The following is a 51,795-nucleotide window of genomic DNA, read 5'->3' as shown; positions in this document are numbered from 1 at the left end:
GGGCGTCTATCGCAGCACCGGGGTGCCCCGTGTTGTTCACCAGCAGGTGCGAAGTCACGAGGGCGTGATGGGTGCCGCCAGCGCTCACTGTGTGCAGCGGGCCGTCAGTGGACTGGCCGTCCTTGCTGGTGCCGCGCAGCTTGGCGATGTGGCTGGTGACCAACGCGGCCTTGCCACCACCGCCGGCCGTGACCGTGCCGAGCGGGTCGTTTGCCGAATGGCCGATGCTGGCGCCCATGTCTCGCTGCACGTGCGCTGTCACGAGAGAGTGATGGTCGGTGGCTGTAACGGTGCCGATCGGGTCGTGAAGATCCGAACCAATGACGCCGGTGTAATGCTTCGCCAGGAATGCTCCGACCACGCCCATGGCGCCGCCGGTACCAGGGCGCTCGATGGCGCCGCCGCCTGCGGTGATGGTGTGCACGGGCTCGGCGGCAGAGCTGCCGATGCTGTTCTGGCGGAATTTCGTCAGATGCACTGCGGCGATCGCCTGATTGCCGCCGCTGGCGAGGATGGTGCCCAAAGGGGCGTCGACCGGTTTGGTGCCGGTGCCCCAGCGCTTCACACCAGATGGCGACACATCAGCGTGCGCCGCGTCCACCAGCAGTGCAGACACCATTGCTTGATGGCGCCCGCCGGCCGTGATGGTGGTCAGTGGCTTTTCGATGTCGAGTGCCCGGGGCGCTTGGCCTTGGCGTTCACCGTGGCCCATGGCGACCAGCGTGGCGGCTGCCAGCGCATGGCTGCCGCCGCGGGGGTGAGCGGTGACCGTAGACAGGGGCTTGCCAGCATCCTGGGCGACGTCACCATTGCTCCAGTTCGCAATCGGGACGATGGTGGGTGCCACCGCAGCGAAGCCAGGCGCCGATGTGACCGTGCGCAGCGGCTCGTCGACCGACCATGTGTTGGGCCCTCTGCCGGTGGTCCCGCTGTTGGCGGTGTTGACGATGTACGGCACGACGCTGTTGACCACGTAGCGCATGATGCCCTTGGCAATGCGACGCTTGGTGGCATCGGCCAGCTCACGGCTACGGTTGAAAATGGACGGGCAGGCGATCGACCAATCGATGCATTCGGCGGCAGTGCGCCACGGCAAGCGGCGACCGGCCATCACCTCGGGCGAGGTCGGCGCGCCGTGGGTGGGCACCGGCCAGACGATCGGCAATCCATCGCGGCGCGCCACCAGGAAGAAGCGCTTCCGGATGGTGGGCGCGCCAAAGTCGCATGCACGCATGTCGCGCCAGTCGACCGTGTAGCCCTGGGCGCGCAGCTGGCGCACGAACGAGTCGAACGTCTTGCCCTTCTTGGCTGGGTCCGGCTTGGCGTTGCCATCCGCGTCCACGATCAGAGGGCCCCAGGTCTTGAACTCTTCGACGTTCTCCAGCATCAGCATGCGCGGCTTGGTGAGCGCGACCCAGCGCAGGCCGACCCAGGCGAGGCCGCGGATCCGCTTCTCGACCGGCTTGCCGCCCTTGGCCTTGCTGAAGTGCTTGCAGTCGGGTGACAACCAGACCAGGGCGACCGGTTGATTGCCCGTGACCGCGATCGGGTCGACGTCCCACACTGACTCGCACAGGTGGCGCGTGTGTGGGTGGTTGGCGGCGTGCATCGCCAGCGCCTGGGCATCGTGGTTGATGGCGATATCGACCGGGCGGCCGAACGCGGCTTCCAGGCCTGTGCTGGTGCCACCGCCGCCGGCGAAGTTGTCGATGATCAGCTCGTCACGAAGGCCGAGCGACAGGGTGAAGTCGTCGCGCCTCATTCCGATGCTGCCGTCATGTGCGTGAGCAAAGGGGCGGCGCGGCCGATCAACACCTCGGCTTTTCCAGTGAATGCGATCGTGCTGGAGGGCAGGCGCACGCACTTGCCATAGTCGGCCTCGAATTGGGCCCGGTCGGCGACCATCTCGTGCAGCAGCTGCATGGCGTCGTGCAGGAGAGCCGTCGGCACGCCGGCCTGGTGTGCGGCCAGTTCGCTTTCGAGCACCTGCATGTGCTGGCGCAGACCTTCCAGCTGGCCGCGGGCTTGCGCCAGGGCGGCGGTGTTCTGGTCGTACAGGCGACGGTAGGTGTTCCGGTTCTTGACCACCTCGGCGTATTGATGGGCCGTCACCTCACGGGCAACCGTGGCGCGGGGGTATGCGCGGGCGATCGAAACAACGTTCTGCGAGTCCATGGTGCGTTCCTTGATGAGGTGGCGTCAGGCGCCGGGGTGGGTGATGGGGGTGGCGTTGCCGCCGGAGAGGGCGAAGCGCACGGCATCGCGAATGCGGCCGGCATCGGCGCGTAGCTGGTGGGCGCCGTACTTGTAGGGGTCGATGACGACGGCTACCACGGGGCAGTCGTCTTGTTCGGCGGTGCCGATCAAGTAGCCCTTGGGCAGTTGCATGACGTCGTCTGCACGCAGATCCATGTCCTGCTGCATGACGACCTGGTGGCGCTCGACGGCCGATCCCAGGCGATCCATCAGATCGAGCCAGCCGGCATCGAATGCCGCGGCGCTGGTGCCCATTGGCAAGTCGGCGCTGACCATGTACGGGGAGGTGCTGGTGCGGATGGTGCCGATAGGCTCCCAGCCGGCCACGGGAGCCTCAGCGGCCTGGACGACGACCGGGGCAGGGGCGGCAGCCTTGGCAGCGATGAAGCGTGCCGACTTGCCGGCTTCGACCTCAGCGTTGAACTTGGTGGCGCGGTACCGGGCAAACCCGGTGGGCATGGCGGCAGTCAGCTTGCGGCCGACGGCGTCCACGACATAAGCGCGGCCGGTACCTGCACCGAGTTGCTGATGGCTGATGGGGAGGTGGATCGGGAGCTTGGCCTTGCCGGCCTGTGCGGTGCTGCTTGCGTTCATGGTTCATCCCAAGTGCTGCCGTCACAATCGAGCGGCTTGGAATAATTAAAGCATTCTTGATTTAACTAATCAAGCATTCTTTAACGCAAGTTTGGTGCGCATCAACGTCATGCATGCGACCACGCAGGAATTAATCCGGACTAGTCTTTGCTCGACAGTCATGGAATACTGGATATATGAACAGTATCTTAAGAGACAGTTGGCAGCCTTTCATCGCAACGCTCGACGGTGCGGACGACCAAGGCATGATCGCGGCCAGGAATGGCGGCGTGCTGCGGCTGGAGAGCGGAGTGGTGCATGCCCTTGCTGGGGCTCCCCGGCGTCGGATCGGCCACGTATGGTCGTCAGAGATCGTCCATCACCTCGCCGCAGGAGGGCAAGCCTACTTCAGATCGGACGACGACTATGCGGCACGCCAGATCGTCTGCGGGCTGGTGCAATAGACGAAAAAAAACCACCTGAAGGTGGTCGCCAGATCAATCTCATCACGACTGCATCAAAGTTGCTCGGCTTGGAGTAGCACGACCTTGCCGATCATCTGGGTCCGCTCGGTGCACATGACCGGTGGGAAGTTGGCCTGGTCCGGGTTGTCAGAGTACAGCCACCAGTGGTTCACGCGCCGCAGCAAACGCTTTATCGTGAACTCACCTTCATGATTGACCGCAAAGACTTCACCGTTGCGCTGGCGCGAGTCCGCAGTGTTGACCACGACAGTGTCGCCCTCGTGCACCCGGGGGAACATGCTCATGCCGCGAGTCGACGTTGCGAATAAGGCATGAGCCAGCAACTGACGACGCTCGACCCAGATGCGCGGCAGAAACACAATCCCACCGCCGCCCTGGTCCTCTTCTGGGTCGATTGAATACCCAGCAACACCTGCTGAAATCTTGATCTGCATTTTCCGGATCGCGACGTAGTCGGGGTCGTTTGCTGCTTCGATTGAGGCGGGGCGAATGTGGCCGCTTGGCTCGTCGTTTCGCTCCGCCGCGACTGGCGGGGCAACAGTCAGGTTCATGCCCGCCTGCGCTATTGCCAAAGCGATCGCCCCCTCTACGAAGGTGCGGTCGCCTTCTGAGAGTGCCAGCACGTCGGCCTCCCGGATCCTGGCGAATGGCCAGATGGTCGCGGCAACCTTAGCCGCGCCCGGCTTGGCGCCACCGGCATCCCCCTCCCCAGTCGCCAGCCAATACCCGTCCACACCGAGCACCCGAGCTGCTTGCGCCGAGTTTTCGGCTGTCAGAGCCTTTGTCTTGCCGGCGATCACCTGGCCGATGGCCTGGACCGAAATGCCAAGCTGGTCCGCAAGCGTCTGCCTGTCCGTTTTTGCCAGCCGCAGGGCTGTATCGAGGCGTGCGCCATAGGTTGTGCTCATGGACGAAAGATTACTTTCAACTGTACAAAGCATGGTTGCTTCTTATTTTAAAGAATGCTTTAATTGGGCTATGGAAAAGACCCTCGCGACCAAGCTCCTTGGAGGCACGCCCTCCGCCGCTGCAGAAGCTATCGGCATCACGCCGCAAGCCTATGGGCAGTGGCCTGACCCTCTGCCACGTCGGCTGGAGGACCGCGTTGTTGCGGCAATCGCACGCCGCCACCTCAGGCCTGAGTTGATCGGCGGTTCCCCAAGGATCAAGGCCAAGCGCTGCTCCAAGTTGAAGGAGGTCAGTCATGGGTGACGTTTCAGTCATCTCAGTGCCGAGCCTGCATCCCTTCCTCGGGAAAGTCTGGCCCTGCCATGTCGGTCTCGGCGCACAGGCGCTGGAACACAGCGATGACAGCGACCTCGCTGGGAGCGCCAAGCACATCGTTTGCGATGGCGCGGGCCTGCTCCAGCAGGCGGCGGGTTTCGGATGCGGGGGTGATGCTCATGATGGTTTCCAGCATTTCGGAAAGCGGAGTGTCGCGGGTGTCGAAGGTCATGTGAATTCGCAGATGCCGAGTTGTGGTGAGCCCCCAGTTTCTACGTGTGTGCGTGCAACCGCACTCAATCCTTTTTGTGTGTCCCTTCTTGAGGTTGAACAGGCATGAATGCCCAGGTGAACGTTGTCCGCAAGCCCAGCATGGAGCGTGCGTTTCGTGAAGCGTTGGTCGATCCATCCGTGAAGGCGAAGGTGCGTGACGCCCTGGGCTGGGATGAGTCGCAGGTGAGTCGCTTCTTATCCGGCCAGATGGGGCTGACGATCGACAAGATCGACGCCGCCATCAAGGTGCTGTCGCTGGTCGTGTCGAGCGAGCGCTACATGGACTATCTCGCATACGGCAGCCAGATCGGTGCCGCCTGCCATTGCGCGCGCGCCGGTATGGGCGAGTGCGGCCCGGGGCGGTAAGCATGGACATATTCGCATCACGCTGCGCCATCGCTGAGGAAGCGGAAAAGGCTGCGATCGCTCGTCACTGGGAAGGTGAGCCCTACACGCCGGCGACGCCCAACCCGTTCCCTGAAGGGTCCGACGCCCACCATGTGTGGGCGGTCAACTTCAACAGCAAGCTGTCCGCGCTGCAACGCACGTTGGACGCGACATGCTGAAGCAACGCACGCCCATGACCCGCAAGACGCCGATGAAGCGCACGGCGATCGCCCGCCCGACTGGCGCTCCGAAGATCACAGCACGCCGCAAGCCAAAGGCACGCCCAGGCCGCGATCAGGTCGCGCTGGATGTCTGCCGCGGCGAAGCCTGCTACCTGCGCATCAACAGCGTGTGCCTGGGCAGCGCTGGTGCTGCCACGGTCGTGCCCGCGCATAGCAACCAGGCCGTGCACGGGAAAGGGAAGGGCATCAAGGCGCATGACCGCTACAGCCTGCCTGCCTGTCACGCCTGCCATGCCGAGATCGACAGCGGCAACCGCATGACCCGCACCGAGAAAGCCCTGGCGTGGGACGCCGCCTACTTCGCCTGGGAGCCTGTGCGCGCCCAGAGACTCACTGCGCTGGGCAAGACCTTGTCCGCGCTTCCCATCAGCAAGATCGTTCCTCGAGGGGATCACCTATGAGCGCACAAGCGCAAGCCTGGGCCCTGTCCCAGCAAGCCGTCACCGACCCGACCGCCCGTCACATCCTGCTGGTGCTGGCCGGGTACGCAGGCCAGGACGGCCGTGGCGCCCATCCGACTGTTGCCCGCCTTGCTCAGGACACTGGCCTGCACGAGCGCACTGTCCGCGCCAAGCTGACGGCGCTGGAAGCCGAAGACCTGATCCGCCGCGATCGCTACTTCGCAGCCTACCTGGAGACTCGCGGCGCTGTGAAACCGATCTGCTACGACTTGGTGCTGGACTCCAAGGCACCACCGGCCGTGCCTGTCTCCATTGCGGGCGTGACGCAGAGCATGGACCTGGCTGCCTGACATGAGCATCAAGGTCATGACGATGGTCTTCGACCGGTACCCGGGCGCCGCCGGCGAGATGCTGCTGGCGCTTGCACTGGCCGACCACGCGAGCGACGACGGCACGCGGGTGTACCCGTCGGTCGATGCGCTCGCGCTGAAGACGCGGCAGTCGGTTCGGTCGGTGCAGTACCAGCTGAGCCGCATGCTGAAGTCGGGCTGGCTGGTGCTGGTGAACAGCGGCAACGGTGGCCGTGGTCAGCACCGCGAGTATCGGATTTCCCCTGCATGGTTAAAGGGTGCAGATATTGCACCCATCGAAAACGGTGCAATTGACGCCACAAAGGGTGCAAACGACGACGCGAAAGGGTGCAATCCACGACCGGAAAGGGTGCAGCCCGTTGCACCCGCATATAACCGTCATAGAACCATCAATGAATCGTCAGTACCCCAAGGCGCGAAGTCGCGCACTGGATTCGACGCAGCCGGTATCGAATTGCCGGACTGGCTACCTCGCGAAGCCTGGACGACCTGGGCGAAGGATCGCAAGGACCGCCGCAAGCCCATCACGGAAACTGCTGCCGGCCTGCAGATCAAGCAACTGGCCGACTTCATGCGGGCCGGCCATTCACCGGCCGACGTGATCGAGCACACCATCTCCCGAGGCTGGACCGGCCTGGTAGCGCCAGAGCGTGGCAATGCTGCCCGCCAGACCTCGAAGCGCTTCGACCCGGTGGCGCACATCAACGAACGTGACCGGAGGTATGCCGATGACGCAGATCGCACAATCGACGTCTAGCCTCAGCGACTGGGCGCGGCCACGGCCAACCCTCGACGGCAAGAGCGCCCTGACGCATCTTTTCAACCGCCTTGACGGATCCTACCCGGGCAAGTTCCGGTCAGCCTTCACCACGAGCGACAGCATCGACAACTGGAAGGCCACGTGGGAAGCGGCATTCATCCGCGAAGGCATCCAGCCGCAAGAGGTTGCGCTGGCGCTGGATCGGATGAAGGGCGAGTGGCCGCCATCGCTGCCCGAGTTCCTGGCGCTGTGCCGCCCGCCTGTTGACCCAGAGCAGGCCTTCTATGTCGCGGTCGATGGCATGCAGGCCCGCCAGCGCGGCGAGATCGGCAACTGGCCACATCCGGCCATTTACTGGGCCGCGGTTCGCATCGGGCAGCACGACATGCTTGCATCCGGCTACAGCGGGTTGAAGGGCCGGTGGTCGAATGCCTTGCGGGACGTCATGAGCAAGGGCAAGTGGGCAGACGTGCCTGAGCCCGTACTGGCGCTGGCCGCACCAGGTCAGTCGCCGACTTCCGATGCCGAGGCACGGGATCAACTGGCGAAGCTGAATGCCGCGGTGGCTGGCGCTATCAAGTCGGTGCCGGCGCAGGTGGGCGGGCGTGACCTTCGGTGGGCGCACAAAATCATCGAGGCGGACAGGGCTGGCAAGCAGCGCCCGCCCATGGTCAGCGTTCAGATGGCTGAGCGCGCCCTGCGCGCGGCCGGGGAGATTGACTGTGCGTAAACCAGTGGCTGTGACGTTGTCAGGATGTCTGGTCCTAATACTCGTAATCGGGGTCGCTCATGGGTGCGAACCGCGCAGTTCCTGGGTTGAACCTGCGGCAGAAACCTCTGGTGTGGGTGACGCCGTTTTTGTCCTTGAAGGTGATCTCCCCCACCACCACAGCGGTGGCGATGGTCTCGCCGGTCGGGTTGTTGATGAACGTGGCGTCCTTCACGGTCGACGAGAGATCGACTTCAAATCCCGGGATGATCTCGATCCCCGGAGCGTTTTTCATGCTCGTGAAATCGATACCGTCGTGCACGCGCTTGTCGATCAAGTAATCGTAAACACGCTCCATTCCATCAATGGTGGCGAAGGCAGCCCAATGTCTGACGACAGTGGCTGGCGAAAGGCCATCATTCCTGACTTTAAAGCAAATCATCGGGGGAATATCGACCGTGCCAGTGGGAAAGCAGGTGCTGCTGACTTTCCGGATGATCAAACGAGGGCCGTTGGAGGAAATGAACAGCTGCCGCGTGGTTTCGGCCTGCTCCTTATTTGCCCGCTCGGTCTCCATCAAGGTCTTGTCCATGATCTTGGACTGATCCGCCATCAAGTCGGCCTGTTTGGCAGCGATGGAGATCTGCATGTCGGCGAGCCGCACCTGGCGGTGAGTGAAGTAAAGAAGCATTGCCGTGAAGGCGGCTACCAACAGTGCAGCAATGGCTTGGATCGTCGCACTGTAGACGTCAGCCGCCGCAAACAAGAACGGCAGGAAGCCATAGGAGGTGCACTGATTCTGCTGGGCTGCTTCGCGATATCTGCATACGTAGCCTTCCTGCTGCAGCCACCAAAGATAGGCGATCAAGACGGTGAGGCCAAAAGGAAGACCAAATGCGATTAGCCAGCGGCGTGCTGTGGACAGGTTCATGTCGATGTGACTTCGTGATGGGTGCAGCAGGTTTATACGGCGTTGCTGACTTGGCGTCGAGGATCGCGTCTTTGCCTGCGGTGTTCTATCGCCGGCTTGAATTGCTTGCAACGTTTCTGTCCGACCGGACAGCGACATGACGAACGGGCTGAGATGGACGGAGGAACAGCTGGCGGCACGTCAAGCAAACCAGGCCGTCGCAAGGGTTTTGCGCGCCGATGCAGCCATGAAAAAGTTCCAGGCCTTGGGGCGCTTACCCAAAAACAAGATGAACAAGACGGAGGAAGCGTACTCGCGTCACCTGGACCAGCAAAAGCAACGCGGCGAGGTGATCGACTGGAAGTTTCACCCAATGCGAATCCGCCTCGCAGACAACACGTTCTACGAGGTCGACTTCCTGGTGCTTCATGCCGATCTGCGCGTAGCTATCCATGAAACGAAGGGTGGGTTCACCACCGACAAGGGCCAGATGAAGATCAAGGTATGCGCCGAGACACTTCCTTGGTTCTCGATGATTAAAGCAACCAAGTTGCCGGCCAAGCTTGGCGGCGGCTGGAAACTGGAGGAGTTCTGATGGAAGCGCCTACGTGCGTTGCACAACGTCGTGGCGGACACGCCGTCGCGATGAAACCCCATATCAAACTGGAGCGGAAGGGTGTCTGGTCCTGCAGCGGCAACAGCATCACCCGCAATGGCGTCAGCCCGCGCCAGGCCTATGACCGCTGGTACACGACCATCGGCTTGACGGTCCAGGCGGCCGCCGCGCCGGTGTTCAGGCTGCCACCGCCACGCGTTGCCACGCCTTTGAACGTTCGCCCTGATCGCAGCGAGACACCCGCGGCTGGCGCTGCGACGCTGGGCTATAGCGAATCGATGGTCCGCCAGGTGGCCGGTACCGCGCCGATGCGGCCATGGGTACCGCCGAAAGCGCTCCGCATCAATCAAGCCCGGGCAGCTGCGCACCAGCCCCCGCTGATGTCCATATCGAGCCGCGCAGGAGACATGCTCTGATGTTCCATTCACCCGAGGAAGCCCTTGCAGTCGCGTTCACGATCACCGAGCTGCCCATTGAGCCCAAGAACGCTACCCAACTGATCGTCGAAGCATTGCGGGAGCGGTATGGGTTGCAGATACGCCGCCTGCCATCCGGCCTGACACCGCACGACTGGCATGCCCAAGCCGTGATGGTCCTGAAGTTCGCCGAGCGGACGCTGGCGTCACGGCCTGACCTGTGGCGCGCCATCCTGGCCGAGTACTCCCCGCGTATCGACGGTGCGCTGGCGATTCAGGCTGTTGCCAACGACTTGGTGCCCGGCCTGAGCGCCGAGGAGCGTGTGCTGGCAGACATGCTGGTGATGCGACAGTTCCGACGTAAGCCTGCGCTGGAAGATATTGCTGACCGGTTCGGCGTCTCCCGGCAAACCGTGGGCCGGAGGGAGCGGTTCTGGCGCGAACAGATAGCTCCTTTACGCCGCGCCGCCATGCAGCAACTTGAAGAGCCAATGAGGGAGGCTGGCCTGTTGGAAAAAAGCTCTTCTGTTTATGCTTGAATTTTGGACGTTGTTTCGCCATAATTCGCCAAGCTTGAAATAAGTACGACCAAAGCCCGCATGTCTCACGACGGCGGGCTTTTTCGTTTCTGGCAGGGGCGCTCGTGTTCAGCGACCGCCGCTCTTGTTTTTAGTCGGGTCGTTCAAGACGTAGGTCTGGCCGGGCTTTGGTGTCGGTGGAAGTGGCTCGCCTTTGGTGACGGTTCTTTCCTTGCCAGTATCTCCACCTCTCGGGCCCTGAATTCCATACTGTCCTGACTTGTCCGCGATTTCACCTGGTTTCTTGCCGGTCATTTCCTGCTCCTTCTTTTGGATGAGAAAGGATTAGGTCCGATCGTGAGAATTCTGGATATAGGTACTTTCACCCTCGCACTGCCGGTGTCTTCCTCAGTGACCGCCCCGATATGTGGATTCCCATATCGGGGCTTTTTTGTTGGAGGCGCGATGCGCAGCCCATCACCAGTGTCGATCAAGGTCGAGACCGACATGGTTTACGAGACGGTGCACACGGCCAAGCTCTACGGATTGGACCTGGAGAACGTACTGGTGACCGCCGTCGCGGCGCAGCTGGGGCTGGACCTCACACAACCAGGGACTAAGGTGAAGTGCTGCTTCGATGAGCCATTCGAAACGATCAACGGGATGCAGCATGGCGTGACCGTGACAGTTGCGGTCGACCATAGGCCGCAGGGGAGCCGCAATGCGGATGTCGACTGATCCAAACGATCAGGGCTACGAAGCCTGGATGAAGGCGCGAGTCACGGGCAAGCCCGTCGTGTACGTTGATGGATGCCGCATCGATAAGGCGTTCACCGCTGACACGGATGCGGGTTTCGTCATAGCCGCAGACCTTGGCCCTGACGGACAGGTGCAATTGGACCGGACTCGGTCCGAGGTGTTGCGGCGTGAGGTGCAAGGCGTGGTCACGATCGTGGTTGAGCCCACCGACGATCACTGATGTCCAGGCTGAACACACTGAAGCCGAGGGTGCCCACTCAAGCTGGGCGCCTGGCCGTGCAGCAGCCCGGATCGTGGCGGCCATCCGGTGCAACAGCCAATGAGCGCGGCTACACCTACAAGTGGCAGAAGGCCAGCAAGGCTTTCCTTGAGGAGCACCCCTTGTGCCGATACTGCGAGCGCGCGGGCTTCGTCACGGCATCGCAACTGGTGGACCACATCGTTCCTCACCGAGGTGACCAGTCGCTGTTCTGGCGGCGCTCGAACTGGCAGGCGCTGTGCCGGTCGTGTCACAGCGGCGAGAAGCAGCGCGAGGAAGCAGAGGCTGGCTAAGCCGCCCGCTGTTCGGACGACAAACGGCCTCGCAGACCGCCTGATCGGCCCGCCACGGGCCTGCTATCGAGCCCTGGACCCACCCTGACCCCATCGGTCAAGGGAGGGGGGGGTCGAAACCCTGGGGGTGCCGGATTCCTAGACCACCTGTCCTCGCACGCGCAGAAAATTTCCCGTCCCAGGATTTGTTAACTCGGAGTTGTTAATGGGCTTGACCGACAAAAAGCGCCGATTTGTTGACGCGCTTCGGTCGGGCGTCACCGGCGCAAAAGCCGCGATCCTCGCGGGCTACAGCGATAAAGGAGCCGCTCAAGCAGCGTCTCGGTTGATGAAAGACAAGGCCGTCGCCGCTGCACTGGGGAAGGGGCCGGCAGTTAACAAATCTGAGCCGGGCAAAAAAGAGAAAGCCAACCGCTTCGCGCCACCGCCCGCCGCCGGTTTCACGGCCGCAGATGGAACAAGGTCGCCGGCCGCACCTGCGGGCTGGCCGTTCGGCGTAGAACCGCCGGCGGCCCCGCCACCTCCACCAGAGCCGCCCGCCGATAGGTTTGCCGATCCGCGCGACTACCTCATGTTCGTCATGAACGACTTTGGGGCCGAGCCGAAGGAACGACTGGAAGCTGCGAAGGCGCTGCTGCCATTCGAGCACTCGCGGCTGGCCCCAAAGGGTAAGAAAGACACGCAGAAAGACGCCGCTGGCAAAGCGTCCGGACGCTTCGCACCAGCGGAACCCCCCAAGCTGGTGGTCAACAACAGGACATAACGGATGGAATGGACGACTGCTTGCCCCGACTGGGCCGACCGGCTCAAGGCGGGGCGAAGCATCATCCCGCCACCGATCTTTCCCGAGGTAGCCGAGCAGGCCGTCGCGATCTTCAAGGAACTGAAGATCGTGGACGCGCCAGGCAGTCCGACGTTTGGCGAGTCTTGCGCGCAATGGGTGTTCGACTTGGTAGCGTCGATCTTCGGTGCCTACGACCCGTCCTCAGGGCGGCGGCTCATCACTGAATGGTTCGTCTGCCTGCCGAAGAAGAACAGCAAGTCCACGATCGCGGCCGGCATCATGATGACGGCGCAGATCCTGAACTGGAGGCAGTCAGCCGAATTCACCATCCTGGCGCCGACCATCGAGGTCGCCAACAACTCGTTCGGCCCGTGCCGTGACATGGTGAAGCGAGACGACGACCTCGAAGAGCTGTTCCATGTGCAAACGCATATCAAGACGATCACGCATCGGGTAAGCGACGCGACGCTCAAGGTGGTTGCGGCAGATTCGAACACGGTCGGCGGAAAGAAATCGGTCGGCACCCTGGTTGACGAGCTTTGGCTGTTCGGCAAGCAAGCCGGCGCGGAGGCAATGCTGCGCGAGGCCATTGGCGGTTTGGCGTCCCGGCCTGAAGGGTTCGTTATCTATCTGACGACCCAGTCCGACGACGCCCCAGCAGGCGTGTTCCGGCAAAAGCTGCACTACGCCCGCCAAGTGCGGGACGGCAAAGTCCACGATCCGCGCTTCGTGCCGATCATCTTCGAGCATCCGCCGGAGATGGTTGCTTCAGGTGAGCACCTTCTGGCGGCCAACCTGGCCATGGTCAATCCGAACCTTGGCTACTCCGTGGACGAAGAGTTCCTCCACCGGGAGTTCGGTAAAGCCAAGGAAGAGGGCGAGCAATCGTTTCGTGGATTCCTTGCCAAGCACGCCAACGTCGAAATAGGTCTGGCGCTGCGATCGGACCGCTGGGCGGGCGCGGATTTCTGGGAAGGCCGCAAGGACGCTCGAGCTGTCAGCCTCGACGAGCTGCTGCGGCGGTCAGAGGTGATCGACGTCGGCATTGACGGCGGCGGCCTGGACGACTTGCTTGGCGTTGCGGCGGTTGGGCGTGACCGTGAGACTCGCGAGTGGCTCGCGTGGACACGAGCATGGGCACATCCGTCCGTCCTGGAACGGCGCAAAGCCGAGGCGCCGAGATTTCACGATTTTGCGCGAGACGGCGACTTGGTCCTTGTGAAGCAAATCGGCCAAGACGTTGAAGAAGTGGCTGTTTTAGTCGCCCAGATCGAAGAATCTGGCCTGCTGGACAAAGTCGGGGTCGATCCGGCCGGGATCGGCGCCATTCTCGACGCACTGGTTGCGGCTGGCGTGCCGCAAGACAAGATCATTGGGATTTCGCAGGGGTGGAAGCTCGGCGGAGCGATCAAAACGACGGAGCGGAAGCTGGCTGAAGGCGGGCTTGTTCACGGTGGCCAGGCATTGATGGCCTGGTGCGTCAGCAACGCGCGCGTCGAGCCCCGCGGCAACTCCATCCTCATCACAAAGCAGGCATCCGGGTCGGCCAAGATCGACCCGCTGATGGCGCTATTCAACGCGGTGTCCTTGATGTCGCTCAACCCCGAGGCAAACGCTGGCTTCGACGACTACCTCGCAAGCGGATTCTTCGGGCTCATCGGCTCATAGGGCTCAAAAAATGTCATTTCGTTGGTACAACCCTGCCACCTGGCGCATGTTCGGGTACACCGACCCGACAACTGGCGATTACGTGGAGGTCGAGACGACTGTCGGCGGGCGCCGCACCAAGGCAGGCGTCGTAGTGACGCCCAAGTCGTCGCTTTCGGTTCCCATCATTTGGTCGTGTATGCGCGTGCTCGTTGGCACCACCGCCGGTCTGCCGCTCAAGCTATTTGACGACCTACCTTCAGGCCGCGTGATCGTGCCGGCTGACAGGCGTCCGGCGCGCCTGTTGCGCAAGCCGAATCCACGCATGACGCGGCTGAATTTCTTGAAGCCGACGATCCTCAACCTCGCATTGCGGGGGAATGCGTATGCAGTGATCGATCGGGCGAAAAATGGCGATTGGATTGGCCTTGTCCCCACGTGTGCTGACGACGTTGAACCAGACAAGGACGCGGAGGGCGACCTTTTCTATTGGGTCATGTACGAGGGAAAACGCACCCCGGTGTCTCCAGAGAACATGCTGCACTTCAAGCTGTTCTCAAGCGATGGCATCGTTGGACTGTCCCCGGTTGAACACCTCGCCGACACGATCGGGCAGGCCAAAGCTGCGCAGGACTGGGCGAGCCGGTTCATGCGCAAGGGCGGCGTGACCGGCGGCTACGTGATCTATGAGAAGTTCCTGACCAAGGAACAGCAAGCTCAGATCCTTGAGAAGTTCCCCGACATTCGCAAGGACGACGTCAACAGCTTGGGGTCTTGGGGCCTGCTCCAAGGCAATCCCAAGATCGTTCCGGCCGGCCTCACCCAGAAAGACGCCCAATTTATCGAAACGCAGCAGTTCACCGAGGAAGCTCTCGCGGGCATCTGGGGCGTGCCGCTGCATCTGGCGAACCGTGCAAGCAAGACGTCGATCCAAGGCTCGAACGTTGAACAGACTACCAGCGGGTTCGTGACCTTCGGGCTGAAGCCCTACCTGGACGCAATCGAAGACGAGCTGAACGACAAGCTGTTCGGCGGCACCACGATGTTCGTCGAGTTCGTGGTCGAGGGGCTGCTTCGGGCCGACAGTGCCGCGCGCGCCGCCTATTACCAGATTGCCCTGGGCGGGAATAACAACCCCGGGTGGATGTCACAAGACGAAGTCCGCGAGAAAGAAAACATGCCTCGTCTCGGGGGCGACTACAGCAAATTGACCCGATGGGAGGCCAGAAGCAATGCTGACAAAACTGGAAGTGCCGTTTGACGTAAAGGCGGCCGACGATGCAGGCAACTTCGAGGGCTATGCATCGGTTTTCAACAACGTGGACTTGGGCGATGACGTCATCATGCCCGGGGCCTTCACCAAGGTGAAGACAACGCGAGGGGGCCGGCTGAAGCTGGCCCTTTTTCATGACCTGACGCGTCTCGTCGGTTCCGCTGAATTCCGGCAGGACGACCACGGGCTGTACATCAAAGGCCGAATCAATCTGGCCGTCAGCTACGCGCGCGACGCATACGAGCTGATGAAAGAAGGCACGCTCGACAGCATGTCGATCGGCTTCAACACCATCCTGGCCGCGTATGAGGAACGGTCTGGCCGCAGCATCCGCGTGATCAAGGAAGCTGAACTCTGGGAAGCGTCACTTGTGCCATTCGGCATGAACCCGGAGGCCCAAATCACCAGCGTGAAGTCGGACATCCGGCTTTTCGAGAGCGCCCTACGCGAACGCATGGGGCTCTCACAAAAGGAGGCGTCTGCTGTCGCCTCCCTCGGCTACCCCGCGCTGCACCGTGACGGTGACAACGTGGCCACGGCGATCGTGGATGAGCTGAAGCAACTATCCACCACATTCAATACCCACTTTGGAGTGTCGCAATGACCACCGATGTCAAAGAAATGCGTGAAGGCCTGGAGCGTCAGCTCAAGGAAGGCTTTTCCGGTCTGCAACAAAAGTACGACGCAGTAGCCGAATCGATCCAGAAGGGCGATGCGGTCACCAACGATATCAAGGGGCAGATCGAGAACCAGAAGGGCGAACTGCAGAAGGTCATCGACCAGGTGCAGGCGCTTGAAGAAAAGGGCGTCAAGCTGCGCGGCAACGGCGCGGAAAAGAAGGGCTTCATCGACTTCGTCAAGTCGAACGACGCCTACAAAGCGTTGACCCAAAAGCAGCAACCCGCTGCCGAATTCGAGGTCAAGAAGGCCGACATGGCGTCCATGTCCGAAACCAAGGTCACCAGTGCGGGCATCGTCGTGCCGAACTACGACCCGATCCTGCAGGACAAGCCGCGCCAGGAACTGCTGATCCGCGACCTGATCCCTACGACCCCTGTCACCGGAGCCAGCTACACCTACTACCGTGAACTGCTGCACACGCGCGGCGCCGGCATGGTGGGAGAAGGCGCCGCCAAGCCGCAGAGCAACGTGACGTTCGAATCGGTCACCGACAACGTGAAGAAGATCGCGGTGTGGATGCCGGTGACGGACGAAGCGCTTGACGATGTCCCGCAGCTGTACAGCTACATTCAGGAACTGCTGCGCTACGACCTGAAGCTGACCGAGGAAGGTCAGATCCTCAAGGGAGTGGGCACGGGCAACAACCTGAACGGCATCATGACCCAGGCGTCGACGTTCGACGCGGCGCTTTCGAAGGCTGGCGATACGGCGATTGACACCATCCGCCGAGCGATCTACCAGGCGCGTAAGCAGTCGAAGCGTTCTTCCGATGCCGTGGTGATGTCCGAGTTGGACTGGATGAACATCGAGCTGCAGAAGGACGGTGAAAACCGCTACCTGTTCGCCAACCTGCAAGGCTTGGTGACCCCGGTTCTGTGGGGGCGCCCGGTCGTAGCGTCTGACAGCATGGACGAAGGTGACGGCGAAGACACCGGCGGCGAGTTCCTGGTCGGCTCGTTCGCTCAAGGCGCTCGCATTTATGACCGCATGGCATTCACGGTCAAGGTCGGCATGATCAATGACGACTTCGTGAAGAACCAGCGTGTGATTTTGGTCGAAGAGCGGATCGGCTTGGCCGTGCGCCGCGCCTACGCCTTCGTCAAGGGCACCTTCGCGGTCTAACCCAATGGCGGGGGGCGCAGTGCGCCTTCCGCCCTACAGGAGAACAAGATGCAGATCAAAACCCTCTGGGGCTTCGAAGATGACTCGCGCAAGCTCGGCACCGATGAAAGCCGGGTCCGCGCAGGGGTGACGTTCACAGACGTCGACCCCAAGTACGGGCACGAGCTCATTTCGAAGGGCTTGGCCGAAGAGGTCAAGGAAGCGCCAAAGGCTGCTCCCAAGACCACGAAGCCGGCCGCACCGACCGAGACGAAGTGATGCTGGACGTCGCAAGCGTCAAGCGTCAGTTGCGGGACGTCGGTGACGATGAAGAAATCCTGCTCGAGTCCTACGTCGCGGCAGCCATTGCTCACATCGAGCAGCACTGCGATCGAAGGATCGTGGAAGGTGTGCCGGCGGACTCGAGCGAAATGTCGTGGACGAAGGACGTCGAGCAGGCGGCGCTGCTGTTGGTCGCGCACTGGTACGCGAACCGTGAAGCCGTCGTCGTGGGCGTGACCGCGGCGACTGTGCCGCTTGGGTTCGAGAGCCTGCTCTGGTACCGGAAAAGATTCTGAGGGGGTCGCATGCTGCGAGCTGGGACATTGAACCGGCGTGTCCGAGTCGAGACTATGGGCACAGCCAGGAACGCGTTGAACGAACCCATAAAGGCTTGGGCACTGCATGCTGCCATGTGGGTCAGCATCAAGACGATGAGCGGCAAACAGTACGTCACCGCCGATCGTGAAACCCACGAGGCCGCGGTGAGCATCCGCGCCCGGTACCGGAACGACATTACGCCGACCATGCGCATCGTCCTGGGAGCGATCGACACCGGTGGAGCGGTCGATTACTCGAAGGCCACGGTGTACGAAATCCTGGCGGTCCTGCCGGACGAAGCACGGCGCGAACACGTGGATTTTGCCTGCTCAACGGGGGCGCGCGCGTAATGCTGGACTTCAAACTGGATGGCGACTTGGCCGGCGATTTGGAGCGGCTCGACCAGGCCCTGCAGCAACAGGTTGCGCGGTCAGTCGCTCATGCTGGTGCCCTGGTCTATTACGGTGAGGCACGCACGCTGGCGCCCATCTATACCGGCCCTGCGCGCAAAGGCATTCGGCCTGGCCAGTTGCGGGAATCGATCTACCGTGCTCACTCGCCCGAGCTTTCGACGGACACGCTGCAGGTCTACAACATCAGTTGGAACCCGAAGAAAGCACCGCACGGCCACTTGGTGGAAAACGGTCACTGGCGCGTCAACGTGATCGTGCGTGTCGGCAATCGGATCGCTGCAACGACAGAGCGGCTGGATACGCCGGTGTGGGTCAAACCGGTGGCGTTCATGCGCCGGTCTGGCGATGCGTCGCCGCGTGCTCTTGCGGCAATGCAGGCTCGTGCCAAAGAGCGAGTGGCCGAGGTGCTTGCTGACCTCGCCAAGGGCGGGCCCATTACCGAGGCAGACAACGAATGACCATCGAAAAGGACATCCTGACAACGCTGACTGCAGGTTTGGGGGCGTTCGTCGGCGATCGCGTCTTCGTCGACGGGGCGCCGGCGGGCACACAGACGCCATACGTCGTTTTCACGCAAGTCGGTGGCGCCACGTTCGGCTTCCTCGAGTCCAAGGCGCCTGACAAGAAAAATGGTCGGTTCCAGGTCAACGCCTGGGCGGACACCCGCCTTGCGGTGGCACCGATCGGCCGACTGATCGAAGACGTGCTGGTCGAATCGCCAGCGCTTCGCGCGACGGTGCTGACTGGCGTGTCTTCGGCCAACAATGACGGCGTCGACCTGCACGGTACGCAGCAAGACTTTTCCATCTGGTTCGCCTCGTGAGAGGTGTTCCACCACGACACACAAGACCATGAATCCGATCACCAAAGAGTTGCACGAGAACCTGATCCGGTTGCTCAAGGGATGCCTGAGCGCCTGGGAAAAGTGGCTCAGCAAGCAGTAAGAACACACGTGCCTCGCAGGCTGTCGCGCTCCGCAACACAGCCATTTTGCCTCGCAGAAACCAATGCCGCCTTCGGGCGGTTTTTCATTTCTGGAGGCCTCAAATGGCTGTTTCCCTTCCCAACGGCATCATCTTCGCCCTGGCAATCGCCTACGGTGGGATGAAGAGTGTCACCGCGCTGACCAACGCTGAGAACGCGGTGGCCACGTCTGCCGCGCACGGTCTCGTCACCGGCGAATTCGTCGAAGTCACGTCTGGCTGGAGCCAGATTCAAGGGCGTATCGCACGCGTTGTGGCGCTGACTGCCGACACCTTCGAGCTGGAGGATATCGACACCACCGACGTCAACATCTTCCCGGTTGGCAGCGGCATCGGCGCGGTGCGACCCATCGCGACGTGGCAGCAGATCACCCAGGTGCTGGACGTCACCACGTCGGGCGGCGACATGCAGTTCGCCAACTACTCGTTCCTGGAAAACAACTTCGAGAGCCAACTGCCCACGCAAAGCTCGGCGCAGTCGATGACCATCAGCATCGCTGACGATCCGGCGCTGCCTGGCTACAAGGCGCTGAAAAAAGTCGCGGCAACGCGCAACCCGGTGGCGCTCAAGGCCACCTTCCCGAGCGGCGCGGTCACTGCCTACAACGGCTATGCATCGTTCAACGAAACCCCTTCCATGACCAAGAACCAGGTGATGGCTTGCAATGCGACGTTCTCGCTGCTGGCCCGCCCCGTTCGCTACGCCGCAGCAGCGGCATAAGGACATCATGTTCAAGATCAAAGCCAAACCGACCTTCGTCGCGCTGGTGCCCATCCCAGTGCCGGGGGGCGAGCCGGAAACCCTGACGCTCGTTTATCGCCACAAGACCCGTGACGAAATGAACGAGTACCTGCAGCGCACCGCTGCGCTCGCGACCAACGACGTCGGCCCCCTGATGGAGATCATCGAGGGCTGGCAGGACGTGGATGCCGAGTTCAGCAAGGACGCGCTGCAGGAACTGGTGCAGAACCACCACGGCTCGGTGACGGCCATCTTGGACACGTATGTGGTCGAGTTGGCGGAGGGTCGGCGAAAAAACTGATCGCCGCCGCGCAGCGCATGTATTGGACAGCCCCCGGCCAGAAAGAACTGGATAACTGGGGGCTGACCATGGCCGACGTTATGCCGGCCGCGGTGGAGATGTGGCCGGACAACGTGCTGATTCAGCGCGTGTTCCGGACGCTGCAGACACAGTGGGTGCTCGGCGGCACCGGCAAACCAACGGGGCTCAATTACGCGTCGCTGTCGTTCGTCATGCGGCGTTGTGGTGTGCCGCGCAAAGACATGGATGACGTGTTCGACGGTATCCAGGTGATGGAGGCCGCAGCGCTGGACCAAATGTACAAGGGGTAGGGTATGACCGATCAAGTGGTCGGCAAGACGACGCTGCGTGTCGGCGCGGACGTGAGCGAGGCCTCTACCAAGCTCAAGTCCCTGGCCAATGACGGGAAGAAGGCCGCGGACGATATCGGTCAGGCCGGCAAGCGCGCTGCCGGCGGGGTCAACAGCATCGGTGACGCGGCGGACAAAGCCTCGCAGCGGTTGGATCAGGCCAATGCACGGTGGATCCGTGGCGCCGAGACGCTGGCGGCCACCTATGGCAAGCCAAAGTCCGCGCTGCTGGAGTACCAAGCCGCGCAGCGCGGCATCAGCCCGGCTGTGTATGAGCCCATCATCGCCAAGTTGCGCGAGACCGAATCGGCAACGACCGGCCTCGGCATGTCCGCCAAGGCAACGGCGGCGGCAATGCGCGGCGTGCCGGCGCAGTTCACCGACATCATGGTGAGCTTGCAGGGCGGCCAGAACCCTCTGACGGTCTTCCTGCAGCAGGGTGGTCAGCTTAAAGACATGTTCGGCGGTATCGGCCCGGCGGCACGCGCGCTCGGCGGGTATGTCGCAGGGTTGGTCGGTCCATTCACGCTGGCGGCGGCCGCAGCCGCTGCGCTTGGGTTCGCCTACTACCAGGGCAGCACCGAGGGCGAGAAGTACAACCGTGCACTGATCACGACCGGCAACTATGCGGGCGTGACGGCAGGCCAGATGCAGTCGATGGCCCGCAGCATCAGCGAGGTGCAGGGCACGCAAGGCGCTGCTGCTGAAGCGCTGACCGCGCTGGCGGCGGGCGCACGCGTGGGCGGCAACGATCTGCAGCGCTTCGCTGCGGTGGCGCTGTCGGCCAACAAGACCATCGGCCAGAGCATCGAGGACACCGGCAAGATTTTCGCCAAGCTGGCGGACGACCCGGTCAAGGCGTCGATTGAGCTGAATCGGTCCATGGGCTACCTGACCGGCGCGACCTACGACCAGATCCGCGCGGCCGAAGAAATGGGCCGCAAGGACGAGGCCGGTGCGATCGCGCAGCGCGCCTACGCCACTGCGATGGAAAAGCGCATGGCAGAGGTGCGCAGCCAAGCCGGTACCGTCGAGCGCGCATGGGATGGCATCACGGGCGCTGCAAAGCGTGCCTGGGATGCGATGCTGAACATCGGCCGGCCGCGCGCCGTGGAGGACATCCGCAAGGAAGCGACGAAGATCCAGGATGAGATCAACGCCATTCTGGCCAACCCTGGCGGCATGGCGACGACCGCCGGTGGCGCAGCGGTGGGCGGCGGTGGTGGCCGGCAGAATGCTGCCCTTGATGCTCTCCGCGAGCGGCTGAAAGTGCTGCAACCGGCGATCATCAAAGCGGATGAGGAAGAGCGCAAGGCCACCGCCGATGGCGCGGATCGGGCGCGCAACCAGGCGGTCATCGACGCCAAGGGGAGGCTTGATGCGCAGAAGAAGGCCACGCAGAGTCGAGCTGAGCAACGTGCCGAGGAATTGGCGCAGTTCAAGCGCGATGCAGCACTGGCCGGCATCGTCGGTAAGGAATACAACGACCGCGTTGCCGCGATCAACGAGAAATACAAGGACAAGGCCGGGCCCAAGCCGAAGGCCTACACCGACAACGCGGCCGAACGCCTGCTGCTGCAACTGAAAGAGCAGGAGGCATCCGCCCGCGAGCAACTGACGACCGCCGGCAAACTCGGCCAGGCGGCAAGCCAGCAGGCCAAGTTCGAGCAGCAGATCGCCGACCTGAAGGAAAAGAAGATCCTGACGGCGGATCAAAAGTCGCTGCTGGCAGCTCAGGACCAGATCCGCGCGCAGTTGGCGCAGAACGTGGCGATTGAGCAGCAGGTAACGGCCAAGGAAAAGGCCGAGGCTGCAGCGCAGAAGGCCGAGAAGGAACGCCTCGCTGCGCTGGAACGCTACAACGAGCGATACGGGCAGATTCAGGCCACGATCGCAAGTTCGCAGCAGGCGCGCGAAGAGCAGTACCAGCGGCAGCTGGACGCGTACGGGCAGGGCGACAAAGCTTATGCGCGGCAGCAGGAGACGCGGGCCCTCTACCAGGAATACCTTCGGTACCAGCGCGAGTTGGACCGTGCGACGCCGACCGATCAGCTCGGCGGCGACGCCTATCGGGCGCGTACCGAGAACATCAAGGCGCAGTTGCAGGCAGCGTTGCAGGCGCAGCAGCAGTATTACAGCGGCGTGGACGCGATGCAGTCGGACTGGAGCACGGGCAGTCGTCGGGCTTTTGCGAACTACCTGGACACGGTGCGGAACGTCTCGGGCGCGGCCGAAAGCCTGCTGGGCGGGGCCTTCAAGAGCGCAGAGGATGCCTTCACCAAGTTCGTGACGACTGGGAAGCTGACGTTTGGCGACCTGATCAACACGATGGTGAGCGGCATCGCGCGGTTGGCGGTGCAGCAGAACATCACCGGGCCGCTGTTCAGTTTTCTGTCGACGGCGCTTTCTGGCTTCATGGGTCCGACGGCAACCCCGACAGGGCTGGTCAATGGCAACACAACAACGCTGGGCAATGGGGGCACAGGTTACGGCCTGACCCTGCCACGCCGAGAACATGGAGGGCCTGTCGCCGCCCGGCAGATGTACGAGGTAAATGAGCGCGGCATACCCGAATTACTTGAGACGGGAGGCCGACAGTACCTAATGATGGCCGGGAACGATGGCAACGTCACGCCGCTCGTGGCTCGCACCGCAGCCGGCGCGAGTCAGCAAGGTGGAACGCCTGCAGTCAACATCGTTGTCGAGGACCACAACGGCAATCAGTTCGAGGGATCGGCCACGACTGGCGACGATGGTTCGTTGCTGGTCAAGATGGTGGTGAAGCAGGCAGTCGATGCTGTAGCGGGACAATTTGATGCAGGTCAGGGCTCTGTCTATCGCGCAGCAAAAGGGCGATTCGGGTTGCGCGACAACTTCGGGACGTAGCCTTATGATGTAGTCCCACCATCATTCGACACGGACCATGAAAATCGCTCTGACGATTGCGCTGACCTTAGGGTTAGCTGCATGTGCAATGCCGCCCCAACGTACCACCGTCACTCGCCTGCCATTTAATGAGGCTGAATACGCCTCGCTCGCGAAGACCGGGACCGGAGTAGTGCGCGGCCAGCTTTTTGCCAAGCAGCGTGGCGGCGGCGTGGTCAAGGGTGCAGGTAGTGAGATTTTGCTGAATCCGGTGACGTCGTTGAGCCTGCAGTGGTACGACGCTGTTCGAGCCGGCAACATGATGTCGGAGCCTGATCCTCGGTACATGGCCGCAACCCGCACCACGCGGGCCGACGCAGAAGGGCGTTTCGAGTTCAGGGCGGTGCCGCCTGGAGAGTATTTCGTGACTGGCGCTGTCAGTTGGGAGGTACCGCAGATCGGCGTACAAGGTGGTGCCGTCGTTGAGCGCGTAAAAGTCCAAGACGCGGCCACGTCTGACGTCGTCCTGGCTCGATAGCCGATCACCATCGCAGAAGACCCGCTCCGGCGGGCTTTTTTTCGACAGCCGCGCCCGAATGCGGGACTGGCACACGGAGGACCTATGAGTGACGTCTTGGATTGGGCTGAAAAAGCCGCGGTGGAAAACCTCAAGGGTCGGCGGGAAAACGCCGAGGCCTTGGCGAAGGAATGCATGACAACGCTCACTGTCTTGCTCGCCGGCGGCACCGGCGCGCTTGCGTTCGCGGCCAACAGCTTGCAGACGGCTGTCAGTTGGTACGGCGTAGGTGCCGCAGCGTTCTCCGTCTACCTATTCGCGGTCGCGACAGTGCTCGTTTGGAAGCCGATGCGAATTTCGGAGCTTCCTGCGCTCTACAACGAGCCAAAGCACCTGTATCAGCCTGATTTTCAGTTGCAGCAGCTCCGCGAGATCGAGCTCAACAATATGCAGGCTCGAATCGACGCGGCTGTCGCCCGCAATCTCAGCGTTGGCACCCTGCTGAACCGGATTCGACTTGCCGCTATCGCGAGCCCCCTGATCGCGGTCGCTGCGGCGGCGTGTTGCGTGGTGCTTCCTTTCGGTCTGGCGCCGGCTGGGGGATGACTGGAGTCGGGGAGGGCTGCGTGGCTTTCATGTGGTCTTCCAGAAACTAGGCGTCTCAGTCGGCGCCACAACTTTATACCCGCTTCGGCGGGTTTTTTCATTCTTGGGCCCTCATGGCAGATATCCCGAAGTGGCCGGCGCTGCTGCCGCGGCCGACCGCGAGCGGCTACGGCTACCAGCCCAAGGCGCCGTTCGTGCGGACCGACATGGACGCCGGCAACGCGCGGCAGCGCCGCCGGTTCCGCACTTTCCCGACGACGGTCAAGCTGACCTGGGTTTTCACCCGCCAACAGTTCGACCTGTTTGAAGCCTTCGTCCACCACGACGCAGCCGACGCCGCTGGCTGGTTCCGGATCGACTTGGCCAACGGGCGCGGCACAAGCCCGGTGCAAACGCGCTTCAGCCAGAGCCCGCCCTACAACGTGTCGCTGATGGCAAGCGGCCTGGATCTGTGGAGCGTGGCAGCTGAGCTCGAAGTGAAAGCCATGCCCGTCGCATCTGTCGATGAATACACGCTCATGAAGGTGGGTGTGACGACGCCTGAATTCGCCGCGATCGACAACGCGTTCTACACCTTGTTCAACAATACGATGCCAGCGCACGACGCTTGGCAGGAGTGACTGATGGCGCAACTGCCTTTCCCTGAAGCCACCGCCCGGTGGTCCGCCACCGAATCGAAGGTCAACGAATGGGCCACCGGCGCCGGCAGCGTCAACTTTGGCGCCGGCCCGGTGAAGTCCCCCACAGCCCTGATTGCGTCGAAAGAAGCAATGATCGACAGCGCGGTGGAGTCACGGCTGGCCTTCACCTATCGCGGTGTTTGGGCGCCAGGCACGGCGTACGCGCGAAAGGACTATGTGCTGCACGGCGACCCGGTGCTGAAATATGTCACGGGCGATGCTCACGTGTCGGGCCAAAGCTTCGACGCTGATCTGGCGGCCGGGCGGTGGTTGCCGTTCCCATCAGAATCGCACATCGTCACGATTCAGGAACTCGGCGGCGCCGGCGATTACGACCTGGCAACCGGCGTGGGCCGCAACAACTTCTTCCCGCTGCTGAACTACACGCGCCTGTTCTCGGACGGGCCAACGGTGCACTTTCCGTTCATCACCGGAACGACGAACATCTATCACTTTGCCTACGAGTCGATCTATGGCCTTGGGCCTGGCACGGTCCGAATCACGCGTGATGAAGGGGTGAAGTTCCACCTGGTCAACGTGGGCTTCGACTGCGACGTCAACGGCGCGATAGAGATCATCCCGAGCATCGAGATGGGATTCACCTACCTGGAGGGGAGCACGTCCTTCGGGCAGCCGCTGAACGCAAAAGAGCGCCACTTTGTCGGGGCGGGCGACCTGATCCGCAACAAGTTCCGCAAGGTGGATCCGGCCGCTGAGTTCATTGCCCGCCGGTACATGTGGCCCGGCAGCCCGAATGCTGGCGGCAGCGAGATCGAAACGTTGGCGGGCAGCGGTGCCATCACCTACACGGCAGACACCGTTGAATTCAACTCGCCGGGCACCGGGTACTACGAGCTTGCTGAGATTCGATTGAAGGTCGGCCAGCGGCTGCATTGCTCAGTGACGATCCCTGCCGGCATGGCGGGGCTGACGCCGGCATGCTTTGCACGGACCGCGCTGGGCTACTACGGCATGACCTGGTCCGGCGGCAACTCGGCTTTCATCGAAAAGGAAGCTGGCAGCGGCTATGTGCAGGGCAACGTGGTGCACCCGCAGGACGCGTATCGCCAGGTGCACGCCACATTCGATCCGAGCCAGGCCATCATCACGATCGAGCCCACCAGCGCACACAGCTTCAATATCCTGGTCAATGGTGCGCTGTTCCGCTCGCGGACCGTGAAGGATCCGATCCAGGCCTATGGCATCGGCGGCTATCTGGCGGGAGTGACCGCCGGCGTCCGGTACGAAAACCTCTGGATCGAGGAAGGCGGGGCGCAGAATTCAACGGGCCTGCTGGGCCTGTTCTATATCGGCGACTCGCGCCAGCAAGACCCCGGCGCGCCTTGCCCTGGCCGATGGGCCGCGAAGTATCTCGACGGTTCGATGGGCATGCGCGTTTCGCAGTACCGGAACCAAGCGGTGGGCGGGCAGGCCTCTGCCAATCAGCTGGCGATCCTGCTGGCGAATGGCGTGCCTTCCGGTACCACCGACACGGTCATCGGCGTCGGCACAAACGACCAGCAAGGTGCGCTCGGCGCAGCTGCGCTGTATGCCAACGTGAAGCAGATGATCGCCATCTGCAAGGCCGCCGGGTCGCGGGTCGTGCTCGACCTGTACCCGCTCTGGTACACGCAAGCCCAAGCCGGCGCGCGCGGCCAGGCATCGACCCGTTATGCGGAAGGCAACCCGTACCGCGCAACCATCATGCGGCTTGCTGCAGAAGAGCGCGTCGTCGTGGTGGATGGGCTCACCGAATACGGCTTGATCATCGCCAACATGGTCAACCCGGCTCTGGCGCCCAACCTTACCTGGATGGACCCTGTCGTGGCGGACAACATCCACGGCAACCCGACGTTGTTCCGCCTGCAGGGTTGGGCACATGCCAAGGCGATTCTGGGTCAGATCAACAAGGTGACCAGCAACCGCGTCGACTGGACAGACCTGCCTTCGGTCTGGGCACCCCAGGAGGGTTGGAACTATGTCAACGGCTCCGCGCGGCGCTTCCGGGCCAATGACTCAGGCGACGTCGAATTCCGGATGCATCTGACCATGGCCGCCGGCGCTGCGCGGGCGAACGGAACCCTCGTGCACGGTTTCGGCAAATTCCTGACGCCTCGCGACCCGGTCGTCATCCCTGTGCTGACCGACCTCTTTGAGCCTGGGCACTTGGTCCTGTCGCCGGACGGTGGCTTGCGGTGCTACGGCCTGGCCGCGGCGGCCGGCACGACGTTACGGGTGGCCTCGGGCGTCTACAGCACGTACTGAGGCCGCCATGAGACTGAACCGACAACCCGCCGCGAGCGGGTTTTTTTTCGCCTGGAGGGTGCATGGCCGCAGCAAAAAGCGGACTAAGTGAAGCCCTGGCCGAGGCTTATGCTTCGGCGCCGGCGGATGCCGTGATCTTCGACACGATCGAGATCCGGCACCCGGCTTTCATCGACGACGACGGCAAGCCAACTGCGATTCGAGTCGTCATCGGGTACGAGGAAATCGAAGCACGGCTCGAAGACGATGCGCCAATGGACGCGGGCAAGGTGGTGAAGTTCATACCCGGCGCGTTCCGGTTCTCGCTGCCCGGCTTTGAGGCCGGATCGGTGCCCAGCATGCGCATCTCGCTGGACAACGCAAGCCGCGAGGTGACGTCCCACCTGGAGCAGGCGATCGCGCAGACGGCGCGTATCGAGGTGACCTATCGGCCATACCTGGCAAGCGACCTGTCAGCGCCACAGATGGACCCGCCTTACACGATGACGCTCACCAACGTGCACGCCGACGTCTTTCAGGTGACGGGCACCGCGACGCTTAGCGACGTGCACAACTGGCCGTTTCCTCGGCGCAGGTACACGCCTGACGACTTTCCGGGGCTGGTGCGATGACGCCGGCGGCGGTCAACGGCTACATCGGGCTGCCGTGGCGTGCGGGCGCGGTTGGGCCGGACGCATTCAACTGCTGGGGCCTGCTGCAGGTCGTCCAGCGCGATCACTTCGGCGTCGCATTGCCCGACCTATCGCTGGGCGATGCTGCGCGCCAGGCGTACGCGGCGCACATGCATGCCCGCGACTGGGAAGTGGTGCCAGCGCCGTTCCATGGCGCTGGTGTGCTGCTGCGGGGCGGAGACGATCCGCACGTGGGCGTCTGGCTGGATATCGACGGTGGCGGCGTGCTGCATGCGATGCAGGGCCGCGGTGTCATCTGGACGCCGCGCGCGGGCCTGCGCCTCCTGGGCTTTTCTCGACTTCAATACTACCGGTTCCACAATGGCCCATCTGATCGTTTGCCGTGACCCGTTCCGCCCGCAGGTCGGGCGCGAGGTCGTTCAAGTCTGCCGCCGCACGCGGGTAGATACGCTGCTGCGCGGGCGCGGACTCATTGCCGGGCGCGGCCGCAAGATGCAGCGGCGGCACCCGTTCATCGTGGTGGTCAACGACGCGCCACTGATGCAAAAGGACTGGGGCCGGGCGATCGCGGCAGACGATGTGTGTGCGGTGATGCTGCTGCCCCAGGGCGGTGGTGGATCGAACCCGCTGCAGGTCGTCTTGCAGGTGGCGCTGATCGCCGCGTCGATCTACGCCCCGTATCTGGCTGGGCTGACCATGACGCTCGCAAATGGCGCGGTGGTTGCATCCACCGCCGGCGCGCTGCTGAGCGCGGGTGTGATGCTGGCGGGCTCGCTTCTGATCAACGCGCTTTTACCCCCGCCAAAGGCGGCATCGGCGACGGCGCGGGAGGCTGCAAGCCCGACGTACACAGTGGGCGCGCAGGGCAATGCCGCCCGGCTGCTGGAGGCCATCCCAGTGCTGTATGGCCGGTTTCGGCTGTACCCGGACTTTGCTGCCCAACCGTATGTCGAGAACATCGGCAACGAGCAGTACCTGTATCAGCTGTTCTGCCTGACGCAGGGCGAGATCGAGATCGACAAGATCCGGATCGAGGACACCGACATCACCTCGTTCGGAGAGGTGCAGTACGAGGTCATCAAGCCCGGTGGCGCCGTGACGCTGTTCCCTGACAACGTCGTGACGAGCGACGCCGTGCAGAACCTAGAACTGCTGGCGGCCAATGAGGCGAACGTCGGCGACGGCTGGAAAGGCCCGTATGTGGTGAACCCCGCCAACACCGAGGCGAACTGGATCGCGATCGACTTCAGCTACCAGGGCCTGTTCTACGCCAACGACAGCGGCGGGCTGGATGCGCTGTCGATGACGTTTGAAGTCCAGGCGCAGCGGGTCGACGGTACTGGTGCCGGCGCGGGCGATTGGCTGGCCATCGGCGGCGAGACGCTGACCATGGCCACTGACAAGGCACAGGTCATCTCGCGCCGCTATCCGGTACCGCCAGGCCGGTACCAGGTGCGCGTGCGCCGCGTGGGCGACAAGGCGCTGGACTCGCGCGCCAGCAATACGCTGTATTGGGCCGGCATGCGTGCCTACCTGCCAAGCCAGAGCTATTACGGCGATGTCACCTTGCTGGCAATGGTCATCAAGGCGACCAACAACCTGAACGGCAACACCGCGCGCCGGGTGAACGTGCTCGGCACGCGCAAGCTGCCAGTGTGGGACGGCGCGACCTGGTCGGAGCCTGTAGCCACCCGAAACCCAGCCTGGGCGATTGCGGACGCGTTCCGCAACACGACGTACGGTCGCGGCCTGCCGGATAAGCGCATCAACCTCGACGAGTTGCTGCGCCTGGCAGGTGTATGGGCAGCCCGTGGCGATTACTGCGACGGCGTGTTCGACACTACGTCCACCCTGTGGGACGCGGTAACGCAAATCGCTCGCGTGGGCCGCGCGGTGCCGATGTATTACGCCGGCGTGATCGATGTGGTGCGGACCGAGCCGAAAACCATTCGCGAGGCCGTCTTCACGCCGCACAACATGGCGGCCCGATCGTTCGCCATCGACTATGCCTTTCCGGATGTGGACGCGGCCGATCACGTGGTGGTCGAGTACACCGACCCGCAGACCTGGAAGCCGGCGCAGGTGCCGTGCATCTTGCAGGGCGGCACGGCCAACAAGGCGGCCAACGTGCAGTTCTGGGGTATCACCAACCGCGATCAGGCATGGCGTGAAGGCATCTCGATGGCCGCGGCCAATCGTGACCAGCGCCGTGCGGTCAGTTTCGCGACCGAGATGGAAGGCAACATCCCGCGATACGGCGGGTTCGTAGCGGTGAGTCACGACGTCCCTCAGTGGGGCCTATCCGGCCAAGTCGAGCAGTTCGATCCGGTGAGCGGCCTGCTGCGCACAAGCGAGCCCTTGCAGTGGTTCGGCGCTGAATCGCACTACTTGGCGCTGCGCCGGCGCAATGGATCGGCAGACGGTCCGTACCTGGTCACGCCCGGACCCGACGAGTTCTCGTGCGTGGTTGTTGCGGCCGAAGGGGTGCGGCGTGCGATGTACGTTTCGGATGGGCGGCGGTCGGAGCCTACCATTTACGTGTTCGGGCCCGGCGAGCGCCGCGGCCTGGACTGCGTGATGCTCGCAGCCGAGCCGGACGAGGACGGCAAGGTAAAGCTGCGCCTGACGAATTACGCGCCTTCGGTGCATGAGGCGGAACAGGGCGGATCGGCTCCGCCACCGGCACCGGCTTCGCTGCTGCCGGGCGTGACGGCGGCTCCGGTGGTGGCATCGGTGTCCGTGGTGGGGGGGTCGGTCAACGGGCAGCAGACGGTGACGGCCACGGCCGCCCGCGGTGCAGAGCGATATGAGTTCGAAGCAAGCTCGGACAACCTGACCTGGGCGCTGCTCGGCTCAGCCACCACGCCGAGCATCAGCACCACGCTCAGCGTGGGTACCTGGCACGTCCGAGCGCGCGCGATCGGCGCCATGCCTGGGCCGTGGGCCTACTGGACTGGCGTCATCAGCGAAATGACGATGCCGCCGCCGGCGCCAACGCTTACCCTGCAGGAGGCGTGGGCTGGCAAGGCGGTGCGGGTCAACATCAGCAACGCACGCGGCGACTTTCGGACCATCCGCGTGTGGACTGGCGGCGTCATGCGGCGCGAGTTCAACACGACCAACTTCGTGATCGAGTGGACGTATGACGACGCCGTCGCAAGCAGTGCGGTCAGCCCCGAGGTGACCTTCACCGTACTCGAGGTGAACGTGGCCGGGCCGTCTGCCGAGGCATCGATCACCGTCACCAACAGCGCGCCGGCGGCACCGGGGGGCACGGTCGTCCAGGCGCAGTCTGGCTTGGCGCTGCGCCTGGTCTGGTCCACGGCCAGCGACGCGGCGCGGCACTACATCACGGCGCCGTCCGTGGGCGACTTCCCTGGCTTTAACTGGAGCGGGCTGCCAAACGGCGAGCCGTATGTGGACGTGCCGTTGCCGCTGGGAACGAATGGGGACGTGGTGTTTTCGCTTCGCTGCGTGGATCTATGGGGCAACTCTTCGCCGACGACGACGGTGCAGTATCAGGCGCCCCCGGATACCGGCGGCGGCGACTGACCATAAGCAACAACACGGCCCGCCGCGCGCGGGCCTTTTCTTTGGATTGACGATGGAAGAACGCCTTCTGCGCATTCAACAGGGCGACACCTGGGCGCTCGAAATCTTGCTGCAGGACGAGCAGGATCAGCCGGTTGATCTCACTGGCGCGACCGCAAAGATGCAGCTGCGCCCGTTCCCGAGCAGCGCTGTGCTCGTGGCCGAGCTCAGCACGGAGAACGAGCGCATCAAAATCGAGCAGGCCGGGAAGATCATCTTGTCCCTGTCCGCCGAGGTAACCGCCGCACTGCCGGTCAGATCGGGGGTGTACGACCTTGAGGTCAAGCTCTCGACAGGCGTCGTGACGAAGATCATCGGCGGCAGCTACCAAGTGCTGGCAGAGGTCACACGATGAAGGTAACGATCAGGGAGCTGGCGCCGGTGGTGACCGCGCGCGCCGCGGCTCGGAGCGTCATCAAGGTGACGACGACCACGCCGGCGGCCTCAGGGCCGGGCGTGGGGCCGACACCTGAGCAGATCCGGGCTGAGGTTGACGCTTACATGGCGGAGCACCCAGCGCCGGGCCCGACAACCGAGCAGATCGCTGCCGCGGTGACAGCTGCGCTCCTTGCCAGTCCGCCCAAGGCTGGCGACAACGCTACGCCGGAGCAGATCGCGGGCGCAGTGCAGGCCTACCTGCAGGCGCACCCGATCAAGAACGGCGACCCAGGGAAGGACGCGACGAACGAACAGGTGCGCGCGCAGGTCGAGGCCTACATGACGCTCAACCCTGCACCCGGCCCGACTGGCATGCAGATCGCGGCGGCCGTCGCTGCATACCTGGCAGAGAACCCGCCCATCACGGACGACCAGGTCAACGAGCTGATCCAGCAGCACTTTGCCGATGACATCGCGTTACGTGAGTCGATGAAGGGCGCGGCCAATGGCGTTGCCACATTGGATGCCAGCGGCGGCCTGGTGCAGCGGATGAAGATCGCCGCTGGCAGCACGCCAGGTGTCATTCGCGACACTCAGGGCGAGGGCAACGGCAAGGCATCGCTGTACCCGGCATCGATCGCCAGCGATGGCGCCACCGCCATCTTGGTCAAGACGGCCGTCTGGCAAGACTGGCTCGACTATGCGTTCCGGCTGTTCGGCACGTGCAAGGGCGGGGTGGTGAACCTGAGTGTTTACCGCATAGTCGCCAGCCGCGACCCGTACGTGGCGAAGTGGGGCTACATGAACAACGGCGACGTGCCGGTCACGGTGACGTTCGGCAGCTTCGCCGACGGCTACAGCGGGTGGGCCATCGAAGGCGACTTCGGCCGCGGGCAGTTCGTCGTGACTGATGCCGCAGTCGTCGGCAACGGCACGGGCGACCCGCAGGTGCGCGACTGGTCGATGATGACCGCAGCCAACGCAGGGCTACTGAACTCTCCAATCCAGGTGCCGCGCCAGAGCCTGGCCGCACCGTGACAACGCGTTTTATTCGACCACCAGCCCGCCGTGCGCGGGCTTTTTCTTGTCGGCAGGAATCAATGACGGAATTCAACATAGACGGCCTGGCGGTGAAGCTGGCGGGCGTAGCTGGCGCTCTCGTCAGCATGCGCTACCTGCAAGGCTCGCTGCTGGCGCGCATCAGCATGGCAGCCAGCGGTTCGCTGGTGAGCTATTACGCTGCGCCGCACGTCGCCCACCTCACCGGGATGCCGGAGGGCCTGACTGGATTCCTGCTTGGAGTATTCGGGATGGCAATCGTAAGTCGAGCGTGGGAGGGCGTGCAGGCCGTTCCGATCGCGCTGATGTGGCAGGCAGTCATTGACCGCATCCGCGGTCGCACGGGAGGGACGTGACATGGACGACACCATCATCATCACCGTGAAGGCGGTGCTCGCGTTCATCTGCTGGCTGATCGTCGCCGTCGGCGCCGGGTTGGCCATCTTCGCGCCGCAGATCAACGACACGCTCTCGGAACGCATCGGCCTGAGCGCCATATCGATCACCGCATTCGGCACTGCTTGGCGCGTCGTCTCTGCTGGCTGGGCATCCGACGGCGGAACCGCTCTATCCGTGGCACTCGCCGGCTACGTGCTGGCGATCGCCGCAAAACACACGCGGAGATACAGCAATGAAAATGTCTGACCTGATCACCCTCGAAGTATTGCGGGCTGGCACTGGGTGCAACGCCGAGCGTGCGGCCGCTTGGCTGCAACCATTGCGCGATACATGCACGCTGTTTGGGATCGACACACCGCCGCGGGTCGCACCGTTTGTCGCTCAGTTGGGCCACGAGTCGGGCGGGCTGCGCTACGTCCGGGAGATCTGGGGCCCGACGCCGGCGCAGGTGCGCTATGAGGGTCGCAAGGATCTCGGCAACACGCAGCCAGGCGACGGCAAACGGTACATGGGCCGCGGGCTAATTCAGATGACGGGACGATCGAATTACGGCCAGGTGCGCGACGAGCTGCGCAAGATCATGGCGAACGTGCCTGACTTTGCTGCCGACCCGGTGGCACTTGAGCAGGCGCCGTGGGCGGCACTGTCGGCCGGATGGTTTTGGGACTCGCGCAAGCTCAACGCGCTCGCTGATCAAAACGAGTTCATTACCATCACGCGGCGGATCAACGGCGGGTTGAATGGCCTTGCCGATCGGCAGCGGCTGTTGGCCGACGCTCAAAAGGCGCTGGGTGTCGTATGGACCTCGTAAAGGCACTGTTTGGATGGAAGGGTTTGGCCGCGGCATGCGGGGTGTGCCTGTTGGCAGGCACCTTTGCTGGACACAAGGTCGAGGCTTGGCGGCAAGGGGTGAAATACAGCGCGCTGGTTGCCACCAACGCCAAGGGCATGCAGGACTACTCGGACCGCGCCTATCGGGCGGAGACGGCCCAGCGGGAAGAGGGCGAACGCAGGCAGGACGAAAAGGACACGATCCAGAATGAAGCACGAGACCGTATTGCCGTTATCCAAGCTGATGCTGTGCGCGCTGCTGGCGAGCGTGACCGCCTGCGCGGGCAGCTTGCCGCCTTCACCGCCAGTCACCGTAGCGCCGGCGCGGATCCCGCCGCTGGCGCCGGAGGCCCGCCAGCTGCAGACTCCCTCGATCTGCTTGCCATCATGTTCAGCGAATCTGACGACACGGCGGGAATCCTGGCGTCAGCGCTTGATCGAAGTAGGGACGCCGGGCTTACCTGCGAGCGGCAGTACGAGTCACTGAAACACTGACCGGCGTTGTGTTCCGACGATATCCGATGCCGTTGCCGTATATCTTTGCTCAGAAGTCTGCAATGCTTATAGTCCGCAAACCAAAGGCGATTAAGCATGGACATGATTTTTGCAGAGATAGAAAATACCCTCCGTTCTAACAACTATTTTTCTGCGATAACCACCGCGCTGCTGGTTCCCGACATCTGCGGGGCGCTCGGCTCAAACGACGGAGTCGCCACGGGGGCCAAGTTCAGGCAATGGTACGACGAGAATTTAGCGGCACAGTATGAGAGCCTGACGGCTGTGGATTGCTATTCGCTGCGATGTGGGGTTGTACATCAAGGGCGCTTTGGCGGAGGGCGTGGTCAATATGCGCGTGTCCTTTTCACTGTTCCGAACGCTCAGAACAACACCTTCCACAGAATCATCATCAATGACTGCCTAAACCTTGATGCAATCAGGTTCTGCACTGACGTCGTCAATGCTGGCCGACATTGGTTTGCTCAGAATCAAACCGATGCCAACGTTGTTGCCAACTTGCCTCGACTAGTTCAATTCAGGCCTGACGGGCTACCGCCGTACATGATTGGGATGCCACTTATTGCTTGATCTAAGCAAAGGCGCAGGACGCTCACGCGAGTGAACGCTTAAGCACCTGTCGAACATTGTGAGCTCGTCTTTCGTCTATGTGGGAGAAGCAACATCTCACATCGGCGTCATCAAGTCGGCGTACCACTGCGGCATCTCGGGATACCAGCGGATCCACCAGCCTTGGTAATGCCGGCCGCCATTGATCACCTCGAAACCGGTCATCATCATTCCGCGGACGCTGTCGAAGGCGAGGGGGACCGGGTCGAGCAATTCCCCGGGCTTCTCCTGGAAGAGCACCTTGCTCGGGTCCGGCAGCGGGGTGAATTCCATGAACACCTGCTGGCGCCGGGCTTGGGCGTCGTACCTCGCCTGACGCACAATCGTGCCCGCCATCGGCCGTTCGAGCATGGCGGGATCGACCGGTTTGCCGGCGCGGTGGGTGCGTTGAATGACGGTAAACATGCTCAGTGGCGACGAAGAAAGGAGGGCCCAGCTTCCACTATTTGTCCATGTCAGATAACATTTTGGCCATGCCTGTCGAGGCGTCAATGCGTTGCGATGTCACGTGCGCGGCCTGAACCAGCGCGATAATCGGGCCAAGGCCTCTGAGCGTCTCGAGTAGGTGGACTGTGCCGTCTGCAATCACGCAAGCAATCTGATTTTCACTGCCCCAAATATCGACGAGAAACCTGGGCAATTCGTCCCGGATCCATAGTTTCACTTCGCCATCATCGGGCTGCTCGCAGACCAGTTCCTCTCGGTAACCAGCATTGAAAAGTGCTTCGCGCCAGTCACCATCGCGTCGAACTTCGATGGGGCAATCAGTCGACTCAAAGTGACCACTTTTATTTAAGCGGACGAATGTATCGGTCATAAGGTTCCCTTATATGCTTTCTGGAAGAATACTTTCAGATTAGCACCGGCATGGGGGCTTGTTGAAAAACGCTGAGGCTGGTTCGACGCAGACTGGTCGTCCGAACCAGTTACCCGTGCCCGTTTTTGGACGGGCCAATTTAGCCCCGATTTAATCAGCTGGCGCGTTTTAGAGGCACGACGTTGTGCGGCCGGCCGTCCATGCAATCGACAAGAAAGGCAGCAAGCCGCGTTAACGCTACGCGTCTCTCTTCAAAGTAGTTGTACCGGTCGTAGATGCCTTCGATGCCGGCCAGCTTGTGGTTCAGGCACATCTCCGAAATCTCGCGCGTGATCCCAAGTGCGCGCAGATGACTTTTCGCTGTCGACCGGGCATCGTGAGGCGTGAACCGGCGCACTGCTGGCGCGCTGGTTTCGATCCACCAGTTGATCGCTCCGCCGATGGTGTTTTGGTTGATGTGGGTGTCGCCACCCTGGCGATCCCTCCTGGCGTACGCCCGTGCAGGTAGCACGTGCTCAGAATCCATCGCCAACTCGCGCAACTCGCAAAACCACTCGACCACTATCGGCGCCAGAGGCACGTCCATGGCGGGACCGGTCTTTGACGCGGGGATGTGCCAGCAAGCGTTCGTCAGATCAACGTGTTCCCACCGGGCGGTGTAAAGCTCGCTGACCCGAGGTGCGGTCGCAAATAGGATGCGGACTGCGAGCAAATTGGGGCGGGACATGTCGGCGTTCAGGATCACGTGCAGTTCGTCTGCCGTCATCATCAGCCGCTTTCGAATGTCGGGACGCTTGCCGAGCATGGCCTCAAGTGAGATGCCAGCCGCTGGGGACCGAACGATCATCTTCTTGCCAACAGCATGCTTGAAAAGCACGGCAGCTGTGACGCGCAGCATGTTTGCCTCAGTCCACGTGAGCCCCGCATTCTCGATGACGCTGATGACGTCTTGAGGCTCAACCTCTTTTACCCGCATTGGCCCCAGTTTGTGCCGCAGCCGCTTCAGGTGCCGCGTGTAGCTGCGTTGAGTGCTGCCGGACTTGGTGACGAGCACCTTTTCTTCATAGTCGTCAGTCAGCTGGCGCACAGTCCAGTCGGCGATCGCCTTGGAGCGCTCACGGCGTTTTTCCATAGCGGGATCGGCGCCGCCGTCGATGGCAGCTCGTTTTGCACGCGCGGCCTTGCGCGCTTCAGCCAGAGAGATGTCGGGGTAGTTGCCGATGGTCAGCTCTCGCCGACCACCAGGCACGCGGTAGCGCAGAACCCATGTTGCTGTGCCGGCCGCAGATAACGTGAAGGTCAGGCCGCCGCCGTCCGACCGAGCCAAGGCTTTACCGCCCCGAATCCAATTCTTGATCTGGAGGTCATCCAGGTCGCCCTGCGAGTTCTTTCGTTTCGTCTCGGTCATTCAGCCGCTATCCCAGATTTTCTAGCTACCCATCTAGCTACCCACTAGCTACCCGCTTAGCTACCCAAAATGCATGAGGCGACACGATACGACATGAGACGGTAAGAGGCAAAGACCCAGTATCCATGCGGGTTTCCGGGCATATGGTGGTGCCTTCTGATCCGCTCTGATTCTCACATCAAGATGATGTCGTACTGCTCCTGCGAATAAATCCCCTCCACCTGCAGCGTGATCGGCTTGCCCGTAAAGTCCCCCAGCGCTGCCAGGTTCTGGCTTTCCTCTTCCAGGAACATGTCCACCACCGCCTGCGAAGCCAGGATCCGGAATTCCTTGGGATTGAATTGCCGCGCCTCGCGCAGGATCTCGCGCAGGATTTCATAGCACAGCGTCTTGGGCGTCTTCACGTGGCCGCGTCCCCCGCATGTCGGGCAGGATTCGCACAGCACGTGGCTGAGCGATTCGCGCGTGCGCTTGCGGGTCATCTCGACCAAGCCAAGCTGCGTGAAGCCATTCAGCGTGATGCGGGTGCGATCGCGCGACAGGGCCTTGCGCAGTTCGCTCAGCACCGCTTCCCGGTGATCCACGTTCTCCATGTCGATGAAGTCCAGGATGACGATGCCGCCCAGGTTGCGCAGGCGCAGTTGGCGGGCGATGGCCTGGGCGGCTTCGAGGTTGGTGCGAAAGATGGTGTCGTCGAAATTGCGGCCGCCCACGAAGCCGCCGGTGTTGACGTCGATGGTGGTCAGCGCTTCGGTCTGGTCGATGATGAGGTAGCCGCCGGACTTGAGGTCGACGCGGCGCGAGAGCGCGCGGGCGATTTCATCGTCCGCGTGGTACAGGTCAAAGAGGGGACGCTCGCCGGTGTAGTGGACCAGGCGATCGATGACCGATGGGGTGAATTCGCGGGCCCAGTCGGTGAGCCGCGCAAAATTTTCACGCGAGTCGATCATGATCGTGGCGGTGTCGGCATTGACCACATCCCGCAAGACGCGCTGGGCCAGGTCCAGGTCCGCATGCAGCAGAGACGGCGCGCCTTGGACGCGGGCCTGTTTCTGCATGATGCTCCAGATCTTGCGCAGGTAGGCAATGTCGGCGGCGAGTTCTTCGTCGCTGGCGTCTTCGGCCTGCGTGCGCACGATGAAGCCGCCCTTGTCTTCGGGGGAGACCAGGCGTTGCACGCGCTCACGCAGGGCAACCCGTTCGGCTTCGGATTCGATGCGCTGCGAGATGCCGATGTGCGGATCGTAGGGCAGGAAGACGAGCATGCGGCCGGCAATGCTGACCTGGGTGGACAGGCGCGCGCCTTTGGTGCCGATGGGATCCTTGATGACCTGAACCATAAGGGTCTGGCCTTCGAACAGCAGCTTTTCGATGGGCGTGGTGGGGTGCCCGCCGTGTGCGCGTTCGTGGCGGCTTTCGCGGATGTCGGCAATGTGCAGGAAGGCGGCGCGGCCCAGGCCGATGTCGATGAAGGCGCTTTGCATGCCGGGCAGCACGCGGGCGACCTTGCCCAGATAGATGTTGCCGACGTAGCCCTTCTGGGACGTGCGTTCGATGTGAAGCTCTTGTACTGCGCCTTGCTGGATGACGGCGACGCGGGTCTCGTAAGGCGAGATGTTGATAAGGATGTCTTCGGTCATTGGGGGAAAGCCAGAGTGGCCCCGGAAAGGGCGGTTGGCCTCAGCTTACCCCGAGATGATCCCTCGATGCGCCGTGGTGGACGCCGGTCATTGCGACCGGCGGTAAATTCAGGGCAGGGCGATGCCGGCGTGGGCGAGCAGGCGCGCCGTCTCGAAGAGCGGCAGGCCCATCACGCCGGTAAAGCTCCCGTCGATACGCGAAACGAAGACACCTGCCAGGCCCTGGATGCCATAGGCGCCGGCCTTGTCGTAGGGTTCGCCGGAAGCGCAATAGCGGGCGATGTCGTCAGCAGTCAGAACACGAAAGTGCACCTGCGTGATCGAGACGTCTTCGTGCAGGTGACCGTCGTGAATCAGCGCAACGGCCGTGTGGACCTCGTGCCGGCGCCCTGACAGCAGGGACAGGATACGGATCGCATCGTCGCGATCGACAGGCTTGCCCAGCACCTGGCCATCCAGGATCACGGTGGTGTCGGCGGCCAGGATCGGCTTGGCCGGCAGGCCGCGCTCGGCGCTCAACGCAGCCCCTTGCTGCGCCTTGTCGCGCGCTGTGCGGCGTACGTAGTCGGCGGCGGATTCGCCGTCCAGCTGCGGCTCGTCGGGGCCGTTGGACGGCGGCGGAACCAGCACCTCGTGCGCGATGCCGAGCTGGGTCAGCAGTTCGCGGCGGCGAGGGCTTTTGGAGGCAAGGTAGAGGGTCGCCATGACGTGGGTCGGCATCACGCGCGGTGATACGGATGATTGTTCAGGATCGACCAGGCGCGATACAGCTGCTCGGCCAGCAGCACGCGCACCATGCCGTGCGGCAGGGTGAGGCTGGACAATCGGATGAGTCCGTCGCAACGCGCCTTCAAGGACGCGTCCAGGCCGTCGGGCCCGCCGATGATCAGGCCGACGTCGCGCCCGTCGTCACGCCAGGTCTGGAAGTGGCGGGACAGCTCGATGGTGGTCAGGTCGCGACCGCGTTCGTCCAGGGCCAGCCATCGGCCCCCCTGGGGCAGAACGGCTTCGATGCGCCTGGCTTCCAACGCTTCCATCTGTGCTGGCGTCTTGCCGGTGGTGCGCGCTTCCGGCTTGACCTCGCGCAGTTCGATCGCGCAATCGGCCGGCATGCGTTTGGCGTAATCCGAGAACGCGTCGTCCACCCAGCCGGGCATCCGCGTTCCCACCGCCACGATGATGAGCTTCATGCCGGAAAGGCGTTAGAGAAACGTCTTTTGCTGCGTCTTTTTGCCGCCCCAGATTTCCTCGAGGTTGTAGTACTCGCGGATGGCGGGTTGCATGAGGTGGACGACGATGTCGCCCAGGTCGACCAGCACCCATTCGCCGGTGTCTTCGCCTTCGGTAGCGATAACGTCCTGGCCGATTTCCTTGGCTTTTTCGCGGACGCTGTTGGCCAGTGCGCGCGTGTGGCGGTTGGAAGTGCCGCTGGCGATGATGACGCGGTCGAACAGACCGGTCAGGCGGGTGGTGTCATAGACCGAGACGTGCTGGGCCTTGACGTCGTCGAGGGCGTCGACGATCGCGTGTTCGAAGAGGGTAATGTCCATGCTTTAAGCCTGATACAGGTGGTGAGAGTTGATATACCGGAGTACCTCGGGAGGAACGAGGTGATCGACCGGCTCGCGCTGCGCGAGCCGCCGCCGGATTTCCGAACCCGACACCGGCATCTCCGGCATAGGCAGGTGGTGCAGGGGGCGGTTGTGCGTGTCCAGGACGCGCTGCAGGGGTTCGGGTGGCCGGGGTTGGCTGCCCGGCCGCGCCGCCACCGCCAGTTCGGCGATCGCAACGATGTCCTGCCAGCGGTGCCAAGTGCAGAAGTTGGCGAGTTGGTCGGCGCCAAGGATCCACACGTACTGGACAGCGGGCCGTTGCTGCGCCTGGTCGAGGTCGACCAGTGCCTGCAACGTATCGACAGTGTAACTGGGGCCGCCGCTCTCGATTTCAATGGGGTTCAGCACAAGGCCCGGCCGGCCGTGGATGGCAAGCGACACCATGGCCGCGCGATGCGCGGTGTCGCCCGTCAGGGGCGCCCGTTGCCAGGGCGCCGCCGCCGGGATCAATTGGACCGTGCTGGCCCCGAGCGTGCGCAGCGCGCATTCGGCAAGGGCGATATGAGCGTGATGGATGGGGTCGAAACTGCCCCCCAGCAACCCAACCCGTGTTCCGGGGCGGACTGGCGTCAAACCCACTCCCGCGCGGGCAGGAAGTCGTAGATGCGCGCTTCGGCCGACCCGGGTTCCGGCGTCCAGTCGTAACGCCAGTGCGCCACGGGGGGCATGGACATCAGGATGGATTCGGTGCGGCCGCCCGACTGCAGGCCGAACAGCGTGCCCCGGTCGAACACCAGGTTGAATTCGACATACCGTCCGCGCCGGTAGCACTGGAAATCGCGTTCACGCTCGCCATACGGCAGGGCGACGCGCTTTTCGACGATGGGCAGGTAGGCTTGCAGGAAGCTGTCGCCCACCGAACGTGTCATGGCGAACGAGTGTTCGAAACCCAGCTGGTTGAAGTCGTCATAGAAGATGCCGCCGATGCCGCGGGCTTCCTTGCGGTGCTTCAGGTAGAAGTAGGTGTCGCACCACTGCTTGAACTGCGGATACAGTTCGGCGCCCGACGGATCGAGCGCGTCCTTGCAGGTCTGGTGGAAGTGGACGGCGTCTTCTTCGAACGGGTAGTAGGGCGTCAGGTCCATGCCGCCGCCGAACCAGAACACGTCATCGGCAAGCACGCCGTCGACAGCCTCGGCGCCTTCGCCCGGCCTGGGAGCCTTGGCAATGAAGACGCGCACGTTCAGGTGCACGGTCGGGACCATGGGATTGCGCGGGTGCAACACCAGCGACACGCCCATGGCTTCCCAGGGGCGGCCGGCCAGTTCCGGCCGGTGCGCGCTGGCGGACGGGGGCAGGGTGGCCCCCATGACGTGGCTGAACAGCACGCCGCCGCGTTCGAATACGTCGCCGCCTTCGATCAGGCGCGAGATGCCGCCGCCGCCTTCAGGCCGCACCCAGGTGTCGGTGCGGAAGGGCTGGCCGCCGATGGCTTCAAGGCCGTCGACGATCCGGCCCTGCAGCCCGGTAAAAAAGTCGTAGGTGCGCTGGGTGTCTATCTTCATGCGTGGATCTTCATGCCGTCGTCAGGCTTCCGGCGGCGCGTTGCGGCGGGCGATGGCGCGCCAGCCAATGTCGCGGCGGCACTGCATGCCGTCAAAGTGGATCGACTGCATCACGTCGTACGCACGTTGCTGCGCAAGCTTGACCGAGTCGCCCAGCGCGGTCACACAGAGCACGCGGCCGCCGCTGGTCTTGGCAACGCCGTTTTCAAGGCGCGTGCCCGCATGGAACACCATGGCGTCGGGCTGCTCGGGCGGCAGGCCGTGGATGGAATCGCCACTGCGCGGCGTATCGGGATAGTTGTGCGCAGCCATGACCACGCCCAGCGCCGTGCGGCGGTCCCAGTCGATGTTGGCCTTGTCGAGCGTGCCGGCCACGCCGTGCTCGAACACTTCGAGCAGGTCGCTCTTGACGCGCATCATGATGGGCTGCGTTTCGGGGTCGCCCATCCGGCAGTTGAATTCCAGCACCTTGGGGCCCTGCGCGCTGATCATCAGGCCAGCGTACAGAAAACCGGTGAACTGGATGCCGTCTTTCGCCATGCCCTGGATGGTCGGCAGGATGACTTCGCGCATGACGCGGCCATGCAGTTCCGGCGTGACCACGGGGGCCGGCGAATACGCGCCCATGCCGCCGGTGTTCGGGCCTTCATCGTTGTCCTTCAGACGCTTGTGGTCCTGGCTGGTGGCCAGCGGCAGGACGTTGCGGCCATCACAAAGCACGATGAAGCTGGCTTCTTCGCCTTCCAGGAATTCTTCGATCACCACGCGGGCGCCGGCGGCGCCGAGCTTGCCGTCACCCAGCATGCTGTCGATGGCGTCGTGCGCTTCCTGCACCGTGGTGGCAACCACCACGCCCTTGCCGGCCGCCAGGCCATCGGCCTTGACCACGATCGGCGCGCCTTCGGCGTCGATATAGGCATGGGCGAGCGCGGGGTCGGTAAAGGTCTGGTACTTGGCGGTCGGAATGTGATGCCGGACCATGAAGGCCTTGGCAAAATCCTTGGAGCTTTCCAGCTGCGCAGCTGCCTTGGTGGGGCCGAAGATCTTGAGCCCGCGCGAGCGGAAGACGTCGACCACGCCGGCCGCCAGGGGGGCTTCGGGGCCGACGACCGTCAGCGCGATGCCTTCCTGCTCGACGAAGTCGGCCAGGGCCGCCGAGTCGGTGATGTCGACGTTGTGCAGATAGGGATTGAGCGCCGTGCCGCCGTTGCCCGGGGCGACGAACACTTTTTGTGCCTTGGCGGACTTGGCCAGTTGCCAGGCGAGGGCGTGTTCACGGCCACCGGAGCCGATAACGAGAAGTTTCATCTTGGCTTACGCGTCCATGACAGCAGTGGTGTAGACCTCCTGGACATCGTCCAGGGATTCGAGGGCATCCAGCAATTTCTGCATTTTTTCGGCGTCTTCGCCGGTCAGGACGGCTTCATTCAGGGCTTTCATGACAACGCCGTCGACTTCGGCCTTCAGGCCGGCCTTGTCGAAGGCGGCGAGCACGGCGGGGTAGTCGGGCGGCGAGGTAATGACTTCGATCAGGCCTTCCTCGTCGGTGACGACGTCTTCGGCGCCGGCTTCGAGCGCGACTTCCATGACCTTGTCTTCGGAGGTGCCCGGGGCGAACAGGAACTGTCCGCAATGCTTGAACATGAATCCCACGGACCCTTCGGTGCCGAGGTTGCCGCCGTTCTTGGCGAACGCGTGGCGCACGTCGGCCACGGTGCGGGTGCGGTTGTCGGTCATGCAGTCGACAATGACCGCCGCGCCGTTGATGCCGTAGCCTTCGTAGCGGATTTCTTCGTAATCGGCGCCATCGGCGCCGCCCGCCCCGCGCGTGACCGCCCGCAGGATCGTGTCCTTGGGCATGTTGGTCGCGGTGGCCTTGTCCCAGGCAAGACGCAGCCGGGGGTTGGCATCGGGATCGGGGCCGCCGGCGCGCGCCGCGACGGTGACTTCACGGATGATTTTGGTCCACAGCTTGCCGCGTTTGGCGTCTTGGCGCCCTTTGCGGTGCTGAATATTGGCCCATTTGCTATGTCCGGCCATGGGATTCGCTTGTTGTAAGTCGGGGAATCCACCATTTTAGCTTGTACGGCCAGCCACGACGTAAAAGAGCTGAATCTGGGTTCGGATACGACACTCGTATCGTGCAAGGGCACCGTGGATCTGGCTTCGCCAGTCCACCAGTGCCGCCCCTGGGGGAGGCGCGAAGCGCCCAGGGGGGACGAATACATGGTTCGGATACGACACAATCAGGGATAATGCGGCGACCCTTCCCCCCGCCTCCGTGGGGCACCGCGGATCCGGCTTTGCCGGTCCGCCAGTGCCGTCCCTGGGGGAGACGCGCAGCGTCAAGGGGGGGCCTACTACAGGACCGTCTCCATGGCCGACCCCATCCTGATCGCGAAACACGGCAGCACCGAGGTTTTCCTTCTTCCGGGCATGGCCAACCGGCATGGCTGCATTACGGGCGCAACGGGTACGGGCAAGACCGTCACCCTGCAGGTGCTGGCCGAGGCGTTTTCTGCCCAGGGCATTCCGGTCTTTCTGGCTGACGTGAAAGGGGACCTGACCGGCCTGACCCAGCCTGGCGCGGCGTCTCCCAAGCTGACGGAGCGGCTGACGTCGCTGGGCATGGAGACGCCCGTGTGGCGCGCCAGCCCCGCGACCTTGTGGGATGTGTTCGGCCAGCAGGGCCATCCGGTGCGTGCGACGGTGTCCGACATGGGGCCGCTGCTGCTGGGCCGGATGCTGAACCTGAACGACACGCAGGCCGGCGTGCTGTCCATGGTGTTTCGCGTGGCCGACGACAGCGGCATGCTGCTGCTGGACATGAAGGACCTGCGGGCCATGCTGCAGTACGTAGGGGACAACGCGGCGCAATTCAAGACGCAGTACGGCAACGTGTCGGCGGCGTCGGTGGGGGCGATCCAGCGCGGCCTGCTGGCGCTGGAAGACCAGGGCGGCGACCAGTTCTTTGGCGAGCCCATGCTCAATATCGACGACCTGATGCAGACCGATGCGCAGGGCCGCGGCATCATCAACATCCTGGCCGCCGACAAGCTGATGCAGTCGCCGACCCTGTACGCCACCTTCCTGCTGTGGCTGCTGTCGGAGCTGTATGAACATTTGCCCGAGGCGGGCGACACCGACAAGCCACGCTTCGTGTTCTTTTTCGACGAGGCGCACCTGCTGTTCAAGGACGCGCCCAAGGCCTTGCTCGACAAGATCGAGCAGGTGGTCCGGCTGATCCGGTCCAAGGCGGTCGGCGTCTACTTCGTTACGCAGAACCCGCTGGACATTCCGGATACGGTGCTCGGGCAACTGGGCAACCGCATCCAGCATGCCTTGCGGGCGTTCACGCCGCGTGATCAGAAAGCGGTGAAGTCGGCGGCCGACACGATGCGGCCGAATCCGGGGCTGGACATCGGCGCGGCGATTACCGAGCTGGGCGTGGGCGAGGCCCTGGTGTCGGTGCTGGACGAGAAGGGCCGCCCCTGCCCGACCGAGCGGGTGTACATCGTGCCGCCGGCCAGCCGGATCGGCCAGGCCACCGCGCAGGAGCGGCAGGCGGTGCGCGCCGCGTCGGTGGTCGCGGGGGTGTACGAGACGGCGGTGGATCGCGAGTCGGCGTATGAAAAATTGACCCAGCGGGTGGAGGCTGCGCCAGCGGGAGCGGGGAAGGGCGCGTCAACGGCATCCGCGGGGTCGGCAGCGTCACCGATGCCCGTGCCCACGGCGGGCAGCCACGGTGAACCCGGCGTCGCCGACGAACCCGCTTCCGGCGGCATGATGGACGGCTTGCGGGACGTGCTGTTCGGCAGTACGGGCCCACGCGGCGGCCGCCATCCGGGCATGCTGGAATCGGTGGCCAAAAGCGCCGCGCGATCGGTGGGATCGCAAGTGGCGCGCGAGATCACTCGCGGCCTGCTCGGGTCATTGCTGGGCGGGCGGAAACGGCGTTAGCCGGAGCTAGCTTCGCTCGCTGTCGCAAAAACCAGGCGCCGGTCCCGTGTGAAGCAGGACCGGCGCTTTGTTGTACAGCGGTCGGAAGGCTAGCCTTAGTGCGCGCCGCCCCCGTCCGCCGGCTTGCCGCTGGGCTTGCCAGGCCGGGCGAACCACACCATCGCGATCAGGATCAGGAAGATGATGCCGGACGCATAGAAGATGTCGGTCACGGCCATGGTGGCCGATTGCGCGCTGATCAGGCTGTTCAGCGATGCCAGCGCCGACTGGGGCGACATGCCGTTGGCCTGCATGCCCTGCAGCGCGCTTTGCGCCGCGGCATTGCCTGACGTGATGTTCTCGGTCAGGTGGGCGTGATGCATGGACGTGCGGTTTTCCCACAGCGTGGTCGAGATCGACGTGCCGAAGGCACCGGCCGTGATCCGGCAAAAGTTCGACAGCCCCGATGCACTGGCGATCTTGTCCGGCGGCTGCCCGGCCATGGTGAGCGACACCAGCGGCACGAAGAACGCGGCCATGCCGGCCCCCTGGATCAGCGTCGGGATCAGCAGCGAATTCATGTCGACCTGCGGGGTGAAATTGCCCCGCATGAAGCTCACCACCGCAAACACGATGAAGGCGGCGGTGACCAGCAGTCGGGGGTCGGTCCTGGCCAGCATCTTGCCCACGATGGGCGTCAGCACGATAGCGAGCAGGCCCACCGGCGCCGTCACCATGCCGGCATCCGTGGCTGTGTAGCCCATGACCGTCTGCAGCCACAGCGGCAGCAGCACCACGTTGCCGAAGAACACGCCATACGCAACCGACAGGGTCACGGCGCCCACCGTGAAGTTGCGGCCCTTGAACAGGCGCAGGTCCACCACCGGATGCCTGTCGGTCAGTTCCCAGATGATGAAGAACACGAAAGCCACGAAGGCCACCAGCGCCAGGACCACGACCGTGGTGTTCTCGAACCAGTCCAGTTCCTTGCCCTTGTCGAGCATGATCTGGAAGGCAGCCACCCAGACCACCAGCAGCGCCAGGCCGATGGTGTCGATGGGCAGCTTGCGGGTGGGCGATTCGCGCTTGCGGTAGATCATCCACGTCGCCCACGCCGACAGCAGGCCGACCGGAATGTTGATGTAGAAGATCCATGGCCAGGAAAAGTTGTCGGAAATCCAGCCGCCCAGAAGGGGCCCGGCCACCGGCGCCACCAGTGTCGTCATGGCCCACAAGGCCAGCGCAATGCCGGATTTTTCCTTGGGATAGCTGCCCAGCATCAGCGTCTGGGACAGCGGGATCATCGGGCCGGCGACCAGGCCCTGCAGCACCCGGAACGCGATCAGCGATTCCAGGTTCGGGGCCAGGCCGCACAGCCACGATGCCACGATGAACAGCAGCACCGAGCCGACGAACAGCTTGACCGTGCCGAAGCGCTGCGTGAGCCAGCCCGTCAGGGGCAGGGCAATGGCGTTGGCCACCGCAAAGGACGTGATGACCCACGTGCCCTGGCTGGTGCTGACGCCCAGGTTGCCCGAAATCGCGGGCAGCGACACGTTGGCGATGGAAGTGTCGAGCACGTTCATGAACACCGCGGCCGACAGCGCCAGCGTGCCGAGCGCGCGGGGCATGCCTTCCAGCGGCGGATAAGCCGCCTGCCCGGGCGGCCCGGGCGGCTTTGAGGCCGGCCGCTCGCCGGGGGCGGCGCCGTCGCGCGGGAAGGAAGCAGTGGAAGAGGCCGTTGTCATGGGGAATCCGTTTGCGGCAATGCCTTACAGCGTGCCGACGGCACGGCGATTGGCGGCGGTGGCGGTGGTGGATTGACGCTGCGCGGTGGCCGGGCTGCGGTCGGCCGTCTTGCGGTCTGCCGTCTTGCCGGCGGCGGACGCATGCGCCGACGCGGCGGCAGCGCCCGGACGCTTGCCCAGGTTGTCGGCGATGGTCGCGGCCACCAGCTTGTCGGCATCTTCCGAGGTGTGGTCCAGCGCGGTGGTGCTGTATGCCGTGGCGGTACGGCTGCCTTCGGACAGCGTCTTGCCGTCGGTCGACGTGATGTCGACTTCCGCCTGCATGGACAGGCCCACCCGCAGCGGGTGCGCCTCGACTTCTTTGGGATCGAGCGCGATGCGCACGGGCAGGCGCTGCACGACCTTGATCCAGTTGCCGGTGGCGTTCTGCGCAGGCAGCAGCGCAAACGCCGCGCCCGTGCCTGCGCCCAGGCCCGCCACGGTGCCGCGGTATTCGACCTTGGACCCGTAGACGTCGGCCGTCAGCTTGACCGGCTGGCCGATGCGCATCTTGCCCAGCTGCACTTCCTTGAAGTTGGCATCGACCCAGACCTGGTCCAGCGGCACGATGGTCATGAGCGGCGTGCCCGGGGCCACGCGCTGGCCGACCTGCACGCTGCGCTTGGCCACGTACCCGCTGACCGGCGCCGGCAAGGACGAGCGCGACAGGTTCAGGTAGGCCTCGCGCACCTTGGCGGCGGCGCCCAGCACGTTGGGATGCTGTTCGACCGACGTGCCGTCGGTGAGTGCAGTGTTGGTGGCGAGCTGTTCGCGCGACGCGACCAGAGCCGCCTTGGCCGAGGCCACGGCCGACTTGGCGTTGGCCACGGTGGTCTGCGCGTGCAGCAGTTCTTCGCCGCTGACGGCGCCGGTGGCGGCCAGTTCTTCGCGGCGCTTCAGGTCGGCCTGGGCACGAGCCAGGTCGGATTGCGTCTTGTCGATGTCGGCCTGGCGCACCGTGATGTTCGCGCCCAGGGCGCCATTGTTGGCGTACAGCGTGCGCACCTGGCGCACCGTCTGCGCCAGCGCGGCCTGTGCCTGGTCCAGCGCGACCTGCGCATCGGCGCGGTCCAGTTGCACCAGCACCTGTCCGGCCTTCACAAAGTCCGTGTCATCCGCATTGATGGCCGACACCGTGCTCGCGATCTGCGGCGTGATCTGCACCAGATTGCCCTGCACGTAGGCGTCATCGGTGTCTTCGAAATGACGGGCCACGACCGCCCAGTAGGCGCCATAGCCGATCGCGCACAGCACGAAGACGCCGGCGGCCGTCAGCAGCAGCCGTTTGCGTTTGGGGTTGGACGCTTGCGCGGGGGTGGGAGTCTGAGCGTTTTCCATGGAAAGCCTCGGTGTTCGATAGATAAATAAGGGAATAGGGGCAGTCGTCGTCGGCGCCGGATCAGCGCCTGGTCGTGGCCACCGTGGCGGGTGGCAGCGTCGTCAGGCTGTCGGGCAACGCCACGCCGCCGCCAAGCGCGCGCGCCAGCGCCACGTCGAGCGTGAACGCGCGCGCCTGCAGGTCGGTGTCGAGCCGTTCCTGCGCCAGCACGGTGCTCTGCGCGGTCAGCACCGTCAGGTAGTTGCCCAGGCCGGCCTTGTAGCGTTGCAGCGCCAGGTTGTAGGCCTCTTCGGTGGCTTGCCGCGCCTGGCGTTGTTCGGCGGCCTGGCGGCTCAGCGCACGGATCGAATCCAGGGTGTCGCTGACTTCATGCACCGCGTCGATCACGGCCTGGTTGTAGCTGGCAATCGCCAGGTCGATGTCCGCCTGCCGGCCCTGCAGGTTGGCGTTCAGACGGCCTCCCTCGAAAATCGGCAGGGTGATCGCCGGACCGACGCCAAAGATGCCGCTGCCGCCTTCGAACAGCTTGGGAAAGCCAAGTGACGACACGCCAGCGAACGCCGAAATATTGATGTCGGGATAGAAGGCGGCCTTGGCGACATCCACGTTGCGTTGGGCGGCTTCGACCCGCCAGCGGGCCGCGACGATCTCGGCGCGATGGCCGACCAGCGACAGCGGCACCGTGGCCGGTGCGGCATACGACGGCGCGGCGAGCGTGACCGGCTGCAGGCCGGCGACGCGGTCCGGCGCCGCGCCCAGCAGCGCGGCCAGCTGATTGCGTTGCAGGGCAATGGCCTCGTCCACCTGCACGCGGTCGGCACGGGCCTGGGCCAGCAGCGATTCCGCCTGCTTGACCTCGACCCGCGTGTCGATGCCGTTGCGGAACCGTTGCTGCGTCAGGTCGAACACGCCGCCGCGTTGCTTGATGGCGTCTTCGAGCACCGCATGCTGGGCGAACAGGCGCTGCAGATTGAAGTACGACGCCGCCACTGAACTCATCAGGATATTGCGGGCCGCGTGGGTCTCTGCCTCGGCGGCGCGGGATTCCGACAACGCGGCTTTGAGCGCCGACCCGTTGCGGTTCCAGAAGTCGAAGTCGTAGCTCAGGTTCAAGGCCAGCCGGGCATCGGTGCGGATCTCGCCACCCAGCGCGGGGGGAACCGCGCCGTTTTCGGTGTAGCGCTGGCGCGTGGCGGTTGCCGTGGCATTGGCCTGCGGGTACAGCGCCGCGTTGGCTGCGCTGGCGTTTGCACTGGCCCGGGCCAGGCGGGCCTGGGCGGTGACCAGGCTGGGACTGCCTGCAACGGCATCGGTGATCAACGCGTTCAACTGCGGATCGTCATAGCGCTGCCACCACTGCTGATCGGGCCATCGCAGGGCCGGCGCATCTTGCGCGCCAAGGGCCGCAACGTCGATCGGACGGCGGGTGCTGCCGTTGGGATCCATGTGTGCGCAAGCGGCCAAGGCAAGGACCAGCGGCGCGAAGAAGAGAGGTTTCATGGCGTAGTCTTACAGGAAGCTGAATATTGTTGTTTAGTCTGTAACTGCCTAGGCAGTGAATTGGTCGAAGCACAGCGCTTGCGGGTGGGCCGGCCTCAGGCCGCCGGGGTGTCCGCGTTGGTGATCATCCGTCGCAGCAAGCCCTTGAACTGCTCGATTTCGTCAGCGGCAAAGCCGCGGGTCAGGCGCGCCATGACGGTCTCCAGCAAGGCCGGAATCTGCAGGGCCACCTGTCGGCCTTCCAGCGTCAGTTCCAGCTTGATCACCCGCCGGTCTTCCACGCTGCGCACGCGCCGCACCAGGCCCTTGCTTTCAAGCCGGTCCAGCATGCGGGTCACGGCGCCCGTATCCACACAGGCCTGGCGCGCAAGATCCGCGGCCGTGTCGCCCATCCCCATGGCCAGCATGATCAGCGGCCGCCATTGCATGGCGGTCAGATCAATGGCCGTCATTTCGCTGTCGACGGCACGCTGCAGTACCACGTGCGCCTGCTTGACCATGTAGCCGACGCTATCGTCGGGGTTATAGCGGCGAAGCGACTCGCGCAATTGGGCGTCGTCGTCGTGAAGGGGAGGGGAAGATTGCTTGACCATGGCTAACATTATTGTTGCCTAGGCAGTGATTGTCAATGCAGTTGCTGACACGCCAATCATTTTCAGGTGGCCGTCAGGTTGGGCGTGCTTCGGCCAGACTCGCTGGGTGCATGACTACACCAGTTGCCGCCGCGCCAGTTCGCTTTTCAGATAGGCGTAGTAGATGGGCGCGGCCACCAGGCCCGGCACCCCGAAGGCGGCTTCCAGCACCAGCATGGCCAGCAGGATTTCCCACGAACTTGCCTGGATGCGCGCCCCCACGATCCGGGCGTTCAGGAAGTATTCGAGCTTGTGGATCAGGACCAGAAACACAAGCGCCGCGATCCCGACCGACAGCGAGACAGACACGCCCACCAGCACGATCAGGGTGTTCGAGATC

Annotated in this window: 65 protein-coding genes and 1 pseudogene (2 of these 66 cut by a window edge); 43 read left to right on the top strand and 23 right to left on the bottom strand. The window is 63.5% G+C overall.

The window, feature by feature from the left end; all coding sequences use genetic code 11:
- The 3 genes in view from IE116_RS08375 to IE116_RS08365 are tightly spaced (at most 24 nt apart) and all read right to left on the bottom strand, a layout consistent with a single transcriptional unit that may run on beyond the window.
- Window positions 1-1,762 carry the 5' portion of a DNA cytosine methyltransferase gene (locus IE116_RS08375; RefSeq protein WP_189611488.1) on the bottom strand. Its footprint begins 383 nt before the window's first position, so the window shows 1,762 of its 2,145 coding nt (coding positions 1-1,762); its start codon is at window positions 1,760-1,762; the stop codon falls past the left edge of the window.
- A complete protein-coding gene (locus tag IE116_RS08370; RefSeq protein ID WP_189611486.1) occupies window positions 1,759-2,175 on the bottom strand; it encodes a hypothetical protein in 417 nt (138 codons plus the stop codon). The genes IE116_RS08375 and IE116_RS08370 overlap by 4 nt, the downstream gene beginning before the upstream one ends.
- A gap of 24 nt (window positions 2,176-2,199) precedes the next feature.
- On the bottom strand, window positions 2,200-2,850 hold the full coding sequence (locus IE116_RS08365) for a hypothetical protein (protein WP_189611484.1): 651 nt from the start codon (window positions 2,848-2,850) through the stop codon (window positions 2,200-2,202).
- Between the two features lie 176 nt (window positions 2,851-3,026).
- Here IE116_RS08365 and IE116_RS08360 point away from each other — a divergent pair, with 176 nt between their 5' ends.
- Window positions 3,027-3,293: a hypothetical protein gene (locus IE116_RS08360; protein ID WP_189611482.1), complete on the top strand. Its 267-nt coding sequence runs from the start codon at window positions 3,027-3,029 to the stop codon at window positions 3,291-3,293.
- 53 nt (window positions 3,294-3,346) lie between these two features.
- On the opposite strand, the gene IE116_RS08355 is transcribed toward IE116_RS08360, so the two are convergent.
- Window positions 3,347-4,222, bottom strand: a complete 876-nt coding sequence (locus IE116_RS08355; protein ID WP_189611480.1) for a LexA family transcriptional regulator — start codon at window positions 4,220-4,222, stop codon at window positions 3,347-3,349.
- On the opposite strand from IE116_RS08355, the gene IE116_RS08350 reads away from it, so the two are divergent.
- Window positions 4,221-4,526 carry a helix-turn-helix domain-containing protein gene (locus IE116_RS08350; protein ID WP_189611478.1) on the top strand — a complete coding sequence of 102 codons (306 nt, stop codon included), beginning with the start codon at window positions 4,221-4,223 and terminating at the stop codon, window positions 4,524-4,526. The genes IE116_RS08355 and IE116_RS08350 overlap by 2 nt on opposite strands.
- Window positions 4,527-4,539: 13 nt before the next feature.
- On the opposite strand, the gene IE116_RS08345 is transcribed toward IE116_RS08350, so the two are convergent.
- Window positions 4,540-4,770, bottom strand: a complete 231-nt coding sequence (locus IE116_RS08345) for a hypothetical protein (RefSeq protein ID WP_229828062.1) — start codon at window positions 4,768-4,770, stop codon at window positions 4,540-4,542.
- 104 nt (window positions 4,771-4,874) lie between these two features.
- On the opposite strand from IE116_RS08345, the gene IE116_RS08340 reads away from it, so the two are divergent.
- Genes IE116_RS08340 through IE116_RS08315 form a run of 6 tightly spaced genes read left to right on the top strand, consistent with a single transcriptional unit; the run spans window position 4,875 to window position 7,702 of the window.
- Window positions 4,875-5,177 carry a DNA-binding protein gene (locus tag IE116_RS08340; protein ID WP_189611476.1) on the top strand — a complete coding sequence of 101 codons (303 nt, stop codon included), beginning with the start codon at window positions 4,875-4,877 and terminating at the stop codon, window positions 5,175-5,177.
- A 2-nt stretch (window positions 5,178-5,179) separates the two neighbouring features.
- A complete protein-coding gene (locus IE116_RS08335; RefSeq protein WP_189611474.1) occupies window positions 5,180-5,377 on the top strand; it encodes a hypothetical protein in 198 nt (65 codons plus the stop codon).
- Window positions 5,371-5,841 (top strand): nuclease domain-containing protein, encoded by a 471-nt coding sequence (locus IE116_RS08330; protein ID WP_229828061.1) that lies wholly within the window; start codon window positions 5,371-5,373, stop codon window positions 5,839-5,841. The genes IE116_RS08335 and IE116_RS08330 overlap by 7 nt, the downstream gene beginning before the upstream one ends.
- Window positions 5,838-6,191 carry a helix-turn-helix domain-containing protein gene (locus IE116_RS08325; RefSeq protein WP_189611472.1) on the top strand — a complete coding sequence of 118 codons (354 nt, stop codon included), beginning with the start codon at window positions 5,838-5,840 and terminating at the stop codon, window positions 6,189-6,191. Before IE116_RS08330 ends, IE116_RS08325 begins: the two co-directional genes overlap by 4 nt.
- Before the next feature lies 1 nt (window position 6,192).
- A complete protein-coding gene (locus tag IE116_RS08320) occupies window positions 6,193-6,969 on the top strand; it encodes a phage replication initiator YdaU family protein (RefSeq protein WP_189611470.1) in 777 nt (258 codons plus the stop codon).
- Window positions 6,941-7,702, top strand: a complete 762-nt coding sequence (locus tag IE116_RS08315) for a hypothetical protein (RefSeq protein ID WP_189611468.1) — start codon at window positions 6,941-6,943, stop codon at window positions 7,700-7,702. The genes IE116_RS08320 and IE116_RS08315 overlap by 29 nt, the downstream gene beginning before the upstream one ends.
- Before the next feature lie 34 nt (window positions 7,703-7,736).
- Here IE116_RS08315 and IE116_RS08310 read toward each other — a convergent pair whose 3' ends face one another.
- Window positions 7,737-8,612, bottom strand: coding sequence for a hypothetical protein (locus IE116_RS08310; protein ID WP_189611466.1), 876 nt, complete (start codon window positions 8,610-8,612; stop codon window positions 7,737-7,739).
- Between the two features lie 136 nt (window positions 8,613-8,748).
- Between IE116_RS08310 and IE116_RS08305 the strand changes: the two genes are divergently transcribed.
- The 3 genes from IE116_RS08305 to IE116_RS08295 are packed head-to-tail and all read left to right on the top strand — an operon-like array spanning window position 8,749 to window position 10,162.
- The gene (locus tag IE116_RS08305; RefSeq protein ID WP_229828060.1) at window positions 8,749-9,186 is read left to right on the top strand and encodes a hypothetical protein; all 438 of its coding nucleotides are present in this window, start codon (window positions 8,749-8,751) and stop codon (window positions 9,184-9,186) included.
- Window positions 9,187-9,236: 50 nt separating this feature from the next.
- A complete protein-coding gene (locus IE116_RS08300; RefSeq protein ID WP_189611464.1) occupies window positions 9,237-9,623 on the top strand; it encodes a hypothetical protein in 387 nt (128 codons plus the stop codon).
- A complete protein-coding gene (locus IE116_RS08295; protein ID WP_189611462.1) occupies window positions 9,623-10,162 on the top strand; it encodes a helix-turn-helix domain-containing protein in 540 nt (179 codons plus the stop codon). The genes IE116_RS08300 and IE116_RS08295 overlap by 1 nt, the downstream gene beginning before the upstream one ends.
- Window positions 10,163-10,270: 108 nt before the next feature.
- Here IE116_RS08295 and IE116_RS08290 read toward each other — a convergent pair whose 3' ends face one another.
- Window positions 10,271-10,456 carry a hypothetical protein gene (locus IE116_RS08290; protein WP_189611460.1) on the bottom strand — a complete coding sequence of 62 codons (186 nt, stop codon included), beginning with the start codon at window positions 10,454-10,456 and terminating at the stop codon, window positions 10,271-10,273.
- Window positions 10,457-10,498: 42 nt separating this feature from the next.
- Between IE116_RS08290 and IE116_RS08285 the strand changes: the two genes are divergently transcribed.
- From IE116_RS08285 to IE116_RS08135, 31 genes are all read left to right on the top strand, one after another.
- Window positions 10,499-10,879, top strand: coding sequence for a hypothetical protein (locus IE116_RS08285; RefSeq protein WP_189611458.1), 381 nt, complete (start codon window positions 10,499-10,501; stop codon window positions 10,877-10,879).
- A complete protein-coding gene (locus IE116_RS08280) occupies window positions 10,863-11,120 on the top strand; it encodes a hypothetical protein (RefSeq protein WP_189611456.1) in 258 nt (85 codons plus the stop codon). Before IE116_RS08285 ends, IE116_RS08280 begins: the two co-directional genes overlap by 17 nt.
- 29 nt (window positions 11,121-11,149) lie before the next feature.
- Window positions 11,150-11,452, top strand: coding sequence for an HNH endonuclease (locus IE116_RS08275; protein ID WP_229828059.1), 303 nt, complete (start codon window positions 11,150-11,152; stop codon window positions 11,450-11,452).
- Between the two features lie 205 nt (window positions 11,453-11,657).
- Complete coding sequence (locus tag IE116_RS08270; RefSeq protein ID WP_189611452.1) at window positions 11,658-12,215, top strand: terminase small subunit; 558 nt, start codon at window positions 11,658-11,660, stop codon at window positions 12,213-12,215.
- A 3-nt stretch (window positions 12,216-12,218) separates the two neighbouring features.
- Window positions 12,219-13,904 (top strand): terminase large subunit, encoded by a 1,686-nt coding sequence (locus IE116_RS08265; RefSeq protein ID WP_189611450.1) that lies wholly within the window; start codon window positions 12,219-12,221, stop codon window positions 13,902-13,904.
- Between the two features lie 10 nt (window positions 13,905-13,914).
- Window positions 13,915-15,144, top strand: coding sequence for a phage portal protein (locus IE116_RS08260; protein ID WP_189611448.1), 1,230 nt, complete (start codon window positions 13,915-13,917; stop codon window positions 15,142-15,144).
- The gene (locus IE116_RS08255) at window positions 15,116-15,760 is read left to right on the top strand and encodes an HK97 family phage prohead protease (protein ID WP_189611445.1); all 645 of its coding nucleotides are present in this window, start codon (window positions 15,116-15,118) and stop codon (window positions 15,758-15,760) included. The genes IE116_RS08260 and IE116_RS08255 overlap by 29 nt, the downstream gene beginning before the upstream one ends.
- Window positions 15,757-16,959, top strand: coding sequence for a phage major capsid protein (locus IE116_RS08250; protein WP_189611443.1), 1,203 nt, complete (start codon window positions 15,757-15,759; stop codon window positions 16,957-16,959). The genes IE116_RS08255 and IE116_RS08250 overlap by 4 nt, the downstream gene beginning before the upstream one ends.
- 48 nt (window positions 16,960-17,007) lie before the next feature.
- Entirely contained in the window at window positions 17,008-17,217 is a 210-nt protein-coding gene (locus IE116_RS08245; RefSeq protein WP_189611441.1) for a DUF7302 family protein, read from the top strand.
- Window positions 17,217-17,516: a head-tail connector protein gene (locus tag IE116_RS08240; RefSeq protein WP_189611440.1), complete on the top strand. Its 300-nt coding sequence runs from the start codon at window positions 17,217-17,219 to the stop codon at window positions 17,514-17,516. Before IE116_RS08245 ends, IE116_RS08240 begins: the two co-directional genes overlap by 1 nt.
- 9 nt (window positions 17,517-17,525) lie before the next feature.
- On the top strand, window positions 17,526-17,888 hold the full coding sequence (locus tag IE116_RS08235) for a phage head closure protein (RefSeq protein ID WP_268249231.1): 363 nt from the start codon (window positions 17,526-17,528) through the stop codon (window positions 17,886-17,888).
- Window positions 17,888-18,409 carry an HK97 gp10 family phage protein gene (locus tag IE116_RS08230; protein ID WP_189611436.1) on the top strand — a complete coding sequence of 174 codons (522 nt, stop codon included), beginning with the start codon at window positions 17,888-17,890 and terminating at the stop codon, window positions 18,407-18,409. Before IE116_RS08235 ends, IE116_RS08230 begins: the two co-directional genes overlap by 1 nt.
- The gene (gene gp17 / locus IE116_RS08225) at window positions 18,406-18,774 is read left to right on the top strand and encodes a tail completion protein gp17 (protein ID WP_189611435.1); all 369 of its coding nucleotides are present in this window, start codon (window positions 18,406-18,408) and stop codon (window positions 18,772-18,774) included. Before IE116_RS08230 ends, gp17 begins: the two co-directional genes overlap by 4 nt.
- Before the next feature lie 224 nt (window positions 18,775-18,998).
- Window positions 18,999-19,655 carry a phage tail protein gene (locus IE116_RS08220; RefSeq protein WP_189611433.1) on the top strand — a complete coding sequence of 219 codons (657 nt, stop codon included), beginning with the start codon at window positions 18,999-19,001 and terminating at the stop codon, window positions 19,653-19,655.
- Between the two features lie 7 nt (window positions 19,656-19,662).
- Entirely contained in the window at window positions 19,663-19,977 is a 315-nt protein-coding gene (locus IE116_RS08215; RefSeq protein ID WP_189611431.1) for a phage tail assembly chaperone, read from the top strand.
- Window positions 19,978-19,994: 17 nt separating this feature from the next.
- Entirely contained in the window at window positions 19,995-20,288 is a 294-nt protein-coding gene (locus tag IE116_RS08210; protein ID WP_229828057.1) for a DUF1799 domain-containing protein, read from the top strand.
- Between the two features lie 3 nt (window positions 20,289-20,291).
- Window positions 20,292-23,213, top strand: coding sequence for a phage tail tape measure protein (locus tag IE116_RS08205; RefSeq protein ID WP_189611430.1), 2,922 nt, complete (start codon window positions 20,292-20,294; stop codon window positions 23,211-23,213).
- Window positions 23,214-23,250: 37 nt separating this feature from the next.
- On the top strand, window positions 23,251-23,730 hold the full coding sequence (locus tag IE116_RS08200; protein ID WP_189611428.1) for a carboxypeptidase-like regulatory domain-containing protein: 480 nt from the start codon (window positions 23,251-23,253) through the stop codon (window positions 23,728-23,730).
- An 84-nt stretch (window positions 23,731-23,814) separates the two neighbouring features.
- Window positions 23,815-24,315 (top strand): hypothetical protein, encoded by a 501-nt coding sequence (locus IE116_RS25865; protein ID WP_229828056.1) that lies wholly within the window; start codon window positions 23,815-23,817, stop codon window positions 24,313-24,315.
- A 113-nt stretch (window positions 24,316-24,428) separates the two neighbouring features.
- The gene (locus IE116_RS08190) at window positions 24,429-24,935 is read left to right on the top strand and encodes a hypothetical protein (protein ID WP_189611427.1); all 507 of its coding nucleotides are present in this window, start codon (window positions 24,429-24,431) and stop codon (window positions 24,933-24,935) included.
- A gap of 3 nt (window positions 24,936-24,938) precedes the next feature.
- Window positions 24,939-27,260 (top strand): SGNH/GDSL hydrolase family protein, encoded by a 2,322-nt coding sequence (locus IE116_RS08185; RefSeq protein ID WP_189611425.1) that lies wholly within the window; start codon window positions 24,939-24,941, stop codon window positions 27,258-27,260.
- Between the two features lie 62 nt (window positions 27,261-27,322).
- Window positions 27,323-27,871, top strand: coding sequence for a DUF1833 family protein (locus IE116_RS08180; RefSeq protein ID WP_189611423.1), 549 nt, complete (start codon window positions 27,323-27,325; stop codon window positions 27,869-27,871).
- Window positions 27,868-28,278: an NlpC/P60 family protein gene (locus tag IE116_RS08175; RefSeq protein ID WP_189611419.1), complete on the top strand. Its 411-nt coding sequence runs from the start codon at window positions 27,868-27,870 to the stop codon at window positions 28,276-28,278. The genes IE116_RS08180 and IE116_RS08175 overlap by 4 nt, the downstream gene beginning before the upstream one ends.
- The gene (locus IE116_RS26060) at window positions 28,253-31,444 is read left to right on the top strand and encodes a host specificity factor TipJ family phage tail protein (RefSeq protein WP_189611417.1); all 3,192 of its coding nucleotides are present in this window, start codon (window positions 28,253-28,255) and stop codon (window positions 31,442-31,444) included. Before IE116_RS08175 ends, IE116_RS26060 begins: the two co-directional genes overlap by 26 nt.
- Window positions 31,445-31,496: 52 nt before the next feature.
- Window positions 31,497-31,838, top strand: a complete 342-nt coding sequence (locus IE116_RS08165; RefSeq protein ID WP_189611415.1) for a hypothetical protein — start codon at window positions 31,497-31,499, stop codon at window positions 31,836-31,838.
- On the top strand, window positions 31,835-32,899 hold the full coding sequence (locus IE116_RS08160) for a hypothetical protein (RefSeq protein ID WP_189611414.1): 1,065 nt from the start codon (window positions 31,835-31,837) through the stop codon (window positions 32,897-32,899). Before IE116_RS08165 ends, IE116_RS08160 begins: the two co-directional genes overlap by 4 nt.
- Window positions 32,900-32,961: 62 nt before the next feature.
- Window positions 32,962-33,276, top strand: coding sequence for a hypothetical protein (locus IE116_RS08155; protein WP_189611412.1), 315 nt, complete (start codon window positions 32,962-32,964; stop codon window positions 33,274-33,276).
- Between the two features lies 1 nt (window position 33,277).
- Window positions 33,278-33,565 carry a hypothetical protein gene (locus IE116_RS08150; protein ID WP_189611410.1) on the top strand — a complete coding sequence of 96 codons (288 nt, stop codon included), beginning with the start codon at window positions 33,278-33,280 and terminating at the stop codon, window positions 33,563-33,565.
- A complete protein-coding gene (locus IE116_RS08145) occupies window positions 33,552-34,130 on the top strand; it encodes a glycoside hydrolase family 19 protein (protein WP_189611408.1) in 579 nt (192 codons plus the stop codon). Before IE116_RS08150 ends, IE116_RS08145 begins: the two co-directional genes overlap by 14 nt.
- Complete coding sequence (locus IE116_RS08140; protein WP_189611406.1) at window positions 34,118-34,645, top strand: DUF2514 family protein; 528 nt, start codon at window positions 34,118-34,120, stop codon at window positions 34,643-34,645. Before IE116_RS08145 ends, IE116_RS08140 begins: the two co-directional genes overlap by 13 nt.
- A 96-nt stretch (window positions 34,646-34,741) precedes the next feature.
- Window positions 34,742-35,236 (top strand): hypothetical protein, encoded by a 495-nt coding sequence (locus IE116_RS08135; RefSeq protein WP_189611404.1) that lies wholly within the window; start codon window positions 34,742-34,744, stop codon window positions 35,234-35,236.
- Between the two features lie 96 nt (window positions 35,237-35,332).
- Here IE116_RS08135 and IE116_RS25850 read toward each other — a convergent pair whose 3' ends face one another.
- From IE116_RS25850 to IE116_RS08080, 11 genes and pseudogenes are all read right to left on the bottom strand, one after another.
- Window positions 35,333-35,680 carry a hypothetical protein gene (locus IE116_RS25850; RefSeq protein ID WP_229828055.1) on the bottom strand — a complete coding sequence of 116 codons (348 nt, stop codon included), beginning with the start codon at window positions 35,678-35,680 and terminating at the stop codon, window positions 35,333-35,335.
- Window positions 35,681-35,717: 37 nt separating this feature from the next.
- Window positions 35,718-36,092, bottom strand: a complete 375-nt coding sequence (locus tag IE116_RS08125) for a hypothetical protein (protein WP_189611402.1) — start codon at window positions 36,090-36,092, stop codon at window positions 35,718-35,720.
- 154 nt (window positions 36,093-36,246) lie between these two features.
- Window positions 36,247-37,500, bottom strand: a complete 1,254-nt coding sequence (locus IE116_RS08120; RefSeq protein WP_189611400.1) for a tyrosine-type recombinase/integrase — start codon at window positions 37,498-37,500, stop codon at window positions 36,247-36,249.
- 173 nt (window positions 37,501-37,673) lie between these two features.
- Window positions 37,674-39,140: a ribonuclease G gene (gene rng, locus IE116_RS08115; RefSeq protein WP_189611398.1), complete on the bottom strand. Its 1,467-nt coding sequence runs from the start codon at window positions 39,138-39,140 to the stop codon at window positions 37,674-37,676.
- Window positions 39,141-39,248: 108 nt separating this feature from the next.
- On the bottom strand, window positions 39,249-39,845 hold the full coding sequence (locus tag IE116_RS08110) for a Maf family protein (protein WP_189611396.1): 597 nt from the start codon (window positions 39,843-39,845) through the stop codon (window positions 39,249-39,251).
- Between the two features lie 14 nt (window positions 39,846-39,859).
- Window positions 39,860-40,330 carry a 23S rRNA (pseudouridine(1915)-N(3))-methyltransferase RlmH gene (gene rlmH, locus IE116_RS08105; protein WP_189611394.1) on the bottom strand — a complete coding sequence of 157 codons (471 nt, stop codon included), beginning with the start codon at window positions 40,328-40,330 and terminating at the stop codon, window positions 39,860-39,862.
- Window positions 40,331-40,354: 24 nt separating this feature from the next.
- A pseudogene (gene rsfS / locus IE116_RS08100) lies at window positions 40,355-40,690 on the bottom strand (ribosome silencing factor); the annotation flags it as partial.
- Window positions 40,691-40,693: 3 nt separating this feature from the next.
- Entirely contained in the window at window positions 40,694-41,326 is a 633-nt protein-coding gene (gene nadD, locus IE116_RS08095) for a nicotinate (nicotinamide) nucleotide adenylyltransferase (RefSeq protein WP_189611390.1), read from the bottom strand.
- Entirely contained in the window at window positions 41,323-42,258 is a 936-nt protein-coding gene (hemF, locus tag IE116_RS08090; protein ID WP_189611388.1) for an oxygen-dependent coproporphyrinogen oxidase, read from the bottom strand. Before hemF ends, nadD begins: the two co-directional genes overlap by 4 nt.
- Before the next feature lie 21 nt (window positions 42,259-42,279).
- Window positions 42,280-43,566: a phosphoribosylamine--glycine ligase gene (purD, locus tag IE116_RS08085; RefSeq protein WP_189611385.1), complete on the bottom strand. Its 1,287-nt coding sequence runs from the start codon at window positions 43,564-43,566 to the stop codon at window positions 42,280-42,282.
- A 6-nt stretch (window positions 43,567-43,572) separates the two neighbouring features.
- Window positions 43,573-44,298 (bottom strand): YebC/PmpR family DNA-binding transcriptional regulator, encoded by a 726-nt coding sequence (locus tag IE116_RS08080; protein ID WP_189611383.1) that lies wholly within the window; start codon window positions 44,296-44,298, stop codon window positions 43,573-43,575.
- A gap of 336 nt (window positions 44,299-44,634) precedes the next feature.
- Between IE116_RS08080 and IE116_RS08075 the strand changes: the two genes are divergently transcribed.
- Window positions 44,635-46,218: a helicase HerA-like C-terminal domain-containing protein gene (locus tag IE116_RS08075; RefSeq protein WP_189611380.1), complete on the top strand. Its 1,584-nt coding sequence runs from the start codon at window positions 44,635-44,637 to the stop codon at window positions 46,216-46,218.
- 95 nt (window positions 46,219-46,313) lie between these two features.
- On the opposite strand, the gene IE116_RS08070 is transcribed toward IE116_RS08075, so the two are convergent.
- From IE116_RS08070 to IE116_RS08050, 5 genes are all read right to left on the bottom strand, one after another.
- Complete coding sequence (locus IE116_RS08070; protein WP_189611378.1) at window positions 46,314-47,945, bottom strand: DHA2 family efflux MFS transporter permease subunit; 1,632 nt, start codon at window positions 47,943-47,945, stop codon at window positions 46,314-46,316.
- Between the two features lie 24 nt (window positions 47,946-47,969).
- Entirely contained in the window at window positions 47,970-49,322 is a 1,353-nt protein-coding gene (locus IE116_RS08065) for an HlyD family secretion protein (RefSeq protein WP_189611375.1), read from the bottom strand.
- Window positions 49,323-49,383: 61 nt separating this feature from the next.
- On the bottom strand, window positions 49,384-50,823 hold the full coding sequence (locus IE116_RS08060) for an efflux transporter outer membrane subunit (RefSeq protein ID WP_189611373.1): 1,440 nt from the start codon (window positions 50,821-50,823) through the stop codon (window positions 49,384-49,386).
- A 95-nt stretch (window positions 50,824-50,918) separates the two neighbouring features.
- On the bottom strand, window positions 50,919-51,416 hold the full coding sequence (locus IE116_RS08055) for a MarR family winged helix-turn-helix transcriptional regulator (protein WP_189611371.1): 498 nt from the start codon (window positions 51,414-51,416) through the stop codon (window positions 50,919-50,921).
- 114 nt (window positions 51,417-51,530) lie between these two features.
- Window positions 51,531-51,795, bottom strand: the 3' end of a protein-coding gene (locus IE116_RS08050; protein ID WP_189611370.1) for an AI-2E family transporter. 767 nt of this gene lie beyond the right edge of the window; 265 of the gene's 1,032 nt are visible here — the last part of the coding sequence; the start codon falls outside the window, past its right edge — the gene reads right to left on this strand; it ends in the stop codon at window positions 51,531-51,533.

The sequence above is a fragment of the Pigmentiphaga litoralis genome, from assembly GCF_014651835.1.
Taxonomy (GTDB): domain Bacteria; phylum Pseudomonadota; class Gammaproteobacteria; order Burkholderiales; family Burkholderiaceae_B; genus Pigmentiphaga; species Pigmentiphaga litoralis.
This window is presented reverse-complemented; position numbering and strand designations above follow the sequence as displayed.

What these genes read in the sequence shown, in the direction of transcription:
- IE116_RS08370 (WP_189611486.1), bottom strand. Translation starts at nt 2,175, where the DNA reads ATGGACTCGCAGAACGTTGTTTCGATCGCCCGCGCATACCCCCGCGCC.
- IE116_RS08365 (WP_189611484.1), bottom strand. Translation starts at nt 2,850, where the DNA reads ATGAACGCAAGCAGCACCGCACAGGCCGGCAAGGCCAAGCTCCCGATC.
- IE116_RS08360 (WP_189611482.1), top strand. Translation starts at nt 3,027, where the DNA reads ATGAACAGTATCTTAAGAGACAGTTGGCAGCCTTTCATCGCAACGCTC.
- IE116_RS08350 (WP_189611478.1), top strand. Translation starts at nt 4,221, where the DNA reads ATGGACGAAAGATTACTTTCAACTGTACAAAGCATGGTTGCTTCTTAT.
- IE116_RS08355 (WP_189611480.1), bottom strand. Translation starts at nt 4,222, where the DNA reads ATGAGCACAACCTATGGCGCACGCCTCGATACAGCCCTGCGGCTGGCA.
- IE116_RS08345 (WP_229828062.1), bottom strand. Translation starts at nt 4,770, where the DNA reads ATGACCTTCGACACCCGCGACACTCCGCTTTCCGAAATGCTGGAAACC.
- IE116_RS08340 (WP_189611476.1), top strand. Translation starts at nt 4,875, where the DNA reads ATGAATGCCCAGGTGAACGTTGTCCGCAAGCCCAGCATGGAGCGTGCG.
- IE116_RS08335 (WP_189611474.1), top strand. Translation starts at nt 5,180, where the DNA reads ATGGACATATTCGCATCACGCTGCGCCATCGCTGAGGAAGCGGAAAAG.
- IE116_RS08330 (WP_229828061.1), top strand. Translation starts at nt 5,371, where the DNA reads ATGCTGAAGCAACGCACGCCCATGACCCGCAAGACGCCGATGAAGCGC.
- IE116_RS08325 (WP_189611472.1), top strand. Translation starts at nt 5,838, where the DNA reads ATGAGCGCACAAGCGCAAGCCTGGGCCCTGTCCCAGCAAGCCGTCACC.
- IE116_RS08320 (WP_189611470.1), top strand. Translation starts at nt 6,193, where the DNA reads ATGAGCATCAAGGTCATGACGATGGTCTTCGACCGGTACCCGGGCGCC.
- IE116_RS08315 (WP_189611468.1), top strand. Translation starts at nt 6,941, where the DNA reads ATGACGCAGATCGCACAATCGACGTCTAGCCTCAGCGACTGGGCGCGG.
- IE116_RS08310 (WP_189611466.1), bottom strand. Translation starts at nt 8,612, where the DNA reads ATGAACCTGTCCACAGCACGCCGCTGGCTAATCGCATTTGGTCTTCCT.
- IE116_RS08305 (WP_229828060.1), top strand. Translation starts at nt 8,749, where the DNA reads ATGACGAACGGGCTGAGATGGACGGAGGAACAGCTGGCGGCACGTCAA.
- IE116_RS08300 (WP_189611464.1), top strand. Translation starts at nt 9,237, where the DNA reads ATGAAACCCCATATCAAACTGGAGCGGAAGGGTGTCTGGTCCTGCAGC.
- IE116_RS08295 (WP_189611462.1), top strand. Translation starts at nt 9,623, where the DNA reads ATGTTCCATTCACCCGAGGAAGCCCTTGCAGTCGCGTTCACGATCACC.
- IE116_RS08290 (WP_189611460.1), bottom strand. Translation starts at nt 10,456, where the DNA reads ATGACCGGCAAGAAACCAGGTGAAATCGCGGACAAGTCAGGACAGTAT.
- IE116_RS08280 (WP_189611456.1), top strand. Translation starts at nt 10,863, where the DNA reads ATGCGGATGTCGACTGATCCAAACGATCAGGGCTACGAAGCCTGGATG.
- IE116_RS08270 (WP_189611452.1), top strand. Translation starts at nt 11,658, where the DNA reads ATGGGCTTGACCGACAAAAAGCGCCGATTTGTTGACGCGCTTCGGTCG.
- IE116_RS08265 (WP_189611450.1), top strand. Translation starts at nt 12,219, where the DNA reads ATGGAATGGACGACTGCTTGCCCCGACTGGGCCGACCGGCTCAAGGCG.
- IE116_RS08260 (WP_189611448.1), top strand. Translation starts at nt 13,915, where the DNA reads ATGTCATTTCGTTGGTACAACCCTGCCACCTGGCGCATGTTCGGGTAC.
- IE116_RS08255 (WP_189611445.1), top strand. Translation starts at nt 15,116, where the DNA reads ATGCTGACAAAACTGGAAGTGCCGTTTGACGTAAAGGCGGCCGACGAT.
- IE116_RS08250 (WP_189611443.1), top strand. Translation starts at nt 15,757, where the DNA reads ATGACCACCGATGTCAAAGAAATGCGTGAAGGCCTGGAGCGTCAGCTC.
- IE116_RS08245 (WP_189611441.1), top strand. Translation starts at nt 17,008, where the DNA reads ATGCAGATCAAAACCCTCTGGGGCTTCGAAGATGACTCGCGCAAGCTC.
- IE116_RS08240 (WP_189611440.1), top strand. Translation starts at nt 17,217, where the DNA reads ATGCTGGACGTCGCAAGCGTCAAGCGTCAGTTGCGGGACGTCGGTGAC.
- IE116_RS08235 (WP_268249231.1), top strand. Translation starts at nt 17,526, where the DNA reads ATGCTGCGAGCTGGGACATTGAACCGGCGTGTCCGAGTCGAGACTATG.
- IE116_RS08230 (WP_189611436.1), top strand. Translation starts at nt 17,888, where the DNA reads ATGCTGGACTTCAAACTGGATGGCGACTTGGCCGGCGATTTGGAGCGG.
- gp17 (WP_189611435.1), top strand. Translation starts at nt 18,406, where the DNA reads ATGACCATCGAAAAGGACATCCTGACAACGCTGACTGCAGGTTTGGGG.
- IE116_RS08220 (WP_189611433.1), top strand. Translation starts at nt 18,999, where the DNA reads ATGGCTGTTTCCCTTCCCAACGGCATCATCTTCGCCCTGGCAATCGCC.
- IE116_RS08215 (WP_189611431.1), top strand. Translation starts at nt 19,663, where the DNA reads ATGTTCAAGATCAAAGCCAAACCGACCTTCGTCGCGCTGGTGCCCATC.
- IE116_RS08210 (WP_229828057.1), top strand. Translation starts at nt 19,995, where the DNA reads ATGTATTGGACAGCCCCCGGCCAGAAAGAACTGGATAACTGGGGGCTG.
- IE116_RS08205 (WP_189611430.1), top strand. Translation starts at nt 20,292, where the DNA reads ATGACCGATCAAGTGGTCGGCAAGACGACGCTGCGTGTCGGCGCGGAC.
- IE116_RS08200 (WP_189611428.1), top strand. Translation starts at nt 23,251, where the DNA reads ATGAAAATCGCTCTGACGATTGCGCTGACCTTAGGGTTAGCTGCATGT.
- IE116_RS25865 (WP_229828056.1), top strand. Translation starts at nt 23,815, where the DNA reads ATGAGTGACGTCTTGGATTGGGCTGAAAAAGCCGCGGTGGAAAACCTC.
- IE116_RS08190 (WP_189611427.1), top strand. Translation starts at nt 24,429, where the DNA reads ATGGCAGATATCCCGAAGTGGCCGGCGCTGCTGCCGCGGCCGACCGCG.
- IE116_RS08185 (WP_189611425.1), top strand. Translation starts at nt 24,939, where the DNA reads ATGGCGCAACTGCCTTTCCCTGAAGCCACCGCCCGGTGGTCCGCCACC.
- IE116_RS08180 (WP_189611423.1), top strand. Translation starts at nt 27,323, where the DNA reads ATGGCCGCAGCAAAAAGCGGACTAAGTGAAGCCCTGGCCGAGGCTTAT.
- IE116_RS08175 (WP_189611419.1), top strand. Translation starts at nt 27,868, where the DNA reads ATGACGCCGGCGGCGGTCAACGGCTACATCGGGCTGCCGTGGCGTGCG.
- IE116_RS26060 (WP_189611417.1), top strand. Translation starts at nt 28,253, where the DNA reads ATGGCCCATCTGATCGTTTGCCGTGACCCGTTCCGCCCGCAGGTCGGG.
- IE116_RS08165 (WP_189611415.1), top strand. Translation starts at nt 31,497, where the DNA reads ATGGAAGAACGCCTTCTGCGCATTCAACAGGGCGACACCTGGGCGCTC.
- IE116_RS08160 (WP_189611414.1), top strand. Translation starts at nt 31,835, where the DNA reads ATGAAGGTAACGATCAGGGAGCTGGCGCCGGTGGTGACCGCGCGCGCC.
- IE116_RS08155 (WP_189611412.1), top strand. Translation starts at nt 32,962, where the DNA reads ATGACGGAATTCAACATAGACGGCCTGGCGGTGAAGCTGGCGGGCGTA.
- IE116_RS08150 (WP_189611410.1), top strand. Translation starts at nt 33,278, where the DNA reads ATGGACGACACCATCATCATCACCGTGAAGGCGGTGCTCGCGTTCATC.
- IE116_RS08145 (WP_189611408.1), top strand. Translation starts at nt 33,552, where the DNA reads ATGAAAATGTCTGACCTGATCACCCTCGAAGTATTGCGGGCTGGCACT.
- IE116_RS08140 (WP_189611406.1), top strand. Translation starts at nt 34,118, where the DNA reads ATGGACCTCGTAAAGGCACTGTTTGGATGGAAGGGTTTGGCCGCGGCA.
- IE116_RS08135 (WP_189611404.1), top strand. Translation starts at nt 34,742, where the DNA reads ATGGACATGATTTTTGCAGAGATAGAAAATACCCTCCGTTCTAACAAC.
- IE116_RS25850 (WP_229828055.1), bottom strand. Translation starts at nt 35,680, where the DNA reads ATGTTTACCGTCATTCAACGCACCCACCGCGCCGGCAAACCGGTCGAT.
- IE116_RS08125 (WP_189611402.1), bottom strand. Translation starts at nt 36,092, where the DNA reads ATGACCGATACATTCGTCCGCTTAAATAAAAGTGGTCACTTTGAGTCG.
- IE116_RS08120 (WP_189611400.1), bottom strand. Translation starts at nt 37,500, where the DNA reads ATGACCGAGACGAAACGAAAGAACTCGCAGGGCGACCTGGATGACCTC.
- rng (WP_189611398.1), bottom strand. Translation starts at nt 39,140, where the DNA reads ATGACCGAAGACATCCTTATCAACATCTCGCCTTACGAGACCCGCGTC.
- IE116_RS08110 (WP_189611396.1), bottom strand. Translation starts at nt 39,845, where the DNA reads ATGGCGACCCTCTACCTTGCCTCCAAAAGCCCTCGCCGCCGCGAACTG.
- rlmH (WP_189611394.1), bottom strand. Translation starts at nt 40,330, where the DNA reads ATGAAGCTCATCATCGTGGCGGTGGGAACGCGGATGCCCGGCTGGGTG.
- hemF (WP_189611388.1), bottom strand. Translation starts at nt 42,258, where the DNA reads ATGAAGATAGACACCCAGCGCACCTACGACTTTTTTACCGGGCTGCAG.
- purD (WP_189611385.1), bottom strand. Translation starts at nt 43,566, where the DNA reads ATGAAACTTCTCGTTATCGGCTCCGGTGGCCGTGAACACGCCCTCGCC.
- IE116_RS08080 (WP_189611383.1), bottom strand. Translation starts at nt 44,298, where the DNA reads ATGGCCGGACATAGCAAATGGGCCAATATTCAGCACCGCAAAGGGCGC.
- IE116_RS08075 (WP_189611380.1), top strand. Translation starts at nt 44,635, where the DNA reads ATGGCCGACCCCATCCTGATCGCGAAACACGGCAGCACCGAGGTTTTC.
- IE116_RS08070 (WP_189611378.1), bottom strand. Translation starts at nt 47,945, where the DNA reads ATGACAACGGCCTCTTCCACTGCTTCCTTCCCGCGCGACGGCGCCGCC.
- IE116_RS08065 (WP_189611375.1), bottom strand. Translation starts at nt 49,322, where the DNA reads ATGGAAAACGCTCAGACTCCCACCCCCGCGCAAGCGTCCAACCCCAAA.
- IE116_RS08060 (WP_189611373.1), bottom strand. Translation starts at nt 50,823, where the DNA reads ATGAAACCTCTCTTCTTCGCGCCGCTGGTCCTTGCCTTGGCCGCTTGC.
- IE116_RS08055 (WP_189611371.1), bottom strand. Translation starts at nt 51,416, where the DNA reads ATGGTCAAGCAATCTTCCCCTCCCCTTCACGACGACGACGCCCAATTG.